Origin of the sequence: Sulfurospirillum halorespirans DSM 13726 (genome assembly GCF_001723605.1) — a bacterium.
GTDB lineage: Bacteria > Campylobacterota > Campylobacteria > Campylobacterales > Sulfurospirillaceae > Sulfurospirillum > Sulfurospirillum halorespirans.
Window position 1 is genome coordinate 1,896,729 of record NZ_CP017111.1, and the last position, 57,102, is coordinate 1,953,830.

The window sequence follows — 57,102 nt, forward strand, 5'->3', positions numbered from 1 at the left end:
TGTTGGTCTTGATGATGTCCGCGCCTGCAAGCAAATAGCCACGGTGAATTTTTGAGATAGCCTCTTTACATGTAACGTTCAAAAGCTCGTTGCAGCCCTCTTTGCCTTCCCACTGCTCAGGCGCAATCTCTAAGGCTTGAATCTGTGTGCCCATCGCACCGTCGATGACTAAAATTTTCTCTTTTATGAGTTCTTGAAGTGTTGCCAAATGGAGTTCCTAGTGTGTTATAACTAGAATTATAGTATCAAATTTTTGGTAAGGAGAGGCTAAAGGGTTCTGAGTCGTCCAAAGAGGCAAGCTGCCCCTTTGGTTTTTACATGTAAGACTAAGGGTTGACTGTCGATTTGTAAACGGCTTTGCCACCTTTAATCTCTTTGATGACGGCAGATCTGGTTGCATTGCCTTTATCATCGATGGAGATAAAGCCTGAAACACCTTCATAGTTGGAAGTTTTACGAATTTCAGTGTTGATGCAAACGCTGTCTTCTGGGTTGGCACAACGGTTCATCGCATCGACCATGACATTGTACGCATCGGCGCCAAGTGTGACAAAAGAGTTGACCTCTTTTTTACCTGTTTTTTTCTCATACGCCGCGATAAAATCTTTGGATTTATTGGTTGGAGGTGCGCTGTGGTCGAAAAAGTCTGTAAACATGTAGCCCTCAACCGCTTCGCCACCTAGGTCAATAAAGGTCTGATTGGCAACGCCATCGCCTGAGAAGAATGGTTTATTCAGATCAATTTGCTTCGCCTGACGCGTCATCATCGACGCTTCGGTGTGATACAGAGGCAAGAAGACAAAATCGGGGTTGAGCGCTTTGACTTGAGCCACCACGGCTTTAAAATCTTTATCGCCAGAGCTGATACGAATCTCTTTGAGCACTTTGCCGCCGTTTTTAACAAACGCTTGCGTAAAGGCTTTGGAGAGTCCTAGTGAATAGACTTGCGCTTGATCGGTCACGATCACAGCCGTTTTCAAGCCCAAATCTTTTGCCGCATAATTGGCAACAACGGTTCCTTGAAACGAGTCACTAAAACAGACGCGGTTTGCAAACACTCGATTTTCGGTCAGCTTATCATTGGTCGCAGCAGGTGCGATGACGGGAATCTGTTTTTTATCGGCAATGGAGATAATCTGAGCGGTGTTGGTGCTGATCATCTCACCAATAATTCCCACGACTTTATCGGAAGTAATCAGTCTGGTTGCCGCGTTGGCAGACTCGACTTTATCGCCTTTGGTGTCGACTAAAATGAGCTTGACGCTATCGCCATTTTTCAGTTTGGGTTGAAGGGCATTTGCAAGCTCAGCTCCCTCATACGCCACTTGCCCATACCCTGCAAGGGTGCCACTCATCGGTAAGATAAGACCTATATTGATCTCTTTTGCTAACGCACTTGTCGCCATAAGGACGGCAAGACTTAACAGTGTCCTAAAAAAACGCATCGTTTCTCCTTTAAAAAATTACGCTAAAAGTTTAACACACTCTTGATTATGATCGTCTCAAAAAGGGAGGAAAACGCAGAAGAAAGAAGCGTTTTGAGGGCTTCTTTCGTTTTACATGTAAAGATTATTCGGGGTGATTTTCTGCGACATTGAGCGCTTCAGAGACATCGACAATGACTTGAAGCTTTTTGATGATCTCGCTCATCGCACGGCTCTCTTCTTGGGCGGCGAGGCTAATACGCTCGACCTCCGCTTGCGTTTTGATGATCTCATCCACCGTGCGTTGCAGTGCAGGAACGATTTGATCAACGACCTTTTGGACATCCATGATGGAAATGCGAATGTTATCGGTTGATTTGTTGCTTTGGTCGGAGAGTTTGCGCACTTCACTGGCTACTACAGCAAATCCACGCCCATGATCTCCCGCACGCGCTGCTTCGATGGTGGCATTAAGCGCTAAAAGATTGGTTTCACTCGCGATGTATTTAATCGCGGTCGTAATGTTGCCGATCTGCTCAACCGCTTCACTGAGCTCTTTTGCCATACCGTTAGTGACTTGGACATTTTTAACTTCAGCGGCGAGTTTGGTGTTGACTACCACGATCGTATTGGCGGTATCTTCGATGGACTGAGAAGCACTTTGGGTAATGAGTGAAATCTCTTTGGTCTGTTCCGCCAATTTTTTAGAGATGTCACGCGCCTCTTGGAGCGCTTTATCGCTGTTTATCGCCGTGACAATTTGCGCTAGAGCGCTCACACTCTCAGCCGTTGCCGAACGTGGAGGACTTGGCATCACGTGAACATCAGGACGTAAAAGATGGCTGTATTTGGTGTAAAGCGCTTTGCCTGAAGAGACATACCCATCGGTTCCGATGATGTATTTTGCACTACTTAAAGCTTCTCTGGTCTGTGTGTCACTGCATTCATCAAACGGAATTACTTGATACGTGACGTGATCCAGTTTGTAAAATTTGAGAAATTTCAACATGACATTCGCCCCCGAAGTACTGTTGTTGAAAATAATGACATTTTCGCCCTCAGGGATGCGACTCACCCCCACAAAAAAATCGGTGGGTGGCACAAATTCAACGGCAACCACTTTTTCTTTGCCATATTGCTTCACCATTTCATCATAACGATTCGTAAAACAGACGATGAGATCATAATTGGCAGCATCATAATTGTGATAGTTACTTAAAGTAGCTTTTTGGTAAACAGCGGTGGTCGAAAGTGTTGCATCCACCAAAGAGACAAGCTCCGCCGTGGTGGCATCATTGGCCCCGATTAACAGTAGATTAACGCTCATGTACTTCCCCTTGCCCCGTATTCGTATCGATGAGATCATATTCATAAATCTTATAATGTCACATTCTATGGCATTCTTGATAAAGTCACGCTTTATTTGGACATTATAAGAAAAATATATGACAAAAAAAGGACGAAAAAGAGGCAGTTCTTTTTTGTGAGTCGTAGTATAATGAAGCCAATTTTTACTAAGGAGGCTGTATGTTTGAGATTCAAAACTATTACAGTTTTATTGTGGCGATTGTACTCTTTCAACTTATCCCTGGTGCTGGAACCATTGCGATCTTAAATGCCACGGCTCGTAATGGCGTGGGAGCGGGAATGGGTGCAGTTTTTGGCACACTTTTGGGTGATTTTGTTTTTATGATCGCAGCCCTTGCAGGACTTGCCGCCTTAATGCAGCAAAATCCTTTTTTGTTTGAGCTATTGCAGTACTTTGGCGCGGCGTATTTGGTCTGGTTAGGCATTGGATTATTGCGTGCGAAAATCGAACCTGATTCTGGAAAAATTGAGCCTAAAAAATCGGCTTTGGTCTATTTTAAACAGGCGTTTTTTGTGAGCATCACCAACCCTAAAGTCATGCTGTTTTTTGTGGCGTTCTTTCCACTCTTTTTACGCCCCGATGCAACCAATGTGACCTTAGTCGCGATGATCTTACATGTAAGCCTTATCAGCCTTATTTACCAAGCACTTTTGGTTCTTTTGGGCAATACTTTAGCACGCAAACTCAAAGCGTTTCCTCTGGCACGCACTATCGCGACACGCCTTGCAGGCGTCGCACTCGTTGGCTTTGGCATCAAACTTGCTAGTAGCAACCGTTAAAAGTGAGCATTAATGCCTCTTAGACATATTTTGCTTGCCCTGAGCGTGGTCATCATTTGGGGAGTCAATTTTGTGGTGATTCAAGTCGCACTCACAGAGATTCCTCCTCTCTTGCTGACGTTTTTACGCTTCTTTTTTGCAACATTTCCTGCGATCTTTTTCTTTAAAAGACCGGCAAATACCTCCTGGAAAATGCTCTTTTTCTATTCGTTGAGCATGTTTATCCTCGATTTTGCCTTTCTGTTTTCAGGAATGTACGCAGGGGTAAGCTCAGGCATTGCCTCACTTGCCCTTCAAACCCAAGTCTTTTTTACCGCCATTTTAGCGGTCATTTTCATCAAAGAGAAGATGAGCTTGGCTAAAATCGTAGGAGCGATCATTGCTTTTTCGGGCATTGTGTTTGTAGGGTTTCATGCAGGAGGCGATGTTAATCTTTTGGGACTTTTTTTAGTCGAATGTGCCGCTCTTTCATGGGCGATTGGCAACCTCGTCTCTAAACAAATTGGCAAGGTAGATATGCTCAGCCTCGTGGTTTGGGGAAGTTTTATCTCTCTTCCTTTTTTACTGGTACTCTCCTATATCTTTGAGTCGCATCTGTGGAGTTTTGAGATCTTTACGCATCTCTCAGGTAAAAGTATCGGCGCGATTGCTTATCTTGCGTATCCCGTTACGTTTTTTGGTTTTGGAATCTGGAGTTGGCTACTCAGTCGCTACCCTGCTACAACCGTAGCCCCTTTTACGCTGTTAGTACCTGTCGTTGGATTTTCTTCTTCAGCTCTTTTAGTAGGCGAAACACTGCCCACATGGAAGCTTTTTGCAGCGTTTTTAATCGTCCTAGGACTGATCATAAACCTCTACGGCGACCGCTTCTTCAAGCGTGCCGAATAACTTTACATGTAAAGAGAAGTAAGCGCTTACTTCTCTTCTATCTTCATCAAATTTTCCCGTCTTATGAGTGCTTTTTCATCTTCATACGGAAGGGTGAGTGTTTGGTTTAAAACCTCTAAACTAAGCTTTTTAGGGGCATTTAAATTCTCTAAGCTTATCTCCGCGCCCAATTTTCCAAGCGCGTAACAATACTTGCCTTTAGCGCTGACATTACTCTCAGGTTCCAATGCACTCAGGCGAGAACATTTATCGACCCATAAAAAGGCATCATTCGCATGGTAATCGTGCAGATAACCAAAGAGTTTAGCCGTCTCAAAAAACTTCAGCTTAACCTCAAAGAAAGGACTCACTTCCAAGTTCTCACTCAAACGTAATAAAATAGGAAATTTATAGAGCGTTTTGCCAATTTTGAGATTGTTTTTCGTTGTATCTAGCACCAACTCCTGCTCTATTTTTGGAAATTCCCAAAAACGGCTTAACTCTTTCGACCAAGCGCTTAAGATTTTATCAAACGCATCCAAGGAAGCCTCGAGCGACTCTTCCTCTCCTAAAAGATCGCGCCCCAATCCTAGTGTTGCTTTATAGCCTAAAAAAGGCAGAAGTGTTGCTCCAATATCCAGTGTCGTACCAGCTTTATCCACCGTTTGAGCACTGCTTGAACGAGGATCGATAATCATCAATTGATTACGACGCTCACCCTTCATCAGTGTCTCTATCGCCATATTGTGCATCGCAAGATGGTCTGAGGCGACCACAATGATCGTATTTTTGCCGTACGGAGATTCACCAATTTGCTTGATAAATTTTGCGATCAACTCATCCGAACATGCCACAGCGTTCAGCATCGAGTTACTGCCATCTTGATATTTTTGTGTTTTGCAACTTTTAGAGACATGCCCGTAAGGGTGATGCGTGTCCATCGTGGAGAGAAACATCGCAAATTTTTGTTTGCTTTTGGAGAGCTTTTTAAAATCATTCATCGCAAGCCCCAAAAGCGTATCATCGTACAATCCCCACGGTGTTTGATAGCTAGAATGGGTGAGGAGAGGTTTGAGCTCTTTAATGCCTTTGATGTCATCAAAGTGGTGGGTACGGTACAACTTATCGACACCTGCAAACTCCAAAGGGGAACCGCTACGGTAGATCAGTTTGTAGCCCTCTTTGTGCAGCATATCGCTCATGCACACTGCCCCTGAGTAAAACGTACTCATCTTGGACATCGAGTTTCCCTGCGGTGAGTGCGCGTTTGCTGAGGGTGTGACCAAAGGAATGCCACACTGCACCGCCGTCATCCCCGCGATCGTCCAACTGGTGCCAAGGGCTTGCTTGATCTGTGTAAACGTAATGCTTTGCTCCCTAATAGCGCGCAAATCCGTTACAAGCGAAGGAAAGAGCGTCTCATCAAAATAGGTCTCTTCAAAACTCTCAGCAAAAATATAGACCAAATTGGGATGCTCTTCGCTTAAAGGCGTTAAAACAGGGTCTTGGTAATAGTCGCTAAAACGATACTGAAGACTCAATGGATTTTCAATACCAATGGCTTTCAGCGCACTTTCGCCCAAAAAACGCACCGTAGGATGAAATACCAAAGAAAGGGCTAATGCACTCAGAGAAAGTGCGTATTTTAGCTTCTGATGATGCTCAAAGACATCGTTTTTGACCAAGCGATAGTAGAAAATCGAGAGGGCTAAGCTAGCAATTAAGAGTCCAAAGCCGATACCAATGATTAAATAATAATCACCAAACCCTGAACCTTCTAGCCCGTAGCGCAGGTGAAAGATCACAGCATCGTTAATGCCTTCTCCGGTAAAATAGTTTGAGATAATGTAAAAAGCACTGAGTAGCATATAAATGAAAATAGTTCCCGCACCAATGAGCGCACTCTTACGTGTGCGCGTTCGATTTTTAGATGTAAACAAGGCAACGAGAAAAAGTCCTGCGGAGAGCCATAGCATGTAATTCATTGATATTCATGTCCTCTTTTATTTTAGGATAGTATTATAGCTTGTTGTTAAAAATTTGAAGAAAAAGGGTCTCTTTTTTCAAACTGATTAAATTTTAATCAGTGGTATGCGTAGATTAAAATCCGTGAAGTGATACAATTTCATCAGTTCAACATTATTAGGAGGAATTCATGAGAAGTAAACTACTCTCTCTCGCAACTTTGTTGCCGTTATCAACATTGTGGGCTGCTGAAGAAGCGGCTGCCGAGGTCGCAGAAGCGGCTCCAACACTTGACGTAGGAAACACGGCATGGGTTTTAACAGCAACTGCGCTTGTTATGTTTATGACCCCAGCAGGTTTGGCACTTTTTTATGGCGGTATGTCTCGCTCTAAAAACTTGCTTAATACCATTGCGATGAGTGTTATGGGATACATTGTTGCATCCATTGTATGGGTAATCGCAGGCTACACGTTAGCGTTTGGTACCGATATTGGTGGCATCATTGGTTTTGACAGCCTCTTCTTAAGTGGCATCAAGGTGACTGATATTTGGGCAACAGGTAACATTCCTGTGCTTCTTTTCGTAGCGTTCCAAATGACCTTTGCGGGTATCACCGTATCGCTTGCAAGTGGTGCAATAATTGAGAGATTGAAATTTTCAACATGGCTTATCTTTGCAGCACTTTGGATCTTAGCGGTTTACGCTCCTGTTGCTCACTGGGTATGGGGCGGCGGATTTTTATCAAAACTTGGCGTTCTTGACTTCGCTGGTGGTACGGTTGTTCACATCAACGCAGGTGTTGCTGGTCTTGTTATCGCACTTATGTTAGGCAAACGTGCCGATTACGGTAAAGCGATGTTCCCTTCATCTGTAACACTTACAGTGCTAGGTGCGAGTATGTTATGGTTCGGATGGTTCGGATTCAACGCAGGTAGCGAATTAGGTGCGGATGGTATTGCTGCGAGTGCATTCCTTGTAACCAACACAGCAGCAGCGATTGCAGCGCTTTCATGGATGACCATCGAATACATTACGTATAAAAAATTCACCCTTTTAGGTATCGCTTCTGGTATCGTTGCAGGTCTTGTTGCGATCACTCCAGCGGCAGGTTTTGTTGACACAGGCGCTTCACTGATTATTGGTGCGGTTGCTGGTATCGTTGCATTCTACGGTGTAAACGGCTTGAAAAAAGCACTTAAATACGATGACTCACTCGACGCATTTGGAATTCATGGTGTTGCTGGTATCTGGGGCGCACTTGCTACGGGTATTTTTGCAAACCCAGAAGTCAATGAACTAGGTACAGGTTTACTCTATGGTAACGCGGATCAAGTCATGATTCAAATCGAAGGTATCATCGTAACTATCGTCTATACAGCGATCGCTACAGCGATTGTCTTTAAAATTGCTTCTATCTTAACCGGTGGTGCAAGAGTAAGTGCGGATGCAGAGTCTCAAGGTTTGGATGAAGTAGAGCACGGCGAAAAAGCCTTCAACTTAAGATAATAAGGATCTAAAATGAAAAAAATCGAATCAATTATCAAACCATTCAAACTTGAAGACGTTAAAGACGCTCTTGCAGAGCTTGACATCACAGGTATGACAGTAAGCGAAGTCAAAGGTTACGGAAGACAACAAGGACACTCAGAGCTTTACAGAGGCGCTGAGTATGTCGTTGATTTCTTACCAAAAATTAAAATCGAAGTGGTTGTTGTTGACGAACTCGTTGACAAAGTCATTGACGTTATTGTAAAAAGTGCACGCACGGGCAAAATCGGTGATGGAAAGATCTTTGTTTCCAACGTTGAAAAAAGTGTTCGCATCCGAACCGGTGAGCTTGATAACGAAGCGGTTTAGTCTTTATCTGGGCAGAATTTCATTCTGCCCAAATCTCCTCATCTTCTTCTCTTAACGCTTTTTCTTCTTTCATACGGTACGTCATCACCAAGTTAAAACAGAGCTCGCTTAGCATCAAAAGATCCCACATCGTGAGTATTTCCAAAAAGGGCATTCCCTCTTCAAGGCTTTCAAAATCAATCTTACATGTAAAGATATACGCATCATTGGGAGCGCCTAGTTCTGGGAGGTTGAGCGAATATTGAAAGGCAAAGGTCATAGCAGCTTTTCGCCCCATGCGGCGAATGCGTTTGAGTGTGCCATCAAAATCTTTTTCATTGAGGCGAATCTCGGAGTGAATGTTATGCGAAAGGACATTGCGCACAAACGAGACAATATCAAAAAAGTTTTCGTACTGTTCACCAAAGAGTTTTTGCATAAAGATTTTAAACGGACTTTCAAAACGAAGGCTCTCCACCATCGCCATGCAGATGCCGCGAAAAGCGTTAAACTCAACAAAATACTCAAAGAGCGAAATATCCTCTTTTTTGGTTTGGCGCGCATTGATTAAAAGCTCTTGAATGATCTCAGCATTGAAGTAATACGCTTTGTCATCTTCATACTTTTTCACCACAAAAAGACTGCGATCACTCAGGTCTTCCGTTTTGGTAAGCTTGCCTAAAAACTCGCCCATGTGTAAAAAGTAGAAGTTTTGCTCCACGAGCAAAAGAGCATCATCGAGTAAAATTTCCATATCGTTCATGTCACTTTTTCCAATTTCACTTTCATCTCTTGATAAATGGCACACTGTCCCTTTTGACTCATCGCGTGCGGGGTGAGTTGGTTCGCATTTTTAGCACCGCTATACAGTAACAGACAGTCATCGCGCAGTGTATCGCTCGGCATCACGGAGTATTCACAACTTCCATAACGATTGGTCAGTCTGACGCGATCTTCTTGCACGAAGCCTAAAGAGCGTGGAACATAAAGGTAGTCATCGGTAACAAACTGTGAATTGAGCGACTTATTTTGCTTCGCAGCAATCAGAAAAAAGCCCTCCTCTTCCAGCGGTTCATCCTCATACTCATCTAAAAATTCAAACTTTCCACTTGGTGTGTAAAAGGTTTTTTCATAGGGCAGATCTTCGTAGGTTTTCGAGATCAAAAAACCCTCTTTGAGGGTGCTATTAGAAGCAATAACACCCTCAATAATGCTCTCCTCACTCTGCAATGCTTCATGCCCAAACGCTTTAAGCATTGCCTGAGCCAACCCGTACTCACTGATGCCCAGCGCACTTTCAACCAGCTTTGGCATTCGTCCAATAAAGTGATGCCCGTAACTCAGTTTCAAATCCTCTTTTTCTAAAAAGCTTTTGGCAGGGATGATGAGATGCGCTTTTGCTGATGTCTCATTTTCATGCAAACCAAAGTAAACAATGCATTTGGCTTTATCCAGCCCTTCTTTCACTTTTGAAGTACAGGGCATTTGACTCAGAGGATTGCCTCCTTGAATGAAGATGAGATCGTACTTACCAAAATTAGCAATGGGCAGAGGCTCTGTTTTAGCGCTTACTTTAAAAGGAGCGTTAAAGCCAAAACCGCTGTTGGAGAGATAGCTCACGCCACAGCCCACTTTTCCAAACAGTCCAAGCATCGCACCAAAAGCGTCGATGGCACGTAAAACACTGTGACCAAAGCTGTATTTTTGCACACCAATGCCAACCAAAATAGAGACTTTTTTACCCTGAATCAAGCGCAATAACGCACCCACATCGTCTAAATGAACCTCAGATTTATCGAGCAGTTTTCGCATCGGAATACCACTAATGTACTCTAAAAAATCTTTAGGATTAAGCGTGCGTTCGTTTAAAAACGTTTGATCTTCCATATCTTCTATCGCGATCAAACGACAGAGTAAGAGGGCTAAGTAAAGATCTCCCTTGGGTTTGATTTGGATGTGAAGTGCGGCATTTTGAGCAAGATCAATCTTAATGGGATCGATCACGATTAGAGTTTTACCTTTGAGGGCAGGAAGCATGTGTGAGTTGGTCACCGTAGGGTTTCGACCCCATAAAATGACAACTTCAGCTTCTTTTACATGTAAAGGTGACAAGCACAAATTTGCCCCTCTGCTCTCATTTACCCCAGCGTCTCCTGCTTCATCGCAAAGAGACCCGGAAGCGAGAACTGCCTTATGCTCAGCAAAAAAGCGCTTGGTGACACCTTGCATCACGCCAAGATTTCCACTGCCTTTAAAATAGAGCGTTTTGGAGGGTTCATGTGCTCTTAACTTCTCTTCTAAAATCCTCAAAGCCTCTTCCATGCTAATGCTTTGCCCCAAATACCGTGGCTCTTCAATACGTTCAAAGGTATGGTAGTGATTCAAGTGGTGGCAGAGGTAGCCTTGCGTTATGGGATGGCTTTTGTTGCCTTTGAGTTTGAGCTCTTCGTTCACAGCGATGCTGCACCCATCAAAACAGTCCAACGGACAAGTAGTCAAACGCATTCAAAGCCCCTCTTCGTAATTTATACGTACAATTATACCGCGTTCTATAAATGAAGTAGTTTATCTTCCAATGTTTCGACGCTTAACGCTTCATCGATGCCAAAGGTCACATGCTGATACTGCATCACGAGATCATGCTCACGCATTAAACGATCGATTTTGGCATAATCAATGGGCTCATTTTCGTTTACATGTAAAACTAAAAAATTGTCACTGTGAACACGTACGATAATCGCGTCAGGATAGATAGTAGAGATCGTTTTTGCGATCAAACATAGCAATTCATCGCCTTTTTTCCAGCCGTGCTTTTTGTTATACACCGCAAAATCCGTGCAGTTGAGATGATCCATTTGAAAGACTTTTAACTGATAATCTTGGGCATGGTTGAAGATAAATTTGAGGTAATTGACATTGTAAAAGCCGGTCAGTTGATCGCGAAAAGAGTACGAAAACCGCATCTCTTCGAGCAGATCTTTTGGCATCTGGGTTGTATTTTCAGGAAGAATTGCCTTTATAAAAATCTCTTGGGCAACATCGACAATGAGCGGATGGAACTGCCTTCCTCTCTCCTCGTTTAACACAGCCAAAGCCGCCTCACGACTTAAACTTTTACGATACGCCCGATTGGTGGTCATCGCATCAAATGCGTCTGCTACGGCAATGATTTGTGAGAAAAAAGGAATCTGCTCCGCTTTAAGCCCATGCGGATAACCACCACCATCGTAGCGTTCATGGTGCGATAACACCACTTCGGCAAGAAGCGTAAAAGGTTCGCGTGAAAGTAACTCGTAACTTGCCGTCACGTGGCGTTTGATCAGGGAGTACTCTACTTCGGTGAGTTTATCGGGTTTAAGCAAAATGGCATCAGGAATTTCGATTTTTCCGATGTCATGCAGCATTCCAGCTTTGTAGATAAAATCCGCCTCATCACTGCTATAGTCCATGGCAAGGACAATCATTTTTGCGTATTCGGCGACTCTTTGACTGTGTCCAGCGGTGTAGCTGTCACGTTTTTCCATCATATCAACGAGGGCATACATACTCTCCTCGTACATTTTGGTTTTTTCATTAAGATAGTCGCGACCGCGCGCATGAATCCACCAAATGGCAAAAAGTCCCAAAAGCCATGTCCCAAGATAGGTCACAATGAGAAAATAGAAGGTTTGAGGATTGGCTTCTTTAAACGTCGGCACTTTCATCTGAAGCGTCGTATACCCCATCAACGATCCCACCGTGTATTCATGGTGAACGTGACACGAGATGCACGCACTGCTCGCCAACATCGGCTTGACATAAAAGAGGTGTTTCTCCCCTGTTTTTTCAAAAACAATGTAGCCATCTTCTTTACGCTCTTTGACTTTAAGCACGGTATCTAAAGCTGAGGGTGAAAGATTGAGTGTTTTTGTGGAAGAGGAAATATCAAGTTCCATATCATTGTGTTTTGCAAGAACGGCGAGAAGCTCTTTAAGGGAGAAATTACTGCGAATGGTGTACTTTTGCTCATCATTCAACGCGTTTGCTTTTTGCTCATAGGCCCAATAAATAAAGGCAACCGACTGTTCAGCAACCCCTTTGATTTTCTCTAACGAGCTCTCTTCAATGTGTTTTTCTTCGTTGTAAAATTGATAGATCACAAAACAAGTTGTCAGCAGTGTCCAAAAGATGGTGAGTAAAATGGCGAGCTGTTTAAAGTATTTGATGCGTTTACTGACTGACATTTTTCTCTTTTTTCGCGTTGTGAAGGAGTAAAAGAGTCTAAGTCCAAAGGGATTTAGACTCCAAACAGGATTTAAATACTAATCTCTTTAATATCGGCAATGGCTTTGAACGCATTGTAAATCGAAGCAATCAGATTGTAACGATTGGCTCGGACGTTTACATCTTCTGTGTTAACCATGACATTGTTAAAGAAGGCGTCGATTTGAGGTTTGAGTGCAAAAAGTGCGTCTAAATTCTCTTCAAAAGAGGCATACTCTTTTGATACAACTGCATTAAAAGCAGCATAAAGCTCTTTTTCGTAGGTGGTATCAAAGAGTGTTTCATCCACAAGCGTTTGCTCTTTTACGTCCATATTTTTAATGATGTTGGCAACACGTTTGAAGGTTGAGAACATCTCTTTAAACCCATCATCTTGAACGATGCTAGAGAGCGCTTTTATCTTTTGAGACATCTTCACAATCTCACGCTCGCCGCTGCTAATAACCGCGGTGATAATCGAAGGATTGACATCAAAGAATTGATACATGCGCTCTAAGAAGAAGGTCTCAAGCACGTTAAAATCAAAGCTTTTATACGATTGACTCAGCGCAAAAAGATCGTTTTTAATATCAAACGCGATGCCTTGATTGAGAACGATTTTAACGATGCCATTGACCGCACGGCGCAATGCGTACGGGTCTTTATTTCCCGTTGGAATTTTGTCGATGCTAAAGAGCGCGATCAAAGAATCCAGTTTATACGAAAGCGCTACAATCGCGCTAAAAAGCGTGCTTGGAAGCGCACTCTCTTCCGAATTTGGGAGATACTGCTCTTTGAGTGCAAGGGCAAAAAGTTCATCTTCACCCATCGCCATCGCATAGTAGTAACCCATCAAACCTTGCAGTTCCGTAAACTCATAGACCATCTCGCTTAAAAGATCGCTTTTGCTGTACATCACCGATTTGTCCATCAATTCTTGCAAACGTTCAAAGTTCAAGCGCGTGTTTTGAGACAGAAGTGTGCTTTGATATTTATTCGTTAAGTACGTCGCAATCGCTTTTTCGCGAAGCTCTTTATCCAGAAGTGAGCCTAATCCATCCAGATAGGTAATGTCTTTAAGCCCTTCGTAACGCAGACCTCGTTTAAGGTCATTATCCAAGAAGAAAAGTGCGTCAGAAAGTCTGGCGCGAAGTACTTTTTCATTACCTCGAACGATCAGGTCATAATCATCACTGATTGCATTGGAAACAACGATGAAACGGTTGGTCAGATTCCCATCTTTAAAGACAGGAAAATAGCGTTGATTCTCTTTCATTGAAGTGATGATGACTTCGGGTGGCAAACGTAAAAATCGCTCTTCAAAACTGCCGATCAGCGCTTTTGGATACTCCGTAATCGCCACAACTTCGGCTAAAAGATCTTCATCGATTTCGATATGCACGCCCTCTTTGAGCTCAATCGCTTTAAAATCATTTAAAATAATCTCTTCACGTTTATTCGGATAAAGCACAACACCACGCTCCGCCAAACGCTCAAAATAATCCCCTGCAAACATATACGCAAATGGCTCATACGAAATGGTGCGGTGCGGATACGAAAATGGGGTGGATTCTACGCCAAAAAGAGAGAAAGGCACATGTTCATCCCCCATCATACAGCCGATCCAGCGAATCGGGCGAATGAAATGCTCTTCTAAAAAGCCCCAACGCATGGACTTTCCAAAGTTAAGCCCTTTGATAAATTGTTCGATCATCGCCTTAAGAAGGTTTTTGGAACTCTGTCCTGCAATGGTTTTTTTATAGTAAAGAACCTCTTTGCCGTCTTTCATTGCGCGGGAGATTTCACTAAAATCAACACCGCATTTTTTAGCAAAACCAAGTGCGGCAGGCGTTGGTGCGCCCTCTTTAAGTGCTACACTTAAAGGTGCTCCAAAGAACTCCTCTTCACGCTCATTTTGCTGTGTCGGGAATGCTTCATGCCAGAGCACTAAACGGCGTGGCGTGTAGTAAAAGTTAAACGCGCATGCTAGAGCATTTTTCTCTAAAATATCAAGCCAGAGTGTTTCAATATGGGGAAGTTCTTTCAAAAAAGGGATTGCGGGGAGCTCTTCAACGCCTATTTCTATCAAAAGGGGTTTGATCATTGATCGACCTTTACATGTAAATAATTTGATCTCATTTTAACCAAAGAGAGGTTAAATCGTCCTTTTACATGTAAAGGGATTGAGTGCGCTTAATGGCTACGTTTGCAGTGACCTACCAGCTTTGAAAAGAGCCAAATGGAAGGACAAAAATCGGTAATCGCCCAGACAACTGTCATTGCAATGACAAATCCTAGCAAAATCGTACCGTAAATCGAGCCAACACTCATCAAACAGCATGCAATAAACAAGACCACCGCCATCATTAAACGTTGAAGTTTTTCAGCACAAATCATTTTAAATCCTTTATGATAAATATAATGGATAACTATAAAAATAAAGGGCTTAAAAAGGTGTTATTTTTGTGACTTAATCCTTTAGCGTATGGAAAGTTGCAGTTATCGGGAAATGATCTGAGAAGCCAGAACCTTGGTGTTCGCCACGGCCTTTATTACTGATTTGCCACCGATTGGGGTTGCCATTTTCATCCAACATGTAAGGGCGGATAAAGACATTAAAGGAGGAAGGCGTGTACTCAATGCTTTTACGATCCATCAGTGATTTGGGGATAATGATATGATCTAACGCATTTTTTTGCTTGCCATAACTGTGAGAATACCGCCTGTTTTGCGGAAGTTCATACCAAAGGTTGTACAAAAGAGCCTTTTGATCGCCTGCTTGCAAAAAAGTGATAAGTCCCATACCCCAGTGCCCTTTTTGCTCTTGATACGGGGAGTTAAAATCGCCCAATACAATATATTCACGACTTTTCTCTTTTTCCAAAATTGTATGCAGTGTTTTAGCATAGACTAAACGCTCATCCTCTTTTTCGATGTACGCAGGCCAATGGTTGATGTAAAGATCCAACGGTCTTGCATCAACCATTACGCTAACACGGTGAATGCCTCTGGCTTGATTGGGCAACGCAATCGTAGAACTTTTTTCGATGGGAAAACGTGAGAGAAGTGCTGTATCAATAGAAACACGCTCTTTTTTAGTAGGGTAAAAGAGGTAAGGATATGCTTTGTCTCCAAGGGCAGTGTTGAGTTTTTGAAGCACCGCTTTGTTTTCAACTTCGGCTAAAACGATGATGTCAGCATTGATATCGCCTATCACACGAGCGAGATTGTTTATTTTTATCTGCAACATCGCCTCATTCCAGCCATGCTTGTTATAGGGCTGATACTCTTTGTATTCGCTACCATTTTTGGTTGCATCAAAGAGATTTTCGACATTGTACGTTGCGACTTTAAAGTCGAGTGCTGAAAGGAGTAACGGAATAAAAAGCAGACTCCAACGCATCAATTTTCACTACCGATCATGGGCTCAAATTCACCCGATTCGGTGTTAAAATACTCCAGTTCACCCGTTTCAAGATGATAATACCATGAACGAATAAAAAGCTCGCCTTCATTAACACGACGCTCGACATCGGGATACGTTAAGAGATTTTTGGATTGAAACAGAAGTGAAATTTTCTCCGTAAGCTCTAGCCTCTCAGATTGTGTCACATCTTGGCTGATAAGCTTTTGCGTCACGTAGTTTTTAGCATCCATTCCCAGTTCTAGCCATTTTTTGACATGGACTAAATTAATATCGGTGATCTTGGTGTACATCGTCTCAATCGCCCCACAATGCGAATGCCCGCAGATAATAATGTCCGTGACTTCTAAAACAGAAACTGCATACTCAATGCCCGCCGCCGTCGCGTGGTAATCATTATCGGGAGCAAAGGGAGGGACAAAATTGCCAATATTACGTAGGACAAAAAGCTCTCCAGGAGCTGAGTTGGTGATCAAGGCAGGATCGACACGAGAGTCACTGCAGGCGATAAATAAAACTTTTGGATGTTGCCCATTTTTAACAAGGTCCAAAAATTTGTTTTCGTATTTTTTAAACTTGGTATCTTTAAACTTCTCATACCCACTAATTAACTCCGCTATTTTCATCATCAAGCACGCTCCAAAGTTTTAGATGGCTAATTATAGTGAATCAGAATGAAAAAGAAATTACAAGCCAAAAATCATTATAATTACGTCATCTCTAAACCCTATAAAGGAAAAAAATGGAATTTAAAAACGTTACCGTTACGAAAAAAGCCAATGTCTATTTTGATGGCAAAGTGGTCAGTTATACCCTCACCTTTGATGACGGCTCCACCAAAACGCTCGGTTTTATGCAAGTAGGTGACTACACCTTTAACACAGGCGTAGCCGAAGTGATGGAGTTTTTAAGTGGTGAGCTGAGCGTGGAGCTTCCAAACCAAAAAGAGCCTTTAATCATTCATGAAAAAGCAATCTTTGAAGTGCCTGCTAATGCCTTGTTTACGTTACATGTAAAGACATGTGCTAGTTACTGTTGTTCTTACGTAAAATAATCTCAGGCGCTCTTAAAAGCGCTTCTATGTCCGTTACGTTCAAGGGTTCACTAAAATAGTACCCTTGAGCTTCATCGCAACCATTTTCTTTTAAAAAGTCTAACTGCTCTTTGGTTTCAACGCCCTCCGCGATCGTTTTAAGCCCCAAACTTTTTCCCAAAGCAATGATAATTTTAACGATCTCACGATCTTCTGGATCAATGCCAATATCACGAATAAAGCTCTGATCGATTTTGAGTTTATAGACTTTAAAACATTTCAAATAACTCAAAGAGGAGTACCCTGTACCAAAATCATCAATGGAAAGACGTATCCCTTTTTCAGAGAGTTCATTCATCGTCTCAATCGCATGAAGTGGATTTTGAGCAGCAGCACTCTCGGTCAACTCGATTTCCAAAAACCATGGCGGAAGCTTCACTTCATCGATAATCGTACTCACCAATTTGGAGAGATGCGCATGATGAAACTGCACGGCGGAGAGATTTACCGCCACACTCATCGCAGGAAAGCCCATATCCATCCACTGTTTCATCCTCGTTGCGGCGGTGCGCATCACCCATTCACCAATCAACAATATCTGACCGCTCTCTTCTGCAATCGGAATAAACTCCACCGGAGAGATCATCCCAAAATCAGGATGATTCCAACGAATCAATGCTTCAACACCTACAATTTTGCCATCGCTGAGCGAAATTTGTGGCTGGTAATGAAGACTCAACTCGCCTCTGGTATGCGCGTAACGAAGCGCATTTTCCAAGCTTAAGATACGCGCTGACCTGCTTTGAATCTCAGAGGTAAAGAAACGGTAATTGTTTCTGCCATTTTGTTTAGCCAAGTACATCGCCGCGTCCGCACTTTTAAAGAGCGTGTCGATGTCAGCGCCATCATTAGGGTACAGCGCAATTCCGATGGAAGCGGTCACGATCAGCTCATTAGTATCCAACTTAATCGGCTGTTCAATCGCTTGAAGCAAGCGTTTTGCCATGTGCGCGGCATCATCCACACTGACCCCTGGCAAGATCACGACAAACTCATCGCCGCCTTGACGTGAGAGGGTATCGACTTGACGTAAAAGTGGTTTGAGGCGTTTTGAAACCTTAACCAAAAGTTCATCGCCTATGGCATGTCCTAAAGTATCGTTAATATTTTTAAAGTGGTCAAAATCGATAAAAAGAACCGCTAACTGCTCATTTTGGTGCTGAACGATCTTAAGATCATGCTCCACGCGAAGGCGCAGTTGAAGCTTGTTGGGTAACGATGTGAGTGGATCAAAATACTCTAATTTTTGAATTTTTTCTTCATCTTCCCTGCGTGCCGTAATGTCACGCGAAACACCCAAAACACCTAAGAGTTCACTGTTCTTATCAAACACAGGCGTTTTAATCGTCTCAAAAAGCCCGTTGTAGCCATCTTCTTTAAAACTCAGCTCTTCTTCATTTCGCACAGGCTCTTTGGCATCCATCGCGATAATATCGTGTGTTCTAAAGAAATCTGCTAGTTGAAAATTCACAAAATCATAGTCACTTTTTCCCACGATCTCATGCTCTTTGGCTCCATAAAGACGCTCAAACGCTTTGTTGCAAAAAAGGTAGATGCCATTAGGGTCTTTGAGCCAAATCAGATCGGGAATTGCATTTAAGAGTACCTCAAATTGACGCGCCAACACATTTTTTTCGCCTGTTGTTTGAAGAACCTGAGATTCAAGCGCCACTTTCGTAATTTTGAGCTCAACCACTAATTTTGCCATATAGGCTAACATCAGGGCAAACATCAACGCCATCAGCACGCGCGCCATAAAAAGAACTGGACTCCCCCACCCTTTTTCAGGCGATATGGCAATCGTCCATGTGCCATTTGGCACATCAAATGTATAGACCACAGGATCGATGAGCGGTGTGCGTGTGGAGCTTAAAATGATCTGCTTCTCTTTGCTATCAGGATGGATGCGCCACATTTCATACATCAACTCTTCTTGGTCGAGTTGCGCAATTTTTGCATTATCAAAAATTTCAGAGATGCGAATCACCGCAGCGACAAATCCCCAAAAATGCTCTTTATTATCCCTATCTTCAAAAATGGGCAGACGCCCCACCAGACCAATGCCCCCTTGTGTCAAGTCCAACGGCCCAGCCAAGGTCAACTTACCGCTCTCGCGTGCTAAAAAAGACTCTTTATTTTGGGTTTTAGCTTCAAAAAGGTTGAGCCCCAGTGCTTTTTCGTTGCCTTGAAGTGGAGCAACTTGTTGGATGATGCCACGAGGGGCAATCGCGAGCTCAATCACACCAGGATAAGAAGGTAAAATCTCCTCAGCAATCTCTTCAAAATTGCGAATAAATCCACCATCATTTTGAGTCAGCAAAGCTTGGAGTGTGTAGGTTGACGAGAGTGCTCGATCGAGGTTAAATTTGATGTCATAACTGTAATTAGCAGCGATTGTATAGACTTTTGCCCGTTCTTTTTCGGACTCTAAGGTATGAAGGTTGTAAATGCTCAAGATTAACAGTACAAAAGAGAGCACAAAAACGACGACCAAGACAGTTCTAGGATCGCGCAAATGCACACGTGCCGTTCTATTCACACCACACCTCTTCTCTTAAGTTACCTTAATTGTATCAAAAAATGAAACCTTTTACAAAGCGCATAGCCGACGCAAATGCCCACTGGAAGTTAAAACCACCCAGTTCGCCCGTCACATCCATCACTTCACCAAGAAAATAAAGATCTTTACATGTAAGGCTTTCACAGTTTTCAGGATTGATCTCAGAAGTGCTAACACCGCCTCTGGTCGCTTCGGCTTTGGTGTAGCCAAAATTGCCCGCAGGGGCAAAGGTATAAGCTTTGAGCGAAGAGAGCATCTCACGCTCAGAGGCGGTGAGTTTTGAAAGCACTTTGTCTTCCATGCCAATGGCATCTAAAAATGCTTTACTAAAGCGTTTTGGAAGCCCCAACGCGGTGATAATCTGCTTTTTGCTCTGCTCTTTAAAAAGCGTTTGCATGCTCTGAATGTGCGGGAGAAAATCGATCGTAATGTTCCCTTTTTTCCAGTACAACGACCCGCTCAAAACAGAGGGACCACTAATGCCTTTGTGCGCAAAAAGAAGGTTTTCGCTAAAGCTTTTTCCTTCTACATGTAAAATCACAGGCAATGCAATTCCACTCAGATCCTTCATCCAAAATTGCTCTTTTTGAAGGGTTAAACCTACCAGTGCAGGTGAAGGGGAAATGATCGTATGACCAAATGATTCCGCGATTTTATAGCCAATATCGCTGGCACCAATGCTGGCATAACTTAGCCCACCACTGGCAACGACCACTTTTTTGGCGTGAATTTCGCCTTTATCTGTCATGACAACAAAGTGGTCATTTTTCTTTACATGTAAAACTTTAGTGGAGAGATAAAAGGTACCATAAGCGCTCAAACGACCAAAAATAGAGACTAACTCTTTTGCACTGTTAGCGCAAAAGATCTGCCCATGCTCACGCTCTTCCAGACTCAAACGGTGTTTTTTCACAAAAGAGAGTGTGGAAGCCGCATCAAACGCACTCAGAATCGGTGCAATAAACGCTGGATCACCCAGATAATTTTCAGCCGTCGCAAAACGATTGGTCAGATTGCATTTGCCGCCACCCGAGATCAGCAATTTCATGCCAATTTTTGGGTTTGCATCAACGAGTGCGACATCGTGACCTTCAAGATGACTGGCCGCCATCAACGCACTTGCACCCGCGCCAATGAAGAGAATATCGTGGAGTTTCAAACTAACGCACTTTCACGTCTATTTTTCATTCACGCACGTGTAATTGACCGTCGCATCCAAAGTGAGCGTTTCATCACGCAATATAGGTGCTTCTGTAGGAGTTGACTCCTCCTTCAAAGACGCATTTGAACGGGAGAGCATGCCTTTCATCATCACGGGTTGAGCAGGCGCTGTCCCTTCAAAAGCAACGGCACTGACTTCACAACGCATCTTTGTCTCTTTTGAGAAAAAGAGTGCTTGCTCCGTCGCCATTTGCAGTAACGAAGTACGCATCGCAAGACGCGCGCTATTGCGAGCTTTGAGGCTTACATCCCATGTGAGAGCACTTTGATTGATCAGAACCGTTGGCGCTTTGATTTTATTCAGAGCCGATAAAAGCGTATTGTAATGCTCAATGGACTTAAAATCGCATCCAAACGAGAGCGTGCCACCGTAGCCATTAAAAATCTGTTTTTGATCTTTGTAGGTGTAGCGAGGTGCTAGGTAATAGCCACCACCACGGCAAAATTCGCCTTTGGGGTCAAACTGCTTCACCGAAGCAACAATGGCATTGAGATGCTCTTTAATCACATCGGCACTTTTATTTTCTTCTTCAAACCCAATCTGAGCACGCAAAACATCCGGTGTCAATGCCTCGGAGACATGCTCGTTGGTCGTAATGCTCATCTGCGCCATTGCGAGAAGAGGAACGAGACTTAAAAATAGTAAGGATTTTTTCATAGTAAACTCCTTTTTAGGCTAAAGATGTCGCCTTAAACGTTTCAAAATTTTGACGAATCGCATCGTAGAGTATAATTCCAGCAGACGTGGCTTGGTTAAGGCTTCTACCCAGTTTTCCCATCGGAATCGTGATGGCATTCTCCCATTTCATTTGCATCAGCTCCATCGGAAGTCCCGTGGATTCACCACCAAAAAAGAGAAAATCGCCTGGTTTAAACGAGGCTTCAAAATAGGTCTTTTTCGTTTTGGTTGTGGCAAAAAAGAAATGATCTACTTTGTCGCGATGCGCCTCTAAAAACGCCTCTAAATTCTCCCAAACCGTAACGTCCAACAAATGCCAATAATCAAGCCCCGCACGCTTCACGGTCTTATCGCTGATCTCAAACATGGTTGGTTTGATGATGTGCAATTTACAGTCGGCATTGACACACATACGTCCAATGCTACCCGTATTTTGCGGGATTTGTGGGTGAACTAAAACGATGTTAAACATAAAAAAAATCTCCTAACAAGAAAAACTGTTGGCTTTTTATTTCTGCCTCGCAAGAGGCTAGCTTTAGTGCCTAGTGCAACGTAGCTTTTCGGGCTTTGCCCAAAAAGCGTATAGGATTAAAAAATGATCGTTTTGTTGTCATGCACAAAAATACGCTCTTCAAACACCAAATCTAGGGCATTGGAGAGCACGTTTTTCTCAACATTTCTGCCTGCTCGTTGCATATCTTTCCATGTCATTTCGTGATTAACGTGAATGACATCTTGCGCGATGATCGGACCTTCATCAAGGTTGTTATTGACAAAATGCGCCGTGGCACCGATGATCTTCACACCACGAGAAAATGCTTGTTTGTACGGATTCGCACCGATAAAGGCGGGTAAAAATGAGTGGTGAATGTTGATCATTTTCTCTTCATAATGACCCACAAATTCGCTCGATAAAATGCGCATGTATTTGGCTAAAACGATGTAATCCACGGTATAAGCGCTTAACACTTCCAGCACTTTTGCTTCGTGTTCGGCTCTGTTTAACCCTTCATGGCTGACACAATGAAACGGAATGTTGAATTTATCGCTTAGACCTTTGAGATCCTCATAGTTGGAAACAATCGCCAAAATATTGGCATTGAGATCATCGCTGTCATGTTTGAGCAAAATGTCGCCCAAGCAGTGCGTCTCTTTCGTACCCATCAAAATGATGTCTTTTTTGCGCGCTTCGGCGACATAAATGTCCGCATGGGCAGGTAACATCGCCTCAAGGGTGCCTTTAAACGCATTCATATTCATTTCGCCACTGAGTTCTGCGCGCATAAAAAACTTACCGTTATCACGGTCAACAAACTCGTCGTTTTTGATGATGTTCAGTTGGTACTTAAACACCACATCCGCAATGCGGTAGATCAGACCTTTTTCATCGGAACAATCAATTTTTAAAATATAATTTTTACTCTCTTGCATTCGCTATGCCTCACACTGTTGTTTAATTTTTTCGATTCGTCTTCGTTTTAATTCGTACCTGATGGCTTCTTTTTCAAATCCATCCGCAATTACCTCTTGAACGCTCACATCGCCTGTAAATAGTTCATCCCAAATTCTAAGCGTTTGCGCCCTCTCTTTAACACCGCTTCGATAATTGCCAAGCCACTGCGAAATGGGCATTTCAAGGCTTACATGTAAAAGCATCTCATCGCTGATCTCACCTTCAAAAAAAGGCTGATGTTTGAAGGTTTGCAGGTAATGATTGGGCGCTTCAAGTTGCTTCAACCACCTCAAAGGTTCTTGTTTCAGACGATTGGCGACGATATAAACAAAATAGTAAGGACGAAGTGCGTCTTCAAAATTTTGCTTGTATCGTAGCAATTCACGCGCAATCTCAAAAAAGCGATTTTCCACCTTACATGTAAAGCATTTTTCAAAAAGATTAAGAGCGTACATGTAAAAGAGTCCGTAGTGCAAACAAGGGGCTCGAAAGAGCTTTTCAAACTCCCACAAAATGCGCGGACGACTCAAATCACAGAGTGAAATGCCACGCATCACCTCCAAGCTTTTACGTTCTATCTTAAAGCCCAGGCGCGCACTAAACTGCACTGCACGAAGCACTCTTAGGCTATCTTCTTTGAAACTCTGCTCATCAATAATTTCAAGCGTTTTGTGTGTAATCGCCTCTTTGCCACCCCAAAAATCGAGTAACTCACCTGTAAAAATGTTCCGCATCATCGCATTCACACTAAAATCGCGCCTCTTGGACGCCTCTTTTTCATCCTGACATACGTGCACTTCAAACGCCTTATGCCCGATACCGCTTTTATGCTCAATGCGTGGCAATGAAAAATCGATGTCGCCCAGCTTATAAACAAAAAAACTTTTTCCCACGCCAATGGCGCCCATTCGCTTCATCAGCAATTCAAACGCTTTTGGCTCGATATCATAGACCTCAATATCCAAATCGTGCAAAGGCTCATCCAAGCAAAGGTCGCGCACACTGCCACCGACCAAATAAGCTCGCTTCGTATAAGGTTTTAAAAACGCAATCGCTTCGGTGATTTGCTGTTCAAAATGCGCAGGAAAAACGCACTCTAGCTTCATTTTTTAGAGGCTTCCATCTGCTCCAATTGCTCATCAATCGTTGCTAAAAGGTACTCTAAAAAGTTGAGGGTTAAATCGAGTTTGGCTTCAATATTTTTATTATTCGGAGATTGAAACCCTTCAAAAAGCACCAAGATGCGCTCCCTGAGGTTCGTATAAAACTGTTTAGGGCTCTCAGCACACGTGTCGTCATCTTCATGAGAAATCGCATACGCTCGAATCGTGTTGATCTCTTCGGTGATCTCTAAAAGAGGCTCAGGTTCAAACTCAACCTCTTCACGCTTGCGAGGGGGTTGCAGTGGTTGTTGTTGTTCTTCTTCCTTTGGTGCTACCTCTTCAAGCTCTTTCAGCGTTGAGAGAATCATATCTTTTAGTTCCATATTTTCACTTCCATAATTTAACGAGCCAACGCTCAAACTCTAAAAATTCCACTTCTGAATTCATGGTCAAAAAAAACTTCTTCATCTCTTCATCGACCCCTAAGTACTTTTTGCGAATGCCGGATAGTCGTTTGATGGCAATTTTTGCCTCTTTGTTATCAGGATTTTCGCGCAAAAGTTCTTTGTAAATCTCCAACGCCTCATTTTTGAGACCTTGGAGTTCGTAGATTGAAGCGAGAGTAAGTGTTTTCATACTATACTTTAGCGGTGTAATCTGCGATAATAGAACCAATTTGGGTCGTTGAACAGACCTCTTTGGCACCGTAATTGGCTAAGTCTTTGGTACGATACCCATCATGCAACACTTTTTTAATCGCAAGCTCGATGCGATCTGCCGCTTTGGTCTCACCAAGCGCAAAACGAAGCATCATGGACGCACTCAAAATGGTCGCAAGTGGATTGGCGATGCCTTGACCTGCAATGTCTGGAGCAGAGCCATGAATCGGCTCAAACAGTCCTATTTTTCCGCCGATGGAAGCCGATGGAAGCAGTCCAATAGAACCGCTGATCATACTGGCCTCATCGCTCAAAATATCACCAAAGATATTACCCGTTAAGATGACATCAAACTGGCGAGGATTACGTACGAGCTGCATTGCTGCATTGTCCACGTACATGTGAGAGAGGGTTACTTCGGGGTATGCTTTGGAGACTTCAATGACCGTATCGCGCCAGAGTTGAGAAACTTCTAAGACGTTGGCTTTATCAACGGAACAGACCATTTTACGACGTTTCATCGCCGATTCAAACGCCATATGCGCAATCCGCTCGATCTCAGGCTTGGTGTACACCATCGTGTTATAGCCTTTAAAGCCATCATTACCACGCGGTTCACCAAAATAAATCCCACCGATCAATTCACGAACAACTAAAAGATCAACGCCTTTAAGCACTTCTGGCTTAAGCGTACTCGCATCTAAAAGCTCATCAAAAATAGCCGTTGGGCGAAGGTTTGCAAACAATCCAAGCGCTTTACGAAGCTTCAAAAGTCCTGTTTCAGGGCGAAATTCACGAGGCAACGTGTCCCATTTTTCACCACCGATGGCGCCAAATAACACGGCATCACTTTTCAAACAACCCTCAATCGTCTCATCCGGAAGCGGTGTGCCTTTAAAATCATACGCAACACCACCCATCAAGTAGTCTTCATAGCGAAGCTCAAAATCCTCTTTCGCACAGACACTGTCTAAAACTTTGATCGCTTCATCAATGATCTCAGGACCAATACCATCGCCTCTAATAACCGCTATTTTGTAGATTTTTTTCATTTCATGATCTCTTTTTTCGCATAATTCATCAATCCGCCACATCCGATAAGCTCTTGCATAAACGGAGGAATCGGGGTAAATTTATAGGTTTTTGCACCATTTTTCACTTCACCACTCTCCATAGAAATCGAGATGCTTTCGCCCTCTTTAATGGTGTCAGTCTCAGCCAGTTCAAAAATGGGAAGTCCTGTGTTAAACGCATTTCGGTAAAAAATACGCGCAAAACTTTTGGCAACAACCGCACTCACACCCGCAGCTTTAAGGGCGATGGGAGCGTGCTCACGACTGCTACCACAGCCAAAGTTTTCACCTGCAACGATGATGTCACCTGCTTTGACTTTGTTCACAAACTCAGGATCTTTATCTTCCATAACATGCTTTGCCAGCTCTTTTGGATCAGACGTGTTTAAATAACGTGCCGCAATGATTAAGTCAGTGTCGATATTATCGCCAAAACACCATACTTTTCCGCTAATCGTACTCATTGATTATCCTTAGGGGTCTTTTGATTTGATAGAGTTCTTGAGGAACTCTTCATACGCTTTTAAAGCAAAGCTTCAAAAGCTACGTTAACACTGGGTTTTCTTCGGCAGAAAGCCCACGCACCTTGGGTGCTTTAACTTCTTACAGATTGACTTGTGCAAGATTTCAATAAAAAATTTTATCTAAATAGGGTTGTAAAAAAGTTTAATCACCCCGCGCTTTGAACAAAATAGCGCCCTTTTTCACACTTTACATGTAAAGGCAGATCAAAAACCTCTGAGAGATGCGCGTCACTTAGCAGTGCTTCTTTTGCCCCTTGCGCTAATATTCGCCCCTCTTTGATCAACACCACATGCGAAATCTCTTCAAAAATCTCCTCCAAATGATGCGTCACCAAAATGATGGTTCGATGCGCTGCAATTTTGCGTATCATCTCTATAAAATTAAGCTGCGCCTTGATGTCAAGCCCCACAGTGGGCTCATCGACTATCATCGCTTTGGGCTCATGCACCAAGGAGCGCGCAATAATGCACTTTCTAAGCTCCCCCGTGGACATCTCAGAGATGCGTTTATGCCTTAAATGGCGTATGCCTAAGAAGTCCAAAACCTCTTCCACTTTCTTTACATGTAAAGGTGAAAATTCTTGATGCTCGTAAATGTGAAAACTGCTGTAAAAGCCTGAGAGTATCACTTCAAAGGCGTTTAGACCGGGTGCTCGTTCGCTAAATTGGTAGTGCAGATCGTTCGTAATGATGCCCAGATGCTTTTTAAGCTCCCAAATATCCCACACCTTTTTGCCAAAAACCTCTTTGGTCGTCGTTTCGTTAAACCGCGGATAAAGATCGTTGGAAAAGAGCTTTAGAAGTGTCGATTTTCCCGAACCATTTCCCCCTAAAATCACCGTATGTTGTCCCTCGTTGATGCTTAAATTGATGTCATGCAAAACATCTTGCTCATCATACGCGACATTGACATGTTCAAAATGAATAATTTCCATTCGATAACTCCTCTTCAATGCCACGATTATAGCGCATTTCATTTTGACATAAAATTTTCGAGCAACATCAAAAAAGGATAAAATCAACACAAATCTAAAGTCGTAAGGCAGATTCATGACCCCAATCATCCTGACCCAAGAAGAGGACATTAAAGCAAAAATCTACACCATTCGTGTACTTCAAGTGATGCTAGATCGTGACTTAGCAGAGCTTTATAGTGTGGAGACACGCGTTTTAAATCAAGCCGTCAAACGTAATAGCAAACGATTTCCCATTGAATTTATGTTTCAACTGACAAAACAGGAGTTAGAAAATTGGATGTCACAATTTGTGATATCCAATAAAGAGCTTATGGGCCTTAGAAAACTCCCATTTGCGTTTAGCGAACAAGGTGTTTCCATGCTTTCAGCGGTTTTAAAAAGTAAATCTGCCATAGAGATGAGCATTCAAATCATCAAAAGTTTTGTGGCTATGAAAAAATTTATGACAAACAACGCCTTGATCTTTCAGCGTCTTGACATCCTCGAACAGAAGCAATTTCTCACCCATGAAAAAATTGACCTTATTTTAAGTGCCATCGAAGACAAATCCATCAAACCAAAACAAGGTATATTTTACAACGGGCAAATGTACGATGCTTATGTTTTTAGTGTTGATCTTATCAAGAGTGCCAAATCAGAGATTATTCTTATCGACAATTATCTTGACGAAAGCGTCTTCACGCTGCTTTCCAAAAGAGGCAAAGATGTCAAAGCCACTCTTTACACGCAAAACATCACTAAAGTACTTGAACTTGACCTCAAAAAACACAACGCACAGTATCCACCCATTTTGCTTAAAAAATTCAACCAAGCCCACGATAGATTTTTAATTCTTGATCGAACCGAGGTGTACCATATCGGTGCAAGCCTCAAAGATTTGGGTAAAAAGTGGTTTGCTTTTTCAAAACTCAACATCGAAAATTTAGCCATTTTAGAAAGGATTGAGAAACATTTTAATGACCTATTTATAAAGCAGTAAGTCTCTTTGTCATCATGCCAGAATTAAAGATATATTTATACCGAGTTATACTACCATTGCGTCAATTATTTCACCACAAATTTTGTGCCTTAGGCGGCTTTGATGTTTTCTAAATTTTTTATCAATCGACCCAATTTTGCTATCGTTGTTTCGCTTATTATCATCATTGCTGGGGTTATGGCGATTCGTACGTTGCCGGTTCAAGAGTATCCTGATGTTGTGCCTCCGCAAATTATCGTCTCTACGACCTATTCGGGTGCGGATGCGATTACCCTTGAAAACACCGTAGCTTCCGTTCTTGAAGAGAAAATAAACGGCGTGGATAATATGCTCTACATGATGTCAACCACGTCGCCCAGTGGGCTTCTTACGATGAATCTCTATTTTGAAGTCGGCACGGATATGGCGCAAGCAAAGCTTGATGTCAACAACCGTGTGAGGCTGGCGGAGAGCAAACTTCCTGACGCGGTCAATCGTCAAGGCGTTGAAGTGGCAGAACGCTCCAACGATACCTTGCGTGTGTTAGCACTCACCTCAGAAAACAACCGTTACGATACTATTTTTATGTCCAACTACGCTATTAACAACATCTTAGAAGAGTTCAAGCGCATCCCTGGTGTTTCTGAAGCTGTAGTTGTGGGAAATCAAGAGTACGCCATTCGCGTTTGGGTCGATCCGCAAAAACTCTCGTTTTACAACGTAACAACCACCGAAGTGATGAATGCGATTAAAGCGCAAAATGAGCAGTATCCTATGGGGCAAATCGGTCAAGAGCCGATTCAAAACGCTGTTGCGTTTACCTACACGGTCACATCAACGGGCAGGCTCAATTCGCCAGAAGAGTTTGAGCAAATCTTGGTCAAATCCAACCCTGATGGCTCTGCGTTAAGGCTAAAAGATGTGGCGAACCTTGAACTAGGCTCGGAGCGTTACTTCTTCAAAGGACTCTTTAACAAAGAACCCACCTCAATGATACGCATTACGCTGACCTCTAAAGCCAATGCACTTGAAGTCTCTGACTTGCTCGATAAAAAACTTGAAGAGATCAAAAAAAGTTTCCCTGAGGGGCTAAAAATCGGCACGACTTACGATCCAACACTGTTTGTTAAAGCCTCGATTAAAGAGGTGATCGTCACCCTCTTAGAAGCGGTTGCGTTGGTTATTTTTGTGGTTTACCTCTTTTTGGGCAATATTCGAGCGACGATCATTCCCGTTCTTGCCATCCCTGTTTCCATCATCGGCACCTTTGCAGGCTTTTATGCCACAGGCTTTTCCATCAACCTTTTGACACTTTTTGGACTCACTCTTGCCATTGGTTTGGTTGTGGACGATGCGATTATCGTCATTGAAAATGTCGAGCGGATTTTGCGCAAAGAATCCCTTAGCGTTAAAGAAGCAACCATTAAAGCGATGCAAGAGATCACGGCGCCTGTCATTGCCATTGTCTTAGTTTTATGCGCGGTTTTCATTCCTGCCTCGTTTATGGGAGGGCTCAGTGGAACGATGTCACGTCAATTTGCCATTACCATTGTTATCTCGGTCACCATTTCAGGTCTTGTTGCGCTAACACTCACCCCAGCACTTTGCTCTTTGCTTCTGAAAAAAGAGGAAGAGGAACCGTTGTGGGTTATTCAAAAATTTAACGCTCTCTTTGATTACATCACGCATCATTTTGGGCAGATCGTTAAAAATGCAATTCGTTACGCACTTTTCAACCTGCTTCTCTTTGGCATTTTGATCTTTGCGATTGTCAAACTGATGAGCATTATCCCCTCAGGTCTTGTTCCTAAAGAGGATAAAGGGGTCTTTTTTGCAGTCACAACCCTGCCTGCTGCGGCGTCACTCTCACGCACTCATGCGATCAATATCGCCGTAGGAGATGTCGCACTTAAACACCCTTCTGTCGATAAAGTCGGTGGTTTTTCAGGCTCTGATTTTAGCTCAAAAGCCTACACCACCGAAGCGGGATACAGTTATGTTCGTCTTGTTGATTGGGATGAGCGCAAAGATGCCAATCAAAGTGTTGATGCGATTTCAAAAGAGATTATTCAACAACTCTCCTCCAATAAAGAAGCACGCATCGTAGCCGTTGAACCCTCTGCTATCAGTGGTCTTGGCGTCTCCGGTGGTTTTGAGATGTACATTCAAAATAAAACGGGTGGCACGTATGCCTCATTAGAAAATTATGCCAAAGAGATCGTAGCACGCGCATCCACACGTGAAGAACTTCGCTCGGTGCGCAGTACACTCAGCACCAACACACCTCAATATCGCATCGAAGTGAATCATCAAAAAGCTCAAGCGTATGGCATTGATATTGCCGATATTTACACCACGATTCAAGCCACGTTTGGAAGTGTTTATATCAACGATATTAACCTTTTTGGGCGTAGTTACCGTGTGAATATCCAAGCCAAAGGTGATTTTAGAGAAGGAACACAAAATTACAGTGATATTTTTATCAAGTCCAGTGATGGAGACGCGATTGCATTAAGCGACCTTGTTACCTTGAAACGTGTCATCAATCCCAACATCACAAAACGTTTCAATATGTTTCCATCGGCTCAAATTTTGGGTGAAACCAATACAGGTTACTCTTCAGGCGAAGGGCTGAAAATCATGGAAGAGATCGCGGCAGAAGTCTTGCCGGAAGGCTACTCCATCGCATGGGGAGGCGCATCATTACAAGAGAAAAAACTCCTTGAAACAGGCAATCTCTCGTTTATTTTCGCGATCGTGTTCATCTTTTTGATTCTTGTGGCACTTTATGAGAGCTGGATGATTCCTTGGGCGATCGTTTTAGCCGTTCCCTTTGCGCTGCTTGGGGCAGAACTCTCCATCTGGCTTCGCGGGCTTCAAAACAACATCTACTTCCAAATAGGACTTATCACCCTTGTCGGACTTTCGGCTAAAAATGCGATTTTGATGGTGGAATTTGCTTTGCAAAAGATGGAAGAAGGGTACAGTTTGATCGATGCAACGATCGAAGGAGCGAAGATTCGTTTTCGCCCGATCATCATGACCTCCTTTGCCTTTATCGCAGGAACCTTGCCGCTCGCCCTAAGTTCGGGTGCGGGAGCCAATAGCCGTCATGTCATCGGCACCACCGTTGTGGGTGGCATGGTCACACTCACCCTCATCGGCGTCTTTTTTGTACCGCTTTTTTTCTATCTTATCATGAAGATTAAAGAAAAATTTCTTCCTAACTCTTGACACGCTTTTAAAGCAAAGCTTTAAAAACTACGTTAACACTAAGTTCTCTTCGGCAGAGTGCCCACGCACCTTCGTTGCTTTTACTTCTTGCAAAATCTAATTTTGAAAGAAGCTACTTACGTTCAAGTCCTAAAAGCCCAAAACCAAGAGCGATGAAAATCGCTCCGCTCACACGGTTGAACCATAATGCTCGTTGATGGGTCAAAAACCACGACTTGAATCGCTTCGCAAAAAAGGCATAGCACATCAATGTGCCAAATGAAAGAAGCATAAAGGTCAATGTTAAGATGAAAAACTGCTCTAAAAGCGGTGCTTCTGGATTGAGAAATGGTGGAAAAAGTGCCGTAAAAAAGATGATCGGTTTTGGATTGGTGATGCAGACTAAAAACCCTTTTTGGAAAATCTTCGCGTAATGCGCAACACTTTTGTGGCGCCCAAGATCCACCTGTTTAAAAATGCTTCCCAATGCGCGAAACTGCTTAATGCCAATGTAAATAAGATAACACGCCCCTAAAATTTTAAACGCCAGAAACAACACCAATGACGTTTTCAATACCACACCAAGACCTAACATCGCGGCACTGGAGAGTACAAAAAGACCGATGGCATTACCCAGTGATGAAAAGAAAGTCGCTTTAAGGTCATAACTCACAGAGTTATTGATCGCCAAGAGAACCGCGGGACCTGGGCTTGCTATCGCGATAAATGCAACCATTGTGTACAAAAGCCATGTGTGAAGTGCCATCATTTGCCTTTTTGTTTTTGGGTATTATAACGCATTTTATTAGATCAATATATCTTGATGTGAAATCTTCTATGCTATACTACGTCAAATAAAGACAAAGAGAAGCTCATGGAAACTTTTTTAAAAACCGTTGGCGCACTGAATGACGAAACGCGCTTGCAAATTCTTCATTTTATTCACACAAACGGCGAAGTGTGCGTGTGTGAGATCGAAGAGGCATTTTCGATGATCCAGTCGCGCGTCTCACGCCATCTCAAAATCCTCAAAGATGCTGGCTTTTTGCGCGTTGATCGACGTGGAAAATGGGCGTATTATACGGTTCGCTCACCGTTGGATCGTTTTAGACTCGAATGTTTAGAGGAGATCAGCTACCTTGAGATGCCCGTGCCACGTGATGGGCTTACATGTAAAAAGGAAAGTTCACTATGAAACTCATCTCTTGGAACGTCAATGGCATTCGCGCCGTTGCTAATAAAAACGCGTTTGCGTGGGTGGATGCGTTCGCTCCCGATGTCTTGTGCTTGCAAGAGATCAAAGCGGAAGCGGAGCAGATTCCTGAGCCTCTTTTTAACCATGCCTTTACATGTAAACATGTCAATTCGGCTTCTAAGAAAGGGTATTCGGGTACGATGAGTTTTTCAACGCTTCCTTTTGAGAAAACAGACACCGCGTGGCACATCGACCATACGCACGAAGGGCGCATCTTGGAGCACCATTTTGGTGATGTTGCGCTATTTAATGTCTACTTTCCCAACGGGCAACAAAGTGAAGAACGCCTTGCGCATAAGATGAAATTTTACAGTGATTTTTTAGCACACACAGAAGCGCTAAGAAAAGAGGGAAAAGGCATTATCATCTGTGGGGATGTCAACACGGCGCACCGTGCGATTGACCTTAAAAATCCTAAAGCCAATGAAGATACTTCGGGTTTTTTGCCGATTGAACGTGCGTGGATCGATAGGCTTTTAGACCATGGCTACATCGACACGTTTAGACATATCCACGGCGACATCACAGATGCCTATTCGTGGTGGTCGTATCGTTTTGGTGCGAGGGAACGTAATGTCGGGTGGCGGATTGATTATTTTTTCATTTCCAAAGAGCTGGAACCTCGTCTGAGAGATGCGTTTATTCTAAGTCACATCGGAGGCTCGGATCATTGCCCTGTCGGTATTGAGATCGATTTGTAAGATACACATAAGCTTTACATGTAAAGCTTATTTTCGTTGTTGTTTGTACATCTCGATGGTCGTTCTAAGATCGTGAATATCGGTGTGGGTTCCCACAACTTTGGTCGGATACCCATCTGCATTGTACGCAATCACTTTGGCTTGATCCAGCACCCATTTATAGCTTCCATCATGGCACAACATGCGGTGCTGATGCTGGTAATGCTTGCTTCTGCCACTTAAAAGCGCCGTGAGTTCATTGAGACAGTAGCTGAGATCTTCGGGGTGAATGAGCGACATCCAACGCTCTTTGCTCTGCTCGAACGCCTCAAATTCATAGCCCAACATCGTGACCCATTGCGGTGACAACATGATGCGATTGCCGAGTGGATTCCACTCCCAAAACCCGTGTCCTACGCATTCTAAAATGGTTAAGTACTCTTTTCTCATCGCGTATAGCCTTTACTATTTGGTATGGGAGAGTATACATTTCAAGTGTGATATTTGCGTTACATTCCTCTTTACATGTAAAGGTTTTAAAGCTCAAAAGATCATCCATTTTTCCTTATTTTTTCTTATAAATTTACATATAATTTACGCAAGACCGCTACTATACGCACCAAAAACTTTAAAGGGGCGTTATGTATTTAGCTTCCATCAAAAACAAGCTTGTCTTTTTGCTTGTCATTATTTTCCTAGGTTTCAGTGCCATTGGCGTTGAGATTATCAAAGAGGCAAACGATGCCAAAATGGCTGCCATTCGGTTGACCAGTATCGCAGATATCGAAAATTCTATTTTAGACCTTCGCATTCAACAGCGTGATTATCAGATCTATTTTAAACAGTCCAATCTCGATCATTACGAAAAAATCTATCAAAAATTACTCGCTGATTTAGAAGCGCTTAAGTTGATGCTTATGAGTCCGCAAAACCATCAGCGCATCGCAAGTCTTAAAAATGTGCTTGTTGAATGGCATGATGTCAACACTCCGCGCATGCAACTGTTTGGAAAATACGGCGCCACAATGCACGAGCCAAGCTTTGCGCAAACTTATCCAGAAGATGCAAAAAAGCTCAACGAATACTACAAAAAAAGCAGTCAAGCGTTTGTCGTCATTACCGAAAAACTCGATGATTTAGCACTCAGCGTGAAAACCAATAACTTCAACCGTTTGGATACCAATAAACTCATATCGCAAATATCGCTTGGCGTGATTTTTCTTTTTGTCTTTACGATCTTTTTTATCGTCACACGCTCCATCAAAAACTCTGTGGCACATGCTAAAACAGCGTGTGAGAAGATGCGCCAGAGCAAAGATCTCAGCGTGAGCATCACCACAGGCACGAAAGATGAGATCAACGACATTGTCAGTTCCATCAACGCACTGATCGCCGATGTTGCAGAGGCCCTTAACCAAGCAAAAAGCAACGCGCTTGAAAATGCTTCCGTTGCTGAAGAGCTCTCCAGTACGAGCCTTCAGATCGGCAAGCGCGCCGAAGAAGAAGCCAAAGTTGTTTTTGAAACCACGAATGATGCAAAAGAAGTTGCCAAAGCAATTGGTGAGGCAAGCGTACAATCTCAAAATGTCAAAGAAATTACAACCGATGCGCAAAAAAGCTTACTAGGGGCTCAAGAACTGCTCAATGAAACGCTCTCACAGCTTAGCCAAACAGCAGAAGCCGAAGCGGCGATCAATGAACGCCTCAATCGCCTCTCAAGCGAAGCCGAACAGGTCAAATCTGTACTGGATGTCATCGGCGATATTGCCGATCAGACCAATCTTTTGGCACTGAATGCCGCCATTGAAGCGGCGCGCGCAGGGGAACACGGACGTGGCTTTGCCGTGGTCGCGGATGAAGTGCGTAAACTGGCAGAACGCACTCAAAAAAGCCTCATCGAGACCAATGCCACGGTCAATGTCATCGTTCAGTCCATCAGCGACATCAGTGGTGAGATAAACCACAACGCCAAACGCATCCACGAGCTTTCCGAGTTTTCAAACCAAGTGACCACCCAAACGAATGACGCCGTGGGTATGCTAGAACAGAGTGTCAACGCAACTGAAGAGGTCGTCACTAAAGCCAATGGCAACGTCAAGCTCATCAAAACAGCCGTCATCGAAAAAATCGGTGAAATTAACACGCTCTCAAGCTCCAACGCCAGAAGTGTTGAAGAGATCGCAGCAGCAGCCGAACACCTCTCCAAGCTCTCTTCCACGCTCAGCCACACCTTATCACAGTTCAAAACCGCGTAACGTTTTGCCCAAAGAGACCACCTCTTTGGGCATGCTTTAACCAGAATTTGCTATCATTTGATACTTTACATGTAAAAAGGTTTTCTTATGCTTGAAGAGATAATGTCACGTAAACTCACCCCATTTTTTATGCCAGCAGACGACAAAAAAGGGACAGTCATCGGCTTTTGCGGTAGCGATATTTTGATGAGAGAAGACGGCACATTGCCCTCCATGGAATTTTTTGCCCTCTTGGGTGAGCCCAAACATCGCTTTCACATCGGCTCCTTTGATGAAGAGTTGTACATCCTTTTTGCATGGGAAAAAAGCACGCCACTTCCGCAAAGTCTCGTGAAAACCAATTTACGCCATTTTTTAGGACTCTACCCACCGCATCTTTTTGCGATGCTCGCACGCGCCAAACAACTCGCGCACTGGATTTACGACAACCAATTCTGCGGTCGCTGTGGCGCACCTGTGGGTTATACTTCAAAATTTTCATCACTGGGCTGCTCCTGTGGCAACTACATCTTTCCACGTCTTTCGCCTGCGTGCATCACCCTCATTACGAAAGGCGATGAGATACTTTTAGCGCGCTCGCCCTACTTTAAAGAAGGTGTGTACAGTCTAGTAGCTGGCTTTGTCGAAGCAGGCGAAAGTGTCGAAGCAGCCCTTCACCGCGAAGTGTTTGAAGAAGTAGGCATTCGCGTAAAAAATCTTCGCTACTTTGGCTCACAGTCTTGGCCGTTTCCGCACTCCTTGATGCTTGGTTTTTTTGCCGAGTATGAAAGCGGTGAGATTCACATTCAAGAAGAGGAGATCGAAGATGCGCAGTGGTTTAACATTAATGCGCTTCCACCTTTGTCGCATGAGACATCTATAGCTCGAATGATCATCGAAGAGTGGCGTAAAAATCATTGATTTTTTGTTGATAGTTTTCTGTTAAAATAAGGCAAATTCACGTGAGGAGTTTGCCATGAACATCACCCCTGAAGCACTTTTTGAAGCACGCCGTCACTTTTTAAAACTTGGAGCTGGCGCTCTGGTAAGTAGCACCGCTATTTCACAGCTTTTAGCCGACACTCTCTTAGATATGAGCCTCACTTACACGCCTGATCCCAATCCGCTCAAACTCTCGCCCAACACCTTTGAGCAGATCACCAATTATGTCAATTTTTACGAATTTTCAACCGACAAAACTGCTCCCGTCAAACTCTCTCAAAAGATGAAAACAGATCCATGGAGTGTTGGCTTTTTTGGCGACATCAAAACCGAACAGATGCTTAGAGTCGATGAGCTCATCGCCAAATTTGGACTAGAGGAGCGCATTTACCGCTTTCGCTGTGTTGAGGGCTGGTCGATGGTCGTTCCGTGGATCGGCTTTCCACTGTACAAATTGCTTGATTACTTAGAGCCAAACAGCAAAGCCAAATACGTCAAGTTCACCACGCGCCATGACCCTGCCCTCTTTCCCGACCAAGCCAAAGGCATCTTTGCTTCCATCCCTCATCCGTATGTTGAAGGCTTGCGCATGGACGAGGCACGCAACCCACTCACGTTCATCGCTGTGGGCATGTACGGCAAACGCCTGCTTCCGCAAAATGGCGCTCCGATTCGTCTTGTTGTGCCGTGGAAATACGGCTTTAAGTCCATCAAATCACTCGATCTCATCGAATGTGTGGAGAGCGAACCGCTCAATACATGGCAAGCCATCGACGCCAAGGAGTACGGCTTTTACGCCAATGTCAATCCTGCCGTTGACCACCCAAGATGGACACAATCCAAAGAGCGCTTGCTCGGAAAACTGACCAAACAAGCCACCTTGCCCTTTAACGGCTACGAAAAAGAGGTCGCAGGATTTTACGCAGGAATGGACTTAAGGAAATTCTTTTGAAAGCCCTCCTCGTCCTTCTTGCCCTTCTCCCACTGGGGTTTGCGTACTTTAAACTTGAAAGTGCCATCGACCCCATTAAGATGCTCTACAACATCACGGGCGTTGGGGCGATAACGCTTCTTTTACTTTCACTCGTACCTTCTACATGTAAACGTATTTGCAGTCTCAATTTTCTTCGTTATCGTAAAACCATCGGGCTTTTGAGCTTTGCTTATGCCCTTTTACATGTAAGCGTTTTTATTGTCCTAGACAGCGAATTTGACTTCATCACGATCTTTGAAAAAAGCCTCAAAAAACCGTTCATCTATATCGGGGCTATCGCTTTTATCATCCTTCTTTTCATGGCGCTTACTTCGTTTAAAAAGCTCTTCGCAAAGTTTTCAAAGTACCATAAATCGGTCTATGTAGCATTAGCACTTGCTCTTCTTCATAGCTTCTGGGCACAAAAGGTCGCTGGGGTGTTTGAATACAGTGTCGTTGCCGTTGGTGTGGGTCTTTTAGGGGAGAGAGTTTGGGCGTGGAAAGCTTTACATGTAAAAAATTAAATTAACCAATATTTTGCTAACATAATCCCCTATTTTCACCACAAAGAACACTCAATGAACGCATTTATCTCAGGTTTTAGCCTCGGTTTTTCACTTATCCTTGCCATTGGGGCGCAAAATGCTTTTGTACTCAAGCAAGGCATTAAAAAAGAGCATGTATTTGTCATCTGTTTTGTCTGTGCACTCTCTGATGCCATCTTAATTTTCGCTGGTATTTCGGGGTTTGGCTATTTGGTAGAGCAGTTTCCTACATTACAAACCGTCGCAAAGTATGGTGGTTTCGCCTTTTTGTTTATCTATGGTTTGAAAAGTTTTTACTCGGCATGGAGTATGTCACATGAGCTAAATCCGCTCGACCAACCAACGACTTCGCTTGCAAAAACCATTCTTCTCGTACTCGCATTTACGTGGCTCAACCCGCATGTGTATCTCGATACCGTCATTTTACTCGGCTCCGTTTCGACCAAGTTTGGCGCCCTTGCACCGCTGTTTGGTTTTGGGGCGATGACTTCATCTTTCGTGTTTTTCTTCTCTTTGGGCTATGGAGCTAGGATTTTAACACCTATTTTTCAAAAGCCGATTTCTTGGAAGATTTTGGAAGTGCTCATCGGCATCGTGATGCTCTCTTTGGCATTTATGCTGTTGGGTTTGTAAAAAAATGGAGATAAAGAACGCGCTTTATCTCCAAAATGCAGTTACGACTTAAATTGATTCAATTTGCCATTAAGATTTTCAGCTAATTTAGAGAGATGATCCGCCGCAGAGGCGATCTCTTCAACACTTCTGGCATTTTCACTCGTTAGCGCATTGATGTTGCCGACCATAGAGACAATTCTATCCGTGTCGCTGGCGATACGAATCGAATTTGCCGCACTGGTGGTGACAGAGACAACGCTTTCTTGCATGACCGTTGTTGTGCCAAGGATGGTCTCTTCCACACCCGTTGAGACATCAGAAAGGCGTTGAATGTTTTTGGCATTTTTACCCATTTGATCGGAAGAATCAACGATGGACTGGACGATAACGTTAATCGTCGCATTAATTTCCGTCAGTGAATTTTGCGTCCGCTCTGCCAGTTTTCGCACTTCATCGGCGACAACCGCAAATCCTCGTCCATGCTCACCTGCTCGTGCGGCTTCGATGGCAGCATTTAAAGCCAAAAGATTCGTTTGATCAGCAATATCAGAGATGACCGTTAAAATTTGTTTGACTTGCTCGGCATCGTGACTCATCTGCTCTAGTTTTTGAGCCAAAGCTGTTTCGGCTTCACTAGCAATGCCCACTTCATTGCGAAGGGTAATGACCTCATTTTTAGCGTTATCCAGTTTTTGACCTGCGTCCGTGATGCTTTTTTTCATCAATTCGGAAAGTGCAGCAGTCTCTTGCACAAAGGTTTTAATCGTCGCGATCTCTTGAATTGTATTTTCAACGATGGTTGTACTTTTTTCGGCATTGCGTCCGATTTGCATACTCGTTGTGCTCAGTTCATGCGACACAGAGGCATTTTCACTTGAAGAGTGCTTGGCATCGACAATGGTATGCTCTAAGGTCGTCACTAGAGCATTAAAACTATCGGAGATCTTTTTAAGCTCATTTTTCTTGTCATAGGTGATTCTAAAGCTAAGTGCTTTGTTTTGCACAAAGGAGACCATCCCATCGCTAATAATTTTAACACCTTTGATAATATTGTGTCGAATGGAAAGACCTAACAACAGAAGCGTTATCATCGAAGCCATAGAGACAAAGATCATTATATAAACAGCCTTTTGTTTTTCATTCATCGCATGATCGGCTTCATGTTTTGCAAGTTCAAAATTGTATTTCATATGCTCTTCAAAGACATGGGTTAAGTTTTGAATAATCAATTTATTGCTATCGACCATTGCATTAATTTCAGTTTGTTTCTGCTCTCGTGACAAGATTGTTAATTTTTCTAACAAACTAAAATAGCGCTCAACTGCCTCATGATCTTTCGAAAACAATACCTTATCTTGATCATTTGAAAATAAAAGTTCATACGCTTTCAAACTCTCTTTAAGCGCTATTTTTGCTTTCTCAATATTTCCCTCGACTCGTTCCCACTCTTTCTGATCGGTTTGAGATATGTGCTCCCACACATACAATCTTAATCGATACGCCTCTTGCATGGCATTATTCAACACGAATACGCTCGGAAGAGAATTGACATTACTGTAATTTGTCTCCTCAAATACTGTATTCATTTTTAGAAAACTAATTCCAAAAATCGTAAATGTTGCAAGAATAGCAACCGTAAGCATGACTAAAAGTTGTTTTGAAATATTCATGGCGAGACTCCTTTGTTTGTGTTAAGGAATCATAGCGGTCATGTGTTGTAAATGCGTTACATTTGAAGAAAAGGATGAAGTGACGTTACATGCAAAGATTTAATGAGGATATTTTTAGCGTTTCGTATCGCTTTTGGGAGGTAATCCATACATGCGGGTATACTCTCTGCTAAAGTGAGAAGGGCTCGCGTAACCTACTTGAAACGAAGCCATAGCCGCGTCAATCTGTTGCGATAAAAGAAGCTTTCGCGCCATTTGTAGGCGTACTTTTTTTTGGTATTGAATCGGTGTCAGGGTCGTCACACTTTTAAAATGCCGATGGAACAAGGAATTGCTCATGCCAAGACTGTGTGCCATTTCACTAATACGTAAAGGCTCTTCAAAATGGGTATTGATCTGATGAATCGCTTGCATAATGCGATACGCATAGCTTCCCATCGTAGCAAACTGTTTGATAAACATCTGCGGGTGATGATCTAGCAATCGGTACAAAATCTCTTTGATAATAAGTGGTGAGAGTGTTGCAATCATTTTTGGATTTTTTAAAAGCGAAACCAAACGAATGAGCGCGTCCAAAAGGGCGTCGTCCATTTTACCCATGACCAAAGCACAGTCACATTTGTTCGTACAAGGTCGAGTCAATACATCGCCACTTTCTTGCACCACTTCCATCATTTCATCCAAACTAAATGTAAGTTTCAACGCCAAATAGGGAACCTTTTGGCTTGCTTCTATGACTTTGCCACTCATAGGTAAATGCACCGAAGAGATCAGATACGTAGATGCATCGTAGGTGTAAATTTGCTCCGCCAAATGAACTTCTTTAACCCCTCTGGCAATAAAATAGACCGAAGGCTCCATCATGGAACAGGCAAACTCTGAATTTGTAGAGACTTTGGAAAGACTAAGAGAGGTGATGTCGGTTTGCGTCGTGCCCTCTTCGAGAATAAGAGATTCTAAGAGCTGAATTAAATCATCTTTTTTGGAAAAAGTATTCATGGTAATCCTTTTACATGTAAAACCATAGTGTACAGTAATAGGCAATAATTTTATATTAATGGTCTATCGTTTTTGTGACACAATGCGTTACAATTCTATCAATAAGTACCAAAAAAACAGAGGAGATGAAAGCATATGAACGTAGTAGCGATTAATGGAAGTCCAAACAAAAATGGAAACACTGCACAGCTTATCGATACGATTGCACAAGAATTGGCCAAAGAGGGAATCACCACAGAAGTGTTACACATCGGCAATAAAACTATTCGTGGCTGTTTTGGCTGTGGCGCCTGTGCTAAAAACCAAGATGAACGCTGTGTGGCGAAAGATGATGAATACGTCAATGAGTGCGTCCAAAAAATGAAAAAAGCCGATGGCATACTCCTTGGAACACCTGTGCATTGGGCAGGCATTGCGGGAACAATGAAATCCTTTTTGGATCGTGCTTTTTACGTCTCTTCCGCCAATGGCAATCTTTTTCGTCATAAAGTGGGTGCTAGCATCGTAGCCGTTCGTCGTTCAGGTGGTGTCAGTACCTTTGATGCGATGAATCACTATCTGACGTATGCTGAGATGATTATGCCCACAACCAATTATTGGAATGTCGCCCACGGAAGAGTTCCTGGGGAAGTGCATGAAGATCTTGAGGGCATGCAAATCGCCAGAGTTTTGGGTAAAAATATGGCATGGACACTTAAAGTCATGCAAAATGCGAAAGAAAACAACATCGTAGCGCCGCTCCAAGAAGCAAAAATTATGACCAATTTTGTGCGTTAATCGTTTTACATGTAACGCAAACTTTACTTACGCATTCCTCTGAAAAGTTGTGAGAAACGTGAACGTCTGCTGATCTCCGTGGGGAAGCTAGGATCACTGGCGTGTCTTACGTCTTCGATGGAATAAACCGCTAGAGGATTGTGCTTAGCGATCAACTCACGTACAACGGCAATGCTAGAGCGTTTAATGACCGTAAAGATAATGTTAACAGCCCCAGCATTGCCTTCAGCATCGGCAACCGTGACACTGTATTTCAGCGCACGCAAAGCAGCAACTAAAATGTGAGAGTCTCGCTTGGTAATAATGCGCACCACCACCATGCCAATCGCCAAACGATTTTCAATAAACATTCCGATGTAATTACCGAGTGAAAAACCAATGGCATAGGCAATATAATTAATAGGATTGGTCAGATTTTCCATGACTTTAGAGATGGCTAAAAGCCAGATGGTAACTTCAAAAAAACCTAAGATAGGCGCCCACAGTCTGAGCCCTTTTGAAACAAAAATAATGCGAAGTGTACCAATGCTCACATCCGCAATACGTGCAAGAGCAATTAAAACGGGAATACCGTACAGTGTAAACCACTCTTGTTGAAATAACTCACTCATGTTTCATCCTTTGGATCATTTGACGCATAAAGAATCTATCATAACACCACTTCTTTAAAGCTTACAAAAGAGTTACAGAAATATTCTCTTTAATTTTTATCCTAGAATATTATGCTAAAATTTAATAATCTATAATTCATACTGTATTGAGAATTAAATGCTTCTAAAACTCTTTGTTTTCTCTTTTGTTCTTTTCACCACACTGAGCGCCAAAGAGTATACGTTCGCAACCTACCCTTCCAACACACCTGCAAAAATCACACAAGCGCTCACCCCTTTAATGGAGTACTTAAGTGCGCAAAGTGGCGATACGTTTAAGCTCGTTGTGACAAAAGACTACGAAGAGCTCACAAGGCGCATTGAAGAAAAAAGCGTTGATTTTGCCTGGGTCAATACGAAAAATTTTGTGCTACTTAAAGAGAAAATCCCGTCCCTTCACTACCTTGTGACCTACTTGGAACACTCGAAAAGTGGGCAAATCACCCCGTATTATCAATCCTTTATTGTAGCGATGAAAGACGCTAACATTACCTCATTGGAAGGAGCACAGGGTAAACACTTCGCCTTTACTGACAAAGAGTCAACCTCTGGCTATGCGTATCCCATGATCATTTTTGAAGAGCATCACATCAACCCCTATACGTTTTTTCAAAAAGTCTTTTTTCTCAAAAAACACGATAAAGTCATTGAAGCATTGATGAGCCACTCCATTGAAGTTGGCGCTATCTCGGATGGTACCTACTATAACGCTTTGGAAAAATACGGTGATCGTCTTACCATTCTTGCCACGTCTGAGCCCATTCCGCTTGATGCCATTGTAGCCTCCGCAAATGTCTCCTTAAAAGAGAGTCAACGCATTGCGCACCTGCTTGAGAACATCCCTTTAGATGCGCCCTCCAACAAAGCATTTGAAGAACATCTTGGATGGGCCAGTGCTGGCTTTGTGAAAAAGGATGAGCACTTCTACGAAACCTTTAAACGAACCCTCAAAGTGCCTCTGTATGAAACTCTACAATAAAATCCTTTTTCTAACGATCATGCAGCTTGCTGCCATTTTACTTTTTGGGATTTACCAAATTCAATCCCTTTACCTGACCCAAAAAACAGCTTTTGATCAAAAAAATCTGATCCAATCAGACATGATTCAAAAGCGCTTTGAAGAAAAACTCGAATCATTACAAAAAACGGCGCAAATCCTCATCAATTCCCAAGAGGTCATTACAGGCATTATCAGCAATGACACCGATATGCTCTACAATTGGAGCAAACTCTTTCTCTCCTCTTCCATCGATAAAATTCATTTTATCGATTTGGATGGCACCATCATCAGCCGAGGTGAGCTGGAATTTCGCTTTGCCGATGATGTTTCAAAGCGTTTCTACGTTCAACAAGCCCTTCAAAATGACACGTTCCTAGGCATCGATCTAGTCGATGGAGAGGAGTGTTTAGTCTACGCAAAGCGCGTTAAGCAGTACGGGCAAAAGCCCATCGGCATCATCAGTGTTGCACTGATTATCGATGACGCATTGCTTGCTTCTATGGTGCAAGGTACCACGATGAGCATCGCTTACCACTCTGAGCATCAAACCCTCTCTACAACGAAAGAGCAAAAACTTACCAACGCCTCATCTTTACATGTAATGCTCCAAGCAGGAAGCATTAAAGAGGCAAGCTTTAACATCGGACTGACTTCGGCAGAAGAGCTCAGTGCCCTCAAAGAGGCGCGTACTAACTTTTTTGTGGGTATTGGGTTTGCCCTCATCATACTTGTTCTTGCCCTTCATTTTACATTGCTGAAGCATCTTAGAGAGTATAAAGCGCTTGCGCAAGTCCTCATTGACTTTTACGAAGACCGTTTGGATATCAAGGAGGTTATTGCTACCATCAAGCAGGTAACCAAAGAGCGTACCACGCCTGAGGTGAAAAAAATTGCCGAAGCACTGTTTAATATGAGCCAAAAAGTCGCCGACACCCAAAATGCACTTGAACTCTTAAGCAGTACCGACCAGCTAACCAATCTTTCCAACAGACGCAAACTAGAGGAGTGTTTGGAGCAAAAACTCAAAGAGAGTGAGAGAGGAAGCTTCTTTTCAATTGTTATGATCGACATTGACCGTTTTAAAACCATCAACGATACTTACGGACACGAGATAGGCGACCACGTTTTGGTTCATACTGCACGCCTGATGCGTGAATCCATCCGAACGAGTGATATACTTGGACGTTGGGGTGGAGAAGAGTTTTTACTGATTTTGCCCCAAACGAGCCTTGAAGGAGCGCTTGTTATGGCAGAACAGATGCGCTCAACCATTTACCACTTCACGTTTGAGCACTACCCACAACGTGTCACAATGAGTTTGGGCGTTTCCACGCACCATGTGGGCGACACCCCAAACAGCATTTTAAGGCGTGCCGATAACGCACTGTACCGAGCCAAAAACAGCGGAAGGAACAGGGTTGAACATGAAGATTAAAAACATTTTGAGCATTGTGCTCCTATTGTGTCTCTCACTTTTTGCCAATGAAAAACAAAAGCTTGTCTTTGCGGTAAATCCTTATAAAACCACTCCAGAGCTTCAAACGATTCATGCTGAGCTGATTGGCTACCTTGAAAAGGCGTTGGATCGTGAAATCGTTTTTGTGGTTTCCAAAGATTACAATCATCTCGTAACACTGATAGAGCAAGGCAGTGTCGACATTGCCTCCATTTCGCCCAAATTGTTTGCCACATTGCGTTTAAAAGAGCCTGAGGCACACTATTTAGCAACTATTAAATTTGCCGATAGCCAGGGAAATGTTCGAAGCTCGTATCATAGCTTGATTGTTACATTAAGCGACAGTTCCATTCAAACCTTTGCCGATTTGAGGGGTAAAAGCTTTGGATTTACCGATGTTGATTCGACCTCAGGGTACCTCTATCCACAGTTTATGATGCGCCAAAATGGGATTGATCCTGAAAAAGAGCTTGGCAAAATTTATATGCTAAAAAAACATCCTAAAATCATTCAAGCCTTATTTGAAAAATCAATCGAAGCAGGAGCTGTGGTTGATGGAGTTTATCGCGCACTTTCCAAAGAGGAAAAAGAAAAAATTCGCATCCTTGCCACTTCAGAAGAGATACCGTATGATTTGATGATTGCTTCAAAACAGATGGATAAAGCCTTTGTAACAAAGATTAGAGCGCTTCTTTTAGCTTTCCATTCAACCCCATCCTCCACCTTTAGCATTGCCGGATTTGAGGAAAAATCGCTTTTTCTCTACGACCGCCTTCGCGATTTGGAGTAGATTTTAGGCTTTACATGTAAGCTTAGAGAATAATCTCTTTCACACGCCCAACCGCACCACTTTCAAGGCGCACTTTGATGCCATGCGGATGGTTCGCTGAATTGGTCAGAATGTCTTTAACGACACCTTCTGTAAGCTTGCCACTACGTTGATCTTCTTTTAAAACGATCAAGACTTTAACCCCTTTTTGGATGTTACTTCGACTCTGTCCTGCACTCATTGTTATCCTTTGGTTGTTTTACATGTAAAAAACTAAGCAAGCTTGGCGCACAGCTCTAAAAAGGCTTCGCCATAGCGCTCAAACTTCACTTCGCCCACACCACTGATGTCTAGCATCGCCTCTTTGTCATGCGGCAATTTTTCTGCCATCTCTTTAAGGGTTTTATCGCTAAAGACGACATATGGTGGAATGCCATTTTCTTTGGCAATTTCTGAACGAAGGGTACGTAATCGCTCAAACGTAGAGAGTTCAAACGTGCCCGTGACAACCTGTTTCGCTTTTTTAGAGGCTCTTTTGTGCTCTTCCAAACGCTTCGCATGAATGCTTACATGTAAACGTTGTTTGATGATTTGCGCACCAAATTCACTGAGACTTATCACGCGGTATTCGCCTACTTTTAACGCTTCAAGCTCCATCAGCCTGTCGCCGATGCTGAGCCACTGCGCTTTGGTTTTATCGCTTCCAATGCCAAAAACAGAAAGACTTTGATGCCCATTTTGTTCTATCTTTTCACTATTTGCCCCCATTAACACATCCACGACGTATTGCAGTCCAAAACGTTGCCCTGTGCGGTACACACTCGATAAAAGCTTTAACGCTTCATGTGAGATATCAACACTTTCCTTCTCGCCATCGACGCAATTATCGCAACGCGTTACACAAGGATTTATCGTGTCATCAAAGTAGTTCGCGATCTGTTGGTGGCGGCACACTTGTGACGTTGCAAATTTTGCCATTGCCTCTAATTTTTCATAGGCTACTTTTTGATACTCCGATGTTGGCTGTTCACCGATGCGGCGCTTATGCTCCACGATGTCAGAATTGGAAAAAAGCAGCAAGGTCGAAGATGGCAAGCCATCACGACCAGCACGTCCAATTTCTTGGTAGTAGTTTTCGATAGTTTTAGGCAGTGACATATGCACCACAAAACGAATGTTGCTCTTATCGATACCCATACCAAAGGCGATGGTTGCCACAACGACTTGAATTTCATCGTTTAAAAATGCGCGAAAGGTCTCATTTTTCTCTTCCGTGGGAAGTCCTGCATGGTAAGCACGTGCGAGGATTTTGTGCGTTCCTAAAAACAGCGCTAAACTTTCGGTATCTTTTCGACTCAAGGTGTAGATGATGCCACTCTCTTTTTCAAAACCACTCAAAAAAGCAAGGAGTTGTTCACGCCCATTGGCATTGCGATAGTCAGCTTTAATGACAAGATTGTCTCTCTCCACTTTGGCACGAATGATTAAGGGATTGGAGAGGCTTAATTGATGCAGAATATCGTGTTCGACAATCTTCGTTGCCGTCGCCGTAAAAGCAGCAATGGGTGTTTGTGGAAAGTAAAGTTTGAGGCGAAAAAGTTGGCGGTAATCTTCTCTAAATTCATGCCCCCATTCACTCACACAATGCGCTTCATCAATGACAAAAAAGTTAAGGGGAAGAGTTTGTAAGAAGTTTAAAAATGACTCACCCTTTAAGCGTTCAGGGGCAACATACAAAAGCTTGAGTTCACCTTTGCGGCACGCTTGCATGGTCTCTTGAATTTCGGATGGAGATTGCATCGAAGAGATCATAGAAGCTTTAATGCCAAAGGTAGAAAGTGCGGTGATTTGGTCGTGCATCAAGGCTAAAAGAGGCGAAATCACCACGCTAATACCTTCCATCACCAAAGAAGGTAGCTGATAACACAGAGACTTCCCCGCCCCTGTGGGCAAGATCATCATAATGTCTTTTTGCGCTAAGATTGCATTGACAGCCTCTTCTTGATACGCTCGAAAACTATGGTGTCCAAAGACACTTTGAAGAATGCGGTATGGCTCAGTCACTTAAAGGTCTATCTCGTCTTTATCGATTCCATCGCTTTCAAACCACTCATCTTCGATAAAATCATTTTCAACAATCTGTGTGACATCACGTTTCATGTAGCGACCTGACGCGGTAACCGCTATGTCACCATTGGGAAGTATCAGCTCTCCCGTGCCTTCAAAAATACGCCCTTTATCATGGGTCATACGCCCAACGACTTTAAGTTCTACATCGAGAGGTACAGGTTTTTTATATTTGAGCGTTAGCTCTATCGTCACGCCAAAGCTCTCCATCCCATAATGCGCCATAATCGCTCGCCCAATCGTCTCATCCAAAATCGAGGCTGAGATACCACCATGTAAAATGCCAGGGTAACTTTGAAGGTACGTATTGGGTGTAAAGTACGCCACAACCTCTTTGTTTTCAAGCTCGTAAAATTTTGTTTTAAGACCGAAAGGATTTTCAACGCCGCACACCAAACAGTTTTTGGAAATGTGCTGTTTACCCGTTACTTTAAATTTCACTCTGCTACTCCATGCACCTTTTCAAGCTCTTTGCGCATTCTGGAATACAGTTTGAGGTCAACGATTTTATAGCTTTTCAAAAGTGCATCTAAAAGAGCCGCTTCAAGATCATTATGATCTTCTTTATTATCGGGAATAATTTTATCTTTGACCGTACAGTTGTTATAAAAATCATAGACATATTTCAAATCAACCTGATAATCCAAGCGGTGTGTCAACTCATTTTTAAGCTTTCTCGTCTCATTCATAATGACAAACTCTTGCTCGTTAATGACTTTTAATGTACGTAACTCTTCAAGCAATTTAAACTGTGTCATGCTTCGAGACGTCCCTGGGATGAGCACTTCTGCCATAAATTCATAGTACGCTTCGACTGCCAATACCATCACATAAAGGTTTTTCCCGATAGGACTTTCCTCTTTCTCAATAAAATCTTTAAAATAGTGCAATTTTTGCATCTCTACCATCATGTATTCGCCTTTTACTTATTTTACTTTACAATTTTTAGCGCCAATACCACATGTTTTAGCAGTTTTTTTGGCTTTATTTGCTTTGATCTCTTCACGTTTTTTACGAAGACCCATTGGCTTTTTATTGGCTTTTTCACGGTCAATTTTGGCTTGAATCGTATGTTTTTTCGCCTCTTTTTCAACCCATACTTGCGTCTCAAAACCAGGGTAAAACTCTGTTTTAAGCGTGTATTTTAGGATCTTTTCGATCTCTTTTAACTTTAACTTTTCTTCTTGAGAAACAAACGAAATCGCTCGTCCCTCTTTACCTGCACGACCCGTACGTCCTGCTCGATGCAAATAATCTTCTGCGTCTCCGGGGAGTTCGTAGTTAATGACATGCGGCAGATCTTCGATGTCAAGACCACGAGAGGCGATGTCCGTAGCGACCAACACACGAATAGAGTTTTCTTTAAAAGCAGCAACCGCTTTGGTGCGTTGTGAGTGCGCTTTATCGCCATGCAAGACCAATGTTTTCAAGCCACTTTTACTGAGGTAATCGCCCACTTCATCAGCACTCTGTTTCGTTTTGGTAAAGACCAACACTTGATGCCAGTTTTCAGTACCGATCATGAAAGAGAGCATCTCGCACTTGCGCTCTTTGTCCACCACGTAAATGGTTTGTTGCACATTTTTAGCAAATTCACCTTGATTGTTGATAGCCACAGTAATAGGTTTTTTCAAACTGACTTCGGAAAGACGTTTGACCGACTTGGAAACTCCGACGGAAAACAGCAAGGTTTGACGTTTTTTAGGTAAAAGGGAAAGCAATGTCTCAACCTCATCCCAAAAGCCCATGTCGAGGATTCTATCGGCTTCATCAAAAACGAGCATCTCCACACGAGAGAGATCAACATTGTCCAGTTTGATATGCTCTAAAAGTCGCCCTGGAGTGGCGATAAGAACATCGATGCCCTTCTCCAATTTTTTAACTTGCGGTGTAAACTTTACACCACCGTAAATCGCCCCGATGGTTAACTCAAGGTTCTTGCCATACTCTTGCACGTTGAGATTGACTTGTGACGCAAGCTCACGTGTGGGCACTAAAATAAGCGCACGTACGACTTTTTTTGTGGTTGATTTTTGTGTTTTTTTAGCCAATATTTGTAAAAGTGGCAGTGCGTAAGCGGCCGTTTTTCCCGTGCCCGTTTGCGCCGTTGCCATAACATCTTTTCCCTCTAACACCAAAGGGATGACCTTGTTTTGCACAGGCGTTGGTTTTGTGTACCCAAGTTCAGTGACTGCTTCTTGTAGTGGTACAATCAAGCCTAGCTTTTCAAATAACATCTCGATCCTTTATTTATCTTAATGCTTTATTGTATCTAAGTTTTATTTAAAGAATTTAGTGAAGCACTTTGAGCTATCTCTTATTCACGCATTTTCATCATAAGAAGATTAACGATACCTTAAGTCCGTTTTTATGCTTTCTTCTATATCATTGGCGTGATAAATTTGTTACAAAGAGAGTTAATGATGCGGCATTTCTTACGCCTTTTTCTCATATTTTCTCTCGGTCTTTGCTTAGAAGCACGCTCTCTCGTCTTTGCCCCTATTCCTTTTTTTAACGCCAACAAAGTTCTTGAAGATTTCTTCCCTATGGTGAATTACCTTGAACACGCATTGGATGAAAACATCACCATTCATTACGAAAAAAAGTACGATGACCTTATCGCCGCGTTTAAAGCCAATCAAGTGGATATTGCCTACTTTGGACCATTGCCTTTTTTGACATTGCAAAAGAGTTTTCCCTATGCGCTTCCGATCATCACCTTTCATGAAAGCGATGGAAAAAACGGTTACCGCTGTGCATTGGTCAAATTTGGAGGCGATACCCTTTTAAATATTCCCCAAAGAGAGCTCAAAGTTGCACTAACGCAACCTCTCTCAACCTGCGGATACACCAATACCAAACACCTCATAGAGAGCTCTTTTCATCTTAATTTAGACACCCTGCTGTACCGTTATGTTGGAACGCATGATGAAGTAGCGCTCTCGGTTGTTCGGGGCGAATTCCACATGGGAGGTATTAAAGAGAGCATTGCACATGAGTATGCCTCTTTGGGGTTGGAAATTATCGACACAACACCCCTCATTCCTGGTTTTTCACTGGTGGTTAACACTCAAACGATCAGTGCTGAGAAAATCGCTAAGATCAAATCTATTTTGCTTTCTACACCCAAAGAGGTGTATGAAAAATGGGGCAAAGACATCAACTATGGCATGAGTGAGACCGACATCAACATGTTTCAAAATTTCAAACATGATATGCAAACCGTAAACGTTCCCCATAGCGGAAGCTTTTAATGCGTAAATTTCTCTTAACCGCCTTCAGTGTCATTATCGCGTACGCTGTTTTTTTCAGTTATGTTCACTCCAAAATGAAAGAAGAGCGCGATGTTCTCCTCTTGAATGAACATAAAATTATAGAAACCTCGTACAAGGCAGTGACGCAGATGTACAGCATCTCCATCGAGAACTATTTTCGCTATGCCATTATGCAACCTCCCATTCTTAAGATTTTAAATGACGTCGTAGATACGAATGATACGCACGAAAAAGCGCTGCTCCGAGGCTCCTTATACCGCCTTTTATACTCTTTTTACAATGATGAGCTTAAGAGGCTTGGCATCAGGCAGTTTCATTTTCACACACCTCAAGGCGAAAGTTTTTTGCGTTTTCATGCTCCTGCTGAAAATGGTGACAACCTGATGGAGGTACGTCCTTCCATCAAAAAAGCCAACATTGAAAAAAAATTTGTTACGGGATTTGAAGGAGGTCGCACATACCCTGGATTTCGCTATGTTTTTCCCATTATTCAGGAAGGAAAACATTTAGGCAGCGTTGAAGTCTCTTTAGCGTATGAAAACATTGAGTTTGAGCTTTCAAAACTTTTGAGCTGGAAAGATCATCTGCTGCTGCTTAAAAAATCGGTCACAACCGATATGGTCTTTGAAGGACACAAACACCATTTTATGCCCTCACCTTTGAGCAATGATTTTGTCATCGAAAACCAAAAAATTTCTAATATCACCGCACCTTCCATTGAATCGGAACTGACCAAAAAGATCAACACGATACTTAAAGAGCACTACAACATCGATGCAAAACTCAAAGAAGGTAAAAATTTCTCCATTCCTGTGCTTCAAGATGATGACGGTTATGTTGCTAATTTTTACGCTGTTTACGATCTCACAGGTACGCTTGCCGCTTACGCCGTTACCTACAGCCATTTAGATGATCTTGTCAAAATCCAACATAAATACATTGCATCGCTTCTTTTTGGCTTTTTAACCTTTGTGCTTCTGGGCATTGTCCTTTATCTACTTATTGAGCAGAGTCATAAAACGCTTAAAGAGAAGGTATTATTTGAAACCATTGTCGATAAAACGATCAATGGGGTGATTCTCCTCAATACCAAAGGGCAGATCACGTTTATCAATAACGCCGCAACAACGCTTTTAGGCTACTCGCTTAAAGAGGTCATCGGAAAAGATTCGCACGAGCTTATTCATGTTCATCCGCATGACACCACCAAAGAAGAGTGCCCTATTTTAAACTCAATGCGTTATCAACGAACCTACCTCGGCGAAGAGGTTTTTCGTAAAAAAGATGGAGAGCATTTTACCATCCATCTCAATGCCACCCCTTTTCTACAGGACAATAACAACATTGGCTCGGTCATTATCTTTAGAGACATTAGCAAAGAGAAAGAGGCACAAAAAACCATTGAACATTTGGCGTATTATGACTCACTCACAGAACTTCCCAATCGCAAACTTTTACTGGATCGCTTGAGCCATACGCTTGCCAATACCAGCCGTGACCCTGAATTTTGCGGGCTTTTATTTATCGATCTGGATAATTTCAAATTTCTCAACGACACCAAAGGGCACGAATACGGCGACATGCTTCTGAAAATGGTTGCCAAACGGTTATCCAGTACGCTTCGTTTATGCGACACCGTTTCTCGTTTTGGAGGCGATGAATTTGTCATTTTAGTCACAAAACTAGGAGACGACCCCTACGAAGCCAAAACACGACTCAGGGAGATTGGTTATAAAATTCTTCATGCGATTGGTGAGCAATTTCGATTGATCAATTTTGATTACACCTGCACGGCAAGCATTGGTGGAACGCTCTTTCATGAGACCAATAAAACGATCAATGAAATTTTAAAAGATGCCGACATCGCCATGTATGAAGTGAAAAAACAACATAAGAATGAGATCAAAATCGTTTAAAATGTGCTAGACTTTTTTCAATGGGTTATGAAAAAAGTCTAATGCTAAAACTATTCCAGCCCTCTTTACATGTAAGACTCAGTTTAAATCCATGCTTTTGGACAATCTTTTTAACAATACTCAACCCCAAACCAAAACCCTCAGCTCCTCTAGTATCATCACCTTGGGCGAACGGTTCGCAGTAATACTCCAACGCGTGTTTGAGTGCTTCACCTCTGCTTTTAACGCTGATCGTGCGCTCTTTTACTTCGATGAGAATGGGTTTTTGTGTGGTGTATTTTAACGCATTATCGATTAAGTTTTTAAGCGCAATGGAGAGGTAATTAAGATCACCCTTGATCTCAAAAGGCTCATCGATGTGAAGCTCCACCAAACTTTCATCTTCAATCAGTGCGCGTGAAAGGGACTCTGAGATGAGTGTTTCGGCATTGAAACGCGTAAGATTTAGTTGTTCCATATTGGCATTGAGCCGCTCGATATCTAAAAGCTCTTTGGTCAACTCATCAATCTGGGAAATCGCTTTTTTAAGACTCTGCTGATACTTCCCCTCCCCTAACATCTCTAAGGCAAGTTTGGATTTGGCAAGTGGTGTGCGAAGTTCATGCCCGATGTCACGAAGCAAGCGTTGACGTGAAAGAATCAGCGCTTCGATGTTAGACGCCATCGCATTGAAGGTATTAGAAAGCTTGCCAAGTTCGTTGGAGCCAAAGCGTTTCATTCTTACATGTAAAGCACCTTCGCCAAATTTTTGAAGCGTTAACGCAATCTGTTTGAGCGGAAAAATAAGCTTGATGACCATCAAAAAAGTGATAATAAGCACAAAAATATCGGCAAAGATCAGATAACTCACACGATCAAAATGATAAAAACCCTCCTCTTGGGTTATGTCGCGTACCAACAAGCTCTCATCCAAATAACTCAGGAGCAAAAGGTATCTGCCTTTGGTATCCATCAAAATTTTGACTTCTCCAAAGGAGCTGCTTTTTTCATAAATCGTTTGAGAGCCTTCCAACACGCTTTGCGACTCTGCAATGAGTTCAAAGTTAAAGGATTGAAGCCTTTTGGTAAGCGATGCTTGATCGTCATTGGCAAGGTCGCGAAAGAGCTCGGTGGAGGCTTGAAGGTACTTCTCTTTTAAGAGCATCTCTATTTTGGCTTGGGTGAGTTGGTTTGTTTCGCGTGAGACAAAAAGCATCAACGAAAGACTGACTAAAAAAAGTAAAAAGAGTTTGGTAAAAATGGACATCTTAACCGACCATTTTATAGCCAATGCCCCAAACCGACTTGATGTATTTGGGATTTTTTGGATCATCGCCTATTTTGGCTCTGAGATTGCTGATGTGCATATCGACCGTGCGATCTTTAGAGTTGTAGCCAATGCCATTAATCGCGTTAAAAATTACCTCACGCGAAAACACTTTGCCTTGATTGGAGAGTAAAAGAAGTAAGATGTCAAATTCGATTTTCGTTAAATCTAAATGATAGCCCTCCAAAGAGACTTCCATTTTCGCTTCATCGATTTCAAAATCTCCCACGCGCTTGTTTGACTGGGTATTTCTACGCAAAAAGGAGTTGATTTTTAGCACCAATTCACGTGGCTCATACGGCTTTGCAAGGTAGTCATCGGCACCCACGCCATAACCTAAGATTTTATCGCTGAGTTCATTGCGCGCCGAGGAGATAATGATATGCGCGTCACTCATCGCTCTAATCTCTTTGCACACATCAAACCCATCCATCTGCGGTAACATCAGATCAAGGACGACCACTTTATAGTGCGAAGGATTGGCTTTCAAATGTGAGAGAGCCTCTTTAGGTTTATCAAAAGCCTTCACTTCAAAATCGTAATTGTGCAGGTAATCACCAATGAGCGATTGCATCTCCAAATCGTCTTCGATGAGTAAAATTTTCTCGCTCATTCCACTTCCCACTCTTCAAGGTTATGTGCAAATTTTTGGCGTTGTTCTGGGGTTAAAAGGTTGTGCATTTGCAGTAAAAAATGGCTCTCTATCGCGCTGGATTTTTGGCTGATTGCTTGGTTGATTTTCTGCAAATCTTCTTCGTTTAAAACCTCATGCGTCAGCAATGCCTCTTTTTGATCTTCCATCTTTCCCTTGAACTCACGAAAGGCTTTGATGTCGACTCGAAACTGCTTAATAATGCTTTTCGCAACCTCTTTTTGCTCAGAGGTTAACTCCAAATAAGAGAGGTCTTTACTCAGGTGATGCTCTTTTTTACCGTCATGATCGGCATACAGACAAAGTGTGAGAAGTAAAATGAGCAGTATCTTCATTTACAGCCTTTTAATATCGCGATTGTTCAGTAGTCCATTTTCAATATTATCATGGCATGCCTTACAATTTGATGGTTTTCCAATATCCGCTTGTGCAAAAACAGCTTTGTCAATCTTTTTGTGGCGATTTTTCCAAAAAGGTGTTTCGGTGATCGCAAGATAGGTTTTATCGTTTTCCAAGCTTGCTAGAATACGCAGAGAAGACTCTTTGGTGGAAGTCTCAGAACTGTTTTTCACTAAAAATGCTTTGATCGACTCTGTGGTTGCAGCATCCAGTGAGGCATCATCGCCAAAGTGGTTTTCCAGTGTGTCCATCATGCTCACCCACGATTTTTGTGGCAGTAAAAAAGGAGGATAGAGTGTATGACAACTGATACACTCTTTGTAAAAGGCAGGGTTCTCTTTGGTGTAGTCCATTTTAGGATTGCCATCGGCGATTAAAAGACTGTTAGGCGCTACGAGCATATACACAAACGCAAAGAGAGAAAGCGCAATGGCAACACCACCAAAGATTTTTTGCATCAGTGTGAGTTTAACACCCTCTTCCTCGCCTAGCTTATACCCATCAACCATCGACTCTAAGGCGCGTGATTTATGGAAAAGCTTATCCAATAAAACACCCGCGATATGCGCAAAAATCACCGCCATCAAGACATTGGCAAAAAACTCATGCACCTCTTTAAAAAGTTTCATATCGCGAAACATCGTGTGATTCATAAAGGAAAACACGCCCATGCCCTCTTTGACGCCGTACGTTAACGCACCTGAGATTACCGCTAAAAAGGTTAAAACGATCATCGCGATGATGGCATAACTCGAAGCTGGATTGTGCCCGATGTACTCTTTTTTGTTGCCAAAAATGGAAAATATATACTCTTTTAAATCGCTAAGATTAAAGTTAAAATCTTTAAATTTAGAGTATTTGACATCCAAAAAACCCCACAGAATTCTAAACAAAAACAGCAGTGCGAGTGTGTACCCCAGCGCTACATGTAACGTAAGTAAACGTTTGACTTCGGGGGTAAGAAAAACCGCCAACATCATGACCATAAGCAGTGCATGTGAGACTCGTGTGTAAAGTCCCCAGACTAAAATCTTTTTCATTCCCATCTCCCATAATTTGGAATCACGATAGCGCGTTCGCTGTAGTTGCCTTTATCCGCCGTGGTGTGACAGGCGAGACAATTAGCGATTGAATTCACCTCTTTTTGCTCAATGAATTTCGCAGGAATTTTGCGATGCTCTTTGATGAAATAAGGCGACTTTGTGATCTGCATCGTGCTGTTGTTTGCAGTAATCTTACCGCTTCCTGCATTACTTACAAGATAGCTTAATATCTGCTCACTTTCAACCTTGCCTAATGAGGCGTCGGTGCCAAAGTGATCGCTCAGATTTCCCATCACTTTTTCCCATGAAGCTTTACTTAAAAGGGCTGGCTGATACCCAAAGTGACAACTCGCACACTCTTTTTGATACTGTGCATTATCCGCAGGTGCAACACTGCCT

The 57,102-nt window shown here is 42.8% G+C and carries 57 protein-coding genes (2 of these 57 running past the window's edge); 20 read left to right on the top strand and 37 right to left on the bottom strand.

Annotated features, from left to right (window positions below; translation table 11 throughout):
* The 3 genes from metH to SHALO_RS09455 form a co-directional block, all read right to left on the bottom strand.
* Positions 1-154: the 5' portion of a methionine synthase gene (gene metH / locus SHALO_RS09445; protein WP_238585325.1), read on the bottom strand. It extends 3,263 nt beyond the left edge of the window; only the first 154 of its 3,417 coding nucleotides appear in the window; it begins with the start codon at positions 152-154; its stop codon lies beyond the left edge, outside the window.
* Between the two features lie 172 nt (positions 155-326).
* Positions 327-1,445, bottom strand: a complete 1,119-nt coding sequence (locus SHALO_RS09450; protein WP_069478308.1) for an ABC transporter substrate-binding protein — start codon at positions 1,443-1,445, stop codon at positions 327-329.
* A 124-nt stretch (positions 1,446-1,569) separates the two neighbouring features.
* Positions 1,570-2,751, bottom strand: coding sequence for a methyl-accepting chemotaxis protein (locus SHALO_RS09455; RefSeq protein ID WP_069478309.1), 1,182 nt, complete (start codon positions 2,749-2,751; stop codon positions 1,570-1,572).
* A gap of 200 nt (positions 2,752-2,951) precedes the next feature.
* Here SHALO_RS09455 and SHALO_RS09460 point away from each other — a divergent pair, with 200 nt between their 5' ends.
* A complete protein-coding gene (locus SHALO_RS09460) occupies positions 2,952-3,572 on the top strand; it encodes a LysE family translocator (RefSeq protein ID WP_069478310.1) in 621 nt (206 codons plus the stop codon).
* 12 nt (positions 3,573-3,584) lie between these two features.
* Complete coding sequence (locus SHALO_RS09465; RefSeq protein ID WP_069478311.1) at positions 3,585-4,460, top strand: EamA family transporter; 876 nt, start codon at positions 3,585-3,587, stop codon at positions 4,458-4,460.
* A gap of 26 nt (positions 4,461-4,486) precedes the next feature.
* Here the strand turns inward: SHALO_RS09465 and SHALO_RS09470 are convergent, their stop codons facing one another.
* Positions 4,487-6,424 carry a sulfatase-like hydrolase/transferase gene (locus SHALO_RS09470; protein ID WP_069478312.1) on the bottom strand — a complete coding sequence of 646 codons (1,938 nt, stop codon included), beginning with the start codon at positions 6,422-6,424 and terminating at the stop codon, positions 4,487-4,489.
* Positions 6,425-6,594: 170 nt separating this feature from the next.
* Between SHALO_RS09470 and SHALO_RS09475 the strand changes: the two genes are divergently transcribed.
* Together SHALO_RS09475 and SHALO_RS09480 are read left to right on the top strand one after the other, a co-directional pair.
* Complete coding sequence (locus SHALO_RS09475; protein WP_069478313.1) at positions 6,595-7,911, top strand: ammonium transporter; 1,317 nt, start codon at positions 6,595-6,597, stop codon at positions 7,909-7,911.
* A gap of 12 nt (positions 7,912-7,923) precedes the next feature.
* Entirely contained in the window at positions 7,924-8,262 is a 339-nt protein-coding gene (locus SHALO_RS09480) for a P-II family nitrogen regulator (protein WP_025345241.1), read from the top strand.
* A gap of 19 nt (positions 8,263-8,281) precedes the next feature.
* Here the strand turns inward: SHALO_RS09480 and SHALO_RS09485 are convergent, their stop codons facing one another.
* The 7 genes from SHALO_RS09485 to SHALO_RS09515 all read right to left on the bottom strand — a co-directional run bounded on the left by SHALO_RS09485 (position 8,282) and on the right by SHALO_RS09515 (position 16,533).
* Entirely contained in the window at positions 8,282-9,004 is a 723-nt protein-coding gene (locus tag SHALO_RS09485; protein WP_069478314.1) for a hypothetical protein, read from the bottom strand.
* Positions 9,001-10,746, bottom strand: a complete 1,746-nt coding sequence (locus tag SHALO_RS09490; protein ID WP_069478315.1) for a molybdopterin-dependent oxidoreductase — start codon at positions 10,744-10,746, stop codon at positions 9,001-9,003. The genes SHALO_RS09485 and SHALO_RS09490 overlap by 4 nt, the downstream gene beginning before the upstream one ends.
* A 44-nt stretch (positions 10,747-10,790) precedes the next feature.
* Positions 10,791-12,464, bottom strand: a complete 1,674-nt coding sequence (locus SHALO_RS09495) for a bifunctional diguanylate cyclase/phosphohydrolase (RefSeq protein ID WP_069478316.1) — start codon at positions 12,462-12,464, stop codon at positions 10,791-10,793.
* 71 nt (positions 12,465-12,535) lie between these two features.
* The gene (gene glyS, locus SHALO_RS09500) at positions 12,536-14,587 is read right to left on the bottom strand and encodes a glycine--tRNA ligase subunit beta (RefSeq protein ID WP_069478317.1); all 2,052 of its coding nucleotides are present in this window, start codon (positions 14,585-14,587) and stop codon (positions 12,536-12,538) included.
* 89 nt (positions 14,588-14,676) lie between these two features.
* Positions 14,677-14,880 (bottom strand): phosphoribosylaminoimidazole synthetase, encoded by a 204-nt coding sequence (locus SHALO_RS09505; protein ID WP_069478318.1) that lies wholly within the window; start codon positions 14,878-14,880, stop codon positions 14,677-14,679.
* Between the two features lie 73 nt (positions 14,881-14,953).
* Entirely contained in the window at positions 14,954-15,886 is a 933-nt protein-coding gene (locus tag SHALO_RS09510) for an endonuclease/exonuclease/phosphatase family protein (RefSeq protein WP_069478319.1), read from the bottom strand.
* The gene (locus SHALO_RS09515; RefSeq protein WP_025345250.1) at positions 15,886-16,533 is read right to left on the bottom strand and encodes a carbonic anhydrase; all 648 of its coding nucleotides are present in this window, start codon (positions 16,531-16,533) and stop codon (positions 15,886-15,888) included. The genes SHALO_RS09510 and SHALO_RS09515 overlap by 1 nt, the downstream gene beginning before the upstream one ends.
* A 116-nt stretch (positions 16,534-16,649) precedes the next feature.
* Between SHALO_RS09515 and ppnP the strand changes: the two genes are divergently transcribed.
* Positions 16,650-16,961 (top strand): pyrimidine/purine nucleoside phosphorylase, encoded by a 312-nt coding sequence (gene ppnP / locus SHALO_RS09520; RefSeq protein WP_025345251.1) that lies wholly within the window; start codon positions 16,650-16,652, stop codon positions 16,959-16,961.
* Here the strand turns inward: ppnP and SHALO_RS09525 are convergent.
* From SHALO_RS09525 to SHALO_RS09575, 11 genes are all read right to left on the bottom strand, one after another.
* Positions 16,933-19,539, bottom strand: a complete 2,607-nt coding sequence (locus SHALO_RS09525) for a bifunctional diguanylate cyclase/phosphodiesterase (protein ID WP_069478320.1) — start codon at positions 19,537-19,539, stop codon at positions 16,933-16,935. The two genes, ppnP and SHALO_RS09525, sit on opposite strands and share 29 nt — an antisense overlap.
* Before the next feature lie 34 nt (positions 19,540-19,573).
* Entirely contained in the window at positions 19,574-20,719 is a 1,146-nt protein-coding gene (locus tag SHALO_RS09530; RefSeq protein ID WP_069478321.1) for a BaiN/RdsA family NAD(P)/FAD-dependent oxidoreductase, read from the bottom strand.
* Between the two features lie 18 nt (positions 20,720-20,737).
* Entirely contained in the window at positions 20,738-21,439 is a 702-nt protein-coding gene (locus SHALO_RS09535) for an SIMPL domain-containing protein (protein ID WP_069478322.1), read from the bottom strand.
* 13 nt (positions 21,440-21,452) lie between these two features.
* A complete protein-coding gene (locus SHALO_RS09540) occupies positions 21,453-21,932 on the bottom strand; it encodes a tRNA (cytidine(34)-2'-O)-methyltransferase (protein ID WP_069478323.1) in 480 nt (159 codons plus the stop codon).
* A gap of 116 nt (positions 21,933-22,048) precedes the next feature.
* Positions 22,049-22,891, bottom strand: coding sequence for a formyltetrahydrofolate deformylase (purU, locus tag SHALO_RS09545; RefSeq protein WP_069478324.1), 843 nt, complete (start codon positions 22,889-22,891; stop codon positions 22,049-22,051).
* 3 nt (positions 22,892-22,894) lie between these two features.
* On the bottom strand, positions 22,895-24,019 hold the full coding sequence (locus tag SHALO_RS09550) for a tRNA nucleotidyltransferase/poly(A) polymerase family protein (protein ID WP_069478325.1): 1,125 nt from the start codon (positions 24,017-24,019) through the stop codon (positions 22,895-22,897).
* Positions 24,016-24,399: a CiaD-like domain-containing protein gene (locus SHALO_RS09555; RefSeq protein ID WP_069478326.1), complete on the bottom strand. Its 384-nt coding sequence runs from the start codon at positions 24,397-24,399 to the stop codon at positions 24,016-24,018. The genes SHALO_RS09550 and SHALO_RS09555 overlap by 4 nt, the downstream gene beginning before the upstream one ends.
* Before the next feature lie 4 nt (positions 24,400-24,403).
* A complete protein-coding gene (locus SHALO_RS09560) occupies positions 24,404-24,652 on the bottom strand; it encodes a tetratricopeptide repeat protein (protein ID WP_025345259.1) in 249 nt (82 codons plus the stop codon).
* Position 24,653: 1 nt separating this feature from the next.
* Positions 24,654-25,727 (bottom strand): 3-isopropylmalate dehydrogenase, encoded by a 1,074-nt coding sequence (gene leuB / locus SHALO_RS09565; protein WP_084010859.1) that lies wholly within the window; start codon positions 25,725-25,727, stop codon positions 24,654-24,656.
* Positions 25,724-26,212 carry a 3-isopropylmalate dehydratase small subunit gene (locus SHALO_RS09570; RefSeq protein ID WP_069478328.1) on the bottom strand — a complete coding sequence of 163 codons (489 nt, stop codon included), beginning with the start codon at positions 26,210-26,212 and terminating at the stop codon, positions 25,724-25,726. Before SHALO_RS09570 ends, leuB begins: the two co-directional genes overlap by 4 nt.
* Positions 26,213-26,418: 206 nt before the next feature.
* Entirely contained in the window at positions 26,419-27,207 is a 789-nt protein-coding gene (locus SHALO_RS09575) for an ABC transporter ATP-binding protein (RefSeq protein WP_069478329.1), read from the bottom strand.
* 115 nt (positions 27,208-27,322) lie between these two features.
* Here SHALO_RS09575 and SHALO_RS09580 point away from each other — a divergent pair, with 115 nt between their 5' ends.
* The gene (locus SHALO_RS09580; RefSeq protein WP_069478330.1) at positions 27,323-28,228 is read left to right on the top strand and encodes an ORF6N domain-containing protein; all 906 of its coding nucleotides are present in this window, start codon (positions 27,323-27,325) and stop codon (positions 28,226-28,228) included.
* 102 nt (positions 28,229-28,330) lie between these two features.
* Positions 28,331-31,441 (top strand): efflux RND transporter permease subunit, encoded by a 3,111-nt coding sequence (locus tag SHALO_RS09585; protein WP_069478331.1) that lies wholly within the window; start codon positions 28,331-28,333, stop codon positions 31,439-31,441.
* Positions 31,442-31,553: 112 nt separating this feature from the next.
* Here SHALO_RS09585 and SHALO_RS09590 read toward each other — a convergent pair whose 3' ends face one another.
* Positions 31,554-32,189 (bottom strand): LysE family translocator, encoded by a 636-nt coding sequence (locus SHALO_RS09590; RefSeq protein ID WP_202968800.1) that lies wholly within the window; start codon positions 32,187-32,189, stop codon positions 31,554-31,556.
* Positions 32,190-32,294: 105 nt separating this feature from the next.
* Here SHALO_RS09590 and SHALO_RS09595 point away from each other — a divergent pair, with 105 nt between their 5' ends.
* A complete protein-coding gene (locus tag SHALO_RS09595; RefSeq protein WP_069478333.1) occupies positions 32,295-32,615 on the top strand; it encodes an ArsR/SmtB family transcription factor in 321 nt (106 codons plus the stop codon).
* The gene (locus tag SHALO_RS09600) at positions 32,612-33,376 is read left to right on the top strand and encodes an exodeoxyribonuclease III (RefSeq protein WP_069478334.1); all 765 of its coding nucleotides are present in this window, start codon (positions 32,612-32,614) and stop codon (positions 33,374-33,376) included. Before SHALO_RS09595 ends, SHALO_RS09600 begins: the two co-directional genes overlap by 4 nt.
* Before the next feature lie 27 nt (positions 33,377-33,403).
* Here the strand turns inward: SHALO_RS09600 and SHALO_RS09605 are convergent, their stop codons facing one another.
* The gene (locus tag SHALO_RS09605) at positions 33,404-33,805 is read right to left on the bottom strand and encodes a PAS domain-containing protein (protein WP_069478335.1); all 402 of its coding nucleotides are present in this window, start codon (positions 33,803-33,805) and stop codon (positions 33,404-33,406) included.
* Positions 33,806-33,996: 191 nt separating this feature from the next.
* Here SHALO_RS09605 and SHALO_RS15650 point away from each other — a divergent pair, with 191 nt between their 5' ends.
* From SHALO_RS15650 to SHALO_RS09630, 5 genes are all read left to right on the top strand, one after another.
* Entirely contained in the window at positions 33,997-35,610 is a 1,614-nt protein-coding gene (locus SHALO_RS15650) for a methyl-accepting chemotaxis protein (RefSeq protein WP_069478336.1), read from the top strand.
* Positions 35,611-35,697: 87 nt separating this feature from the next.
* A complete protein-coding gene (nudC, locus tag SHALO_RS09615) occupies positions 35,698-36,510 on the top strand; it encodes an NAD(+) diphosphatase (RefSeq protein ID WP_069478337.1) in 813 nt (270 codons plus the stop codon).
* A gap of 55 nt (positions 36,511-36,565) precedes the next feature.
* Complete coding sequence (msrP, locus tag SHALO_RS09620) at positions 36,566-37,483, top strand: protein-methionine-sulfoxide reductase catalytic subunit MsrP (RefSeq protein WP_069478338.1); 918 nt, start codon at positions 36,566-36,568, stop codon at positions 37,481-37,483.
* A complete protein-coding gene (locus tag SHALO_RS09625; RefSeq protein ID WP_069478339.1) occupies positions 37,480-38,028 on the top strand; it encodes a protein-methionine-sulfoxide reductase heme-binding subunit MsrQ in 549 nt (182 codons plus the stop codon). The genes msrP and SHALO_RS09625 overlap by 4 nt, the downstream gene beginning before the upstream one ends.
* Before the next feature lie 54 nt (positions 38,029-38,082).
* Positions 38,083-38,682, top strand: coding sequence for a LysE/ArgO family amino acid transporter (locus SHALO_RS09630; protein WP_069478340.1), 600 nt, complete (start codon positions 38,083-38,085; stop codon positions 38,680-38,682).
* Positions 38,683-38,723: 41 nt separating this feature from the next.
* Here the strand turns inward: SHALO_RS09630 and SHALO_RS09635 are convergent, their stop codons facing one another.
* Together SHALO_RS09635 and SHALO_RS09640 are read right to left on the bottom strand one after the other, a co-directional pair.
* Positions 38,724-40,334, bottom strand: a complete 1,611-nt coding sequence (locus SHALO_RS09635) for a methyl-accepting chemotaxis protein (RefSeq protein WP_069478341.1) — start codon at positions 40,332-40,334, stop codon at positions 38,724-38,726.
* A 114-nt stretch (positions 40,335-40,448) separates the two neighbouring features.
* Positions 40,449-41,333, bottom strand: coding sequence for an AraC family transcriptional regulator (locus SHALO_RS09640; RefSeq protein WP_069478342.1), 885 nt, complete (start codon positions 41,331-41,333; stop codon positions 40,449-40,451).
* 135 nt (positions 41,334-41,468) lie between these two features.
* On the opposite strand from SHALO_RS09640, the gene SHALO_RS09645 reads away from it, so the two are divergent.
* On the top strand, positions 41,469-42,110 hold the full coding sequence (locus SHALO_RS09645) for a flavodoxin family protein (RefSeq protein WP_069478343.1): 642 nt from the start codon (positions 41,469-41,471) through the stop codon (positions 42,108-42,110).
* A 23-nt stretch (positions 42,111-42,133) separates the two neighbouring features.
* On the opposite strand, the gene SHALO_RS09650 is transcribed toward SHALO_RS09645, so the two are convergent.
* A complete protein-coding gene (locus SHALO_RS09650) occupies positions 42,134-42,721 on the bottom strand; it encodes a DUF2179 domain-containing protein (RefSeq protein WP_069478344.1) in 588 nt (195 codons plus the stop codon).
* Positions 42,722-42,878: 157 nt separating this feature from the next.
* Between SHALO_RS09650 and SHALO_RS09655 the strand changes: the two genes are divergently transcribed.
* Genes SHALO_RS09655 through SHALO_RS09665 form a run of 3 tightly spaced genes read left to right on the top strand, consistent with a single transcriptional unit; the run spans position 42,879 to position 46,006 of the window.
* A complete protein-coding gene (locus SHALO_RS09655; RefSeq protein ID WP_069478345.1) occupies positions 42,879-43,739 on the top strand; it encodes a phosphate/phosphite/phosphonate ABC transporter substrate-binding protein in 861 nt (286 codons plus the stop codon).
* On the top strand, positions 43,723-45,195 hold the full coding sequence (locus SHALO_RS09660) for a sensor domain-containing diguanylate cyclase (protein WP_069478346.1): 1,473 nt from the start codon (positions 43,723-43,725) through the stop codon (positions 45,193-45,195). Before SHALO_RS09655 ends, SHALO_RS09660 begins: the two co-directional genes overlap by 17 nt.
* Positions 45,185-46,006, top strand: coding sequence for a phosphate/phosphite/phosphonate ABC transporter substrate-binding protein (locus SHALO_RS09665; RefSeq protein ID WP_069478347.1), 822 nt, complete (start codon positions 45,185-45,187; stop codon positions 46,004-46,006). The genes SHALO_RS09660 and SHALO_RS09665 overlap by 11 nt, the downstream gene beginning before the upstream one ends.
* A gap of 22 nt (positions 46,007-46,028) precedes the next feature.
* On the opposite strand, the gene SHALO_RS09670 is transcribed toward SHALO_RS09665, so the two are convergent.
* Genes SHALO_RS09670 through SHALO_RS09690 form a run of 5 tightly spaced genes read right to left on the bottom strand, consistent with a single transcriptional unit; the run spans position 46,029 to position 50,349 of the window.
* On the bottom strand, positions 46,029-46,226 hold the full coding sequence (locus SHALO_RS09670) for a YwbE family protein (RefSeq protein ID WP_069478348.1): 198 nt from the start codon (positions 46,224-46,226) through the stop codon (positions 46,029-46,031).
* Positions 46,227-46,258: 32 nt separating this feature from the next.
* Complete coding sequence (recQ, locus tag SHALO_RS09675) at positions 46,259-48,049, bottom strand: DNA helicase RecQ (protein ID WP_069478349.1); 1,791 nt, start codon at positions 48,047-48,049, stop codon at positions 46,259-46,261.
* Positions 48,050-48,553 carry a PaaI family thioesterase gene (locus SHALO_RS09680; protein ID WP_069478350.1) on the bottom strand — a complete coding sequence of 168 codons (504 nt, stop codon included), beginning with the start codon at positions 48,551-48,553 and terminating at the stop codon, positions 48,050-48,052.
* Entirely contained in the window at positions 48,550-49,023 is a 474-nt protein-coding gene (locus SHALO_RS09685; protein ID WP_069478351.1) for a hypothetical protein, read from the bottom strand. Before SHALO_RS09685 ends, SHALO_RS09680 begins: the two co-directional genes overlap by 4 nt.
* Positions 49,024-49,038: 15 nt before the next feature.
* The gene (locus tag SHALO_RS09690) at positions 49,039-50,349 is read right to left on the bottom strand and encodes a DEAD/DEAH box helicase (RefSeq protein ID WP_069478352.1); all 1,311 of its coding nucleotides are present in this window, start codon (positions 50,347-50,349) and stop codon (positions 49,039-49,041) included.
* Positions 50,350-50,532: 183 nt separating this feature from the next.
* On the opposite strand from SHALO_RS09690, the gene SHALO_RS09695 reads away from it, so the two are divergent.
* Positions 50,533-51,366: a PhnD/SsuA/transferrin family substrate-binding protein gene (locus SHALO_RS09695; protein WP_069478353.1), complete on the top strand. Its 834-nt coding sequence runs from the start codon at positions 50,533-50,535 to the stop codon at positions 51,364-51,366.
* Entirely contained in the window at positions 51,366-53,303 is a 1,938-nt protein-coding gene (locus SHALO_RS09700) for a diguanylate cyclase domain-containing protein (RefSeq protein WP_069478354.1), read from the top strand. Before SHALO_RS09695 ends, SHALO_RS09700 begins: the two co-directional genes overlap by 1 nt.
* 25 nt (positions 53,304-53,328) lie before the next feature.
* On the opposite strand, the gene SHALO_RS09705 is transcribed toward SHALO_RS09700, so the two are convergent.
* The 5 genes in view from SHALO_RS09705 to SHALO_RS09725 are tightly spaced (at most 1 nt apart) and all read right to left on the bottom strand, a layout consistent with a single transcriptional unit that may run on beyond the window.
* Positions 53,329-54,549, bottom strand: coding sequence for an ArsS family sensor histidine kinase (locus SHALO_RS09705; RefSeq protein ID WP_069478355.1), 1,221 nt, complete (start codon positions 54,547-54,549; stop codon positions 53,329-53,331).
* 1 nt (position 54,550) lies between these two features.
* Positions 54,551-55,222 carry a response regulator transcription factor gene (locus tag SHALO_RS09710; RefSeq protein ID WP_069478356.1) on the bottom strand — a complete coding sequence of 224 codons (672 nt, stop codon included), beginning with the start codon at positions 55,220-55,222 and terminating at the stop codon, positions 54,551-54,553.
* Positions 55,219-55,596, bottom strand: a complete 378-nt coding sequence (locus tag SHALO_RS09715) for a Spy/CpxP family protein refolding chaperone (RefSeq protein WP_069478357.1) — start codon at positions 55,594-55,596, stop codon at positions 55,219-55,221. Before SHALO_RS09715 ends, SHALO_RS09710 begins: the two co-directional genes overlap by 4 nt.
* On the bottom strand, positions 55,597-56,700 hold the full coding sequence (locus SHALO_RS09720) for a cytochrome b/b6 domain-containing protein (protein ID WP_069478358.1): 1,104 nt from the start codon (positions 56,698-56,700) through the stop codon (positions 55,597-55,599).
* Positions 56,697-57,102: the 3' portion of a diheme cytochrome c gene (locus tag SHALO_RS09725; protein ID WP_238585229.1), read on the bottom strand. The gene runs 53 nt beyond the window's last position; 406 of the gene's 459 nt are visible here — the last part of the coding sequence; the start codon falls outside the window, past its right edge; it ends in the stop codon at positions 56,697-56,699. Before SHALO_RS09725 ends, SHALO_RS09720 begins: the two co-directional genes overlap by 4 nt.

Excerpts from the sequence above, each read along its gene's own strand:
- SHALO_RS09450 (WP_069478308.1), bottom strand. The coding sequence starts at position 1,445 with ATGCGTTTTTTTAGGACACTGTTAAGTCTTGCCGTCCTTATGGCGACA.
- SHALO_RS09455 (WP_069478309.1), bottom strand. The coding sequence starts at position 2,751 with ATGAGCGTTAATCTACTGTTAATCGGGGCCAATGATGCCACCACGGCG.
- SHALO_RS09460 (WP_069478310.1), top strand. The coding sequence starts at position 2,952 with ATGTTTGAGATTCAAAACTATTACAGTTTTATTGTGGCGATTGTACTC.
- SHALO_RS09465 (WP_069478311.1), top strand. The coding sequence starts at position 3,585 with ATGCCTCTTAGACATATTTTGCTTGCCCTGAGCGTGGTCATCATTTGG.
- SHALO_RS09470 (WP_069478312.1), bottom strand. The coding sequence starts at position 6,424 with ATGAATTACATGCTATGGCTCTCCGCAGGACTTTTTCTCGTTGCCTTG.
- SHALO_RS09475 (WP_069478313.1), top strand. The coding sequence starts at position 6,595 with ATGAGAAGTAAACTACTCTCTCTCGCAACTTTGTTGCCGTTATCAACA.
- SHALO_RS09480 (WP_025345241.1), top strand. The coding sequence starts at position 7,924 with ATGAAAAAAATCGAATCAATTATCAAACCATTCAAACTTGAAGACGTT.
- SHALO_RS09485 (WP_069478314.1), bottom strand. The coding sequence starts at position 9,004 with ATGAACGATATGGAAATTTTACTCGATGATGCTCTTTTGCTCGTGGAG.
- SHALO_RS09490 (WP_069478315.1), bottom strand. The coding sequence starts at position 10,746 with ATGCGTTTGACTACTTGTCCGTTGGACTGTTTTGATGGGTGCAGCATC.
- SHALO_RS09495 (WP_069478316.1), bottom strand. The coding sequence starts at position 12,464 with ATGTCAGTCAGTAAACGCATCAAATACTTTAAACAGCTCGCCATTTTA.
- glyS (WP_069478317.1), bottom strand. The coding sequence starts at position 14,587 with ATGATCAAACCCCTTTTGATAGAAATAGGCGTTGAAGAGCTCCCCGCA.
- SHALO_RS09505 (WP_069478318.1), bottom strand. The coding sequence starts at position 14,880 with ATGATTTGTGCTGAAAAACTTCAACGTTTAATGATGGCGGTGGTCTTG.
- SHALO_RS09510 (WP_069478319.1), bottom strand. The coding sequence starts at position 15,886 with ATGCGTTGGAGTCTGCTTTTTATTCCGTTACTCCTTTCAGCACTCGAC.
- SHALO_RS09515 (WP_025345250.1), bottom strand. The coding sequence starts at position 16,533 with ATGAAAATAGCGGAGTTAATTAGTGGGTATGAGAAGTTTAAAGATACC.
- ppnP (WP_025345251.1), top strand. The coding sequence starts at position 16,650 with ATGGAATTTAAAAACGTTACCGTTACGAAAAAAGCCAATGTCTATTTT.
- SHALO_RS09535 (WP_069478322.1), bottom strand. The coding sequence starts at position 21,439 with ATGAAAAAATCCTTACTATTTTTAAGTCTCGTTCCTCTTCTCGCAATG.
- SHALO_RS09540 (WP_069478323.1), bottom strand. The coding sequence starts at position 21,932 with ATGTTTAACATCGTTTTAGTTCACCCACAAATCCCGCAAAATACGGGT.
- purU (WP_069478324.1), bottom strand. The coding sequence starts at position 22,891 with ATGCAAGAGAGTAAAAATTATATTTTAAAAATTGATTGTTCCGATGAA.
- SHALO_RS09550 (WP_069478325.1), bottom strand. The coding sequence starts at position 24,019 with ATGAAGCTAGAGTGCGTTTTTCCTGCGCATTTTGAACAGCAAATCACC.
- SHALO_RS09555 (WP_069478326.1), bottom strand. The coding sequence starts at position 24,399 with ATGGAACTAAAAGATATGATTCTCTCAACGCTGAAAGAGCTTGAAGAG.
- SHALO_RS09560 (WP_025345259.1), bottom strand. The coding sequence starts at position 24,652 with ATGAAAACACTTACTCTCGCTTCAATCTACGAACTCCAAGGTCTCAAA.
- leuB (WP_084010859.1), bottom strand. The coding sequence starts at position 25,727 with ATGAAAAAAATCTACAAAATAGCGGTTATTAGAGGCGATGGTATTGGT.
- SHALO_RS09570 (WP_069478328.1), bottom strand. The coding sequence starts at position 26,212 with ATGAGTACGATTAGCGGAAAAGTATGGTGTTTTGGCGATAATATCGAC.
- SHALO_RS09575 (WP_069478329.1), bottom strand. The coding sequence starts at position 27,207 with ATGGAAATTATTCATTTTGAACATGTCAATGTCGCGTATGATGAGCAA.
- SHALO_RS09580 (WP_069478330.1), top strand. The coding sequence starts at position 27,323 with ATGACCCCAATCATCCTGACCCAAGAAGAGGACATTAAAGCAAAAATC.
- SHALO_RS09585 (WP_069478331.1), top strand. The coding sequence starts at position 28,331 with ATGTTTTCTAAATTTTTTATCAATCGACCCAATTTTGCTATCGTTGTT.
- SHALO_RS09590 (WP_202968800.1), bottom strand. The coding sequence starts at position 32,189 with ATGATGGCACTTCACACATGGCTTTTGTACACAATGGTTGCATTTATC.
- SHALO_RS09595 (WP_069478333.1), top strand. The coding sequence starts at position 32,295 with ATGGAAACTTTTTTAAAAACCGTTGGCGCACTGAATGACGAAACGCGC.
- SHALO_RS09600 (WP_069478334.1), top strand. The coding sequence starts at position 32,612 with ATGAAACTCATCTCTTGGAACGTCAATGGCATTCGCGCCGTTGCTAAT.
- SHALO_RS09605 (WP_069478335.1), bottom strand. The coding sequence starts at position 33,805 with ATGAGAAAAGAGTACTTAACCATTTTAGAATGCGTAGGACACGGGTTT.
- SHALO_RS15650 (WP_069478336.1), top strand. The coding sequence starts at position 33,997 with ATGTATTTAGCTTCCATCAAAAACAAGCTTGTCTTTTTGCTTGTCATT.
- nudC (WP_069478337.1), top strand. The coding sequence starts at position 35,698 with ATGCTTGAAGAGATAATGTCACGTAAACTCACCCCATTTTTTATGCCA.
- msrP (WP_069478338.1), top strand. The coding sequence starts at position 36,566 with ATGAACATCACCCCTGAAGCACTTTTTGAAGCACGCCGTCACTTTTTA.
- SHALO_RS09630 (WP_069478340.1), top strand. The coding sequence starts at position 38,083 with ATGAACGCATTTATCTCAGGTTTTAGCCTCGGTTTTTCACTTATCCTT.
- SHALO_RS09635 (WP_069478341.1), bottom strand. The coding sequence starts at position 40,334 with ATGAATATTTCAAAACAACTTTTAGTCATGCTTACGGTTGCTATTCTT.
- SHALO_RS09640 (WP_069478342.1), bottom strand. The coding sequence starts at position 41,333 with ATGAATACTTTTTCCAAAAAAGATGATTTAATTCAGCTCTTAGAATCT.
- SHALO_RS09645 (WP_069478343.1), top strand. The coding sequence starts at position 41,469 with ATGAACGTAGTAGCGATTAATGGAAGTCCAAACAAAAATGGAAACACT.
- SHALO_RS09650 (WP_069478344.1), bottom strand. The coding sequence starts at position 42,721 with ATGAGTGAGTTATTTCAACAAGAGTGGTTTACACTGTACGGTATTCCC.
- SHALO_RS09655 (WP_069478345.1), top strand. The coding sequence starts at position 42,879 with ATGCTTCTAAAACTCTTTGTTTTCTCTTTTGTTCTTTTCACCACACTG.
- SHALO_RS09660 (WP_069478346.1), top strand. The coding sequence starts at position 43,723 with ATGAAACTCTACAATAAAATCCTTTTTCTAACGATCATGCAGCTTGCT.
- SHALO_RS09665 (WP_069478347.1), top strand. The coding sequence starts at position 45,185 with ATGAAGATTAAAAACATTTTGAGCATTGTGCTCCTATTGTGTCTCTCA.
- SHALO_RS09670 (WP_069478348.1), bottom strand. The coding sequence starts at position 46,226 with ATGAGTGCAGGACAGAGTCGAAGTAACATCCAAAAAGGGGTTAAAGTC.
- SHALO_RS09685 (WP_069478351.1), bottom strand. The coding sequence starts at position 49,023 with ATGATGGTAGAGATGCAAAAATTGCACTATTTTAAAGATTTTATTGAG.
- SHALO_RS09690 (WP_069478352.1), bottom strand. The coding sequence starts at position 50,349 with ATGTTATTTGAAAAGCTAGGCTTGATTGTACCACTACAAGAAGCAGTC.
- SHALO_RS09695 (WP_069478353.1), top strand. The coding sequence starts at position 50,533 with ATGATGCGGCATTTCTTACGCCTTTTTCTCATATTTTCTCTCGGTCTT.
- SHALO_RS09700 (WP_069478354.1), top strand. The coding sequence starts at position 51,366 with ATGCGTAAATTTCTCTTAACCGCCTTCAGTGTCATTATCGCGTACGCT.
- SHALO_RS09705 (WP_069478355.1), bottom strand. The coding sequence starts at position 54,549 with ATGTCCATTTTTACCAAACTCTTTTTACTTTTTTTAGTCAGTCTTTCG.
- SHALO_RS09710 (WP_069478356.1), bottom strand. The coding sequence starts at position 55,222 with ATGAGCGAGAAAATTTTACTCATCGAAGACGATTTGGAGATGCAATCG.
- SHALO_RS09715 (WP_069478357.1), bottom strand. The coding sequence starts at position 55,596 with ATGAAGATACTGCTCATTTTACTTCTCACACTTTGTCTGTATGCCGAT.
- SHALO_RS09720 (WP_069478358.1), bottom strand. The coding sequence starts at position 56,700 with ATGAAAAAGATTTTAGTCTGGGGACTTTACACACGAGTCTCACATGCA.